Origin of the sequence: Sphingobacterium sp. UBA7249 (assembly GCF_002472835.1) — a bacterium.
Taxonomy (GTDB): domain Bacteria; phylum Bacteroidota; class Bacteroidia; order Sphingobacteriales; family Sphingobacteriaceae; genus Sphingobacterium; species Sphingobacterium prati.
In genome coordinates this window covers 79,328-133,092 of the sequence record NZ_DKST01000017.1, presented here as the reverse complement: position 1 = coordinate 133,092, position 53,765 = coordinate 79,328, and the positions used below count along the sequence as shown (strand labels likewise).

Here is a 53,765-nt window from a genome sequence, read left to right as displayed (position 1 = left end):
ATACTTCTCACAGAAAACAATCCTGCCGACGCAAAGGACCATGCAGGAATATACCAGCTTAGGAAATCCCGTTGACAGTTAGCTGCGGCCAGAAATTGGAAAGAGGGAATAAGCGCCTGTACTCATCAAGTAAAAGTGTTTGTTCCTCATACCTAATACATTTATGACTTTTATTAAGTAACTTTGCAGGGCAATGGGTACATTATTGGACAACGGAATTAAACCGTATAATCATTACGGCGCTTATTTAAAGCAAAAATATAACGGACAGAAAGTATTTAAAGTGATTGTCGATGGCAATTTCACCTGTCCAAATAGAGATGGTAGCAAAGGTTATGGTGGCTGTACTTACTGTAATGTAGATTCTTTTACGCCCGATACTGCGAGAAAAATTCCTTCCATACGTGAACAGGTAGAGTCCGGAATTGAACGGGCGCGTAAAAGCTATGGCGCAGAGAAATTTATTATTTATTTTCAACCGAATACCAATACGTATGCGCCAACGCATTTGCTGAAGATGATGTACGACGAAGCCTTAAGCATTGATCCGGAAAATACGCTCGGCCTTTCTGTAGGCACACGCCCGGACTGTCTGGACTTCGAAAAAATTGCGTTATTAGAATCTTATACGGATCGTTATGATGTAGATCTGGAAATGGGCATGGAGTCAATATACAATGATACCTTAGATAAGATCAATAGAGGCTGTTCTCACGATGAGTTCGTTAAGACGATGGATATGCTAAAGGATACTCCTTTAGAGCTCTGTGTGCATACGATTTTTGGCTTTCCTTGGGAGACTGAGGAAATGATGTTAAAATATGCTGATGAGATAAATCGGTTCCCACAAATTAAGTTTGTGAAATTGCATCATCTGCATATCGTGGAAGGTTCCATTATGGGGGTAAAATATAAACGCGAGCCTTTTGACCTATTTTCTATGGAGGGTTATACGGACTTTTTGTCCAAATTTATACCACGCTTGCGCCCTGATTTGATTATTCAACGTATTTTTGGTATCGCGGATAAGGAATTGTTGATAGCACCAAATTGGGGATTTCCTAAGTCGGGGATTCAAACTTATATCGATAAAGGTCTGGAAGCAAGAAAGGTGGTGCAGGGTAGCCTCTTTTAATTCCATTAGCAGGCTTCTGTTGCAAAGAGATACGCTGTGCAGACAATTCGATAAGAAAAATGTAATTGATGATTAACCGGGACTGTCCCACTAAGTGTGTAAATAAAAACTACGGAGTTCAGTTATGTTCCTTATAACTGGACTCTTTTTTCAAATAAAGTTAAGAACTGATTTAGGATAATAGCCCAGTTACGAATGGGCATTGTCCATTTTCTAGAGATTTCTCTCAAAGCCAAATATACAGATTTCAATACGGCATCATCGCTGGGGAATGACAGTTTATTCTTTGTGTATTTACGGATCTTCCCATTCATGTTTTCGATGATATTGGTCGTATAGATTATTCTTCGGATCTCAAGTGGAAAGTCGTAAAAGACGGTCAGTTCGTCCCAGTTCTCCTTCCATGATCTTACTGCATAAGGATACTTGGATTCCCATCTATCGGCAAAATCTGCCAGTGCGGCCTGTGCAGCCTGTTTATTGGGAGCATCATAGATAGGCTTCATATCCGCTGTAAAGGCCTTTTTATCCTTCCATACAACATATCTGCAGGCATTTCGGATCTGGTGGACAACACAGACCTGGGTGCTGCACTCAGGAAATACACTCCGTATGGTAGCGGAGAAACCATTGAGATTATCGGTCGCTGTAATCAGCATATCCTCTACTCCCCGGGATTTTAGGTCTGTCAGGATTCCCATCCAAAAACTGGCACTTTCATTCTTACCCAGCCACATGCCCAGAACTTCTTTATAGCCATCCCTGTTTAGGCCCACAGCAAGATAAATGGTCTTATTGACCACTTTGGAGTTCTCCCTGACCTTAAAAACAATGCCATCCATCCAGACAATCAGATAGACATTGTCCAGCGGGCGGTTTTGCCAGGCGATCACATCACCCGCCACACGGTCGGTAATCCGGGAAATCGTCGATTCAGAAAGGTCAAATCCATACACATCGCGCATCATATTTTCTATATCCGAAACACTCATGCCTTTGGCATATAGCGAAACGATCACGTTCTCAACTCCGTCAATCATGTTCTTGCGTTTGGGAACGATGATCGGATTGAATGTACCATCGCGATCTCGGGGAACCTGAATCTCCAGATCTCCCTGATCACCACGAACCTTTTTACTCGTATGTCCGTTCCGAGAATTGCCCTGACAACTGCGCTCATGCTTTTCATAGCCAAGGTGGCCGTCCATTTCTCCTTCGAGCATTTGCGATACTGCACGTGCCTGTAATTCGCGGAAAAATGATTGCAGCTCTAAACCGTCCTTAAAACTCTTTAAGAACTCCTTGTCGTTTAATAGTGAATCCTTGTCAATCATACTCTTATAAAGTTAGTAAATAAAAAATGCGAAGTCCTTTCAAACTCCGCATTTCTATAACTTACACACTTTATGAGACAGTGTCGATTAACCATAAAATAAATACGGCTTCCTCAGGAAGCCGTATTTATTTTATACCATTGCTGTAAGCCAAATTATCCTTCGACAATGGTCTTTAGATCTGCTGGAGAATAATTAATGGACTTGAGCGTTTTATTATCAGCTGTTCTAAAGACTAAAAATTTCCCATCAACTTCTTTATAGTATGATTCTACTCCTTTAAGTTTGTAATGCTCTTGCGTAGCAATAGCCTCAGCCTCATCATTACATGCCTTACTCATATTAGAGCGTTGTACTTCATCAAAAAGCGCCGAAAATTTATCTTTTAAACCAAACTCAAGAACAGCTCCAGCAAGGACGTACTGAATGTCACATAAAGCGTCTGCAATTTCCACAAGATCTTTATCTTGGATAGCTTCTTCTAGCTCTTTTAATTCCTCTGCTATCAAAGAAACCCGTAAGGCACATCTTTGTTCAGAAGGAATCGTTGGTGTATCCAGGATCGGATGTTGGAATGTTTTATGGAATTCCGCTACGGATGAAAGTGTTTTTGGATCAGTCATATTTTTTTTATTTTTTATACTCTTCTTATTAGGAGCAAATATAAAAAATAAAGGACGGTTAACTGAATGACCGTCCTTTATTTTATTTATCAAATGTGATTTGATTACATCAAATGTTTTAGTTGAACAATTTCTCTTTCTTCTAAATATCTCCAACGTCCACGAGGTAAGTCCTTTTTCGTCAAGTTCGCATAGACTACACGATCTAACTTCACAACTTCATAACCAAGGGACTCAAAAATACGACGTACAATGCGATTTTTACCAGAGTGGATCTGAATACCAATCTCTCTTTTGGAACCTCCTTGTACGTAGCTTAAATCATCGGGTTTGATGATACCATCTTCCAACTCAATACCAAAATTAATTTTATTAAAATCTCCTTGAGTAAGGCTCTTGTTGAGTTCTATGTTGTAAATTTTGCTGATGCTATTCCGCGGATGGGAAAGTTTCTCCGCGAGGTTGCCGTCGTTTGTCATCAAAAGTAATCCTGTTGTATTTCTGTCAAGACGTCCGACAGGATAGATTCGTTCTTTGGTTGCTTTAGAAACAAGTTCCATTACCGTATGACGCTCTTGCGGATCATCCGTAGTCGTAATATAGTCTTTTGGTTTATTGAGCAAAACATAAACCATTTTCTCACGTTTTAAACGTTCGTTATTGTAACGGATTTCGTCTGTTGCTGGATCAACTTTAGTTCCTAATTCAGAAACAGGTTCTCCATTTACCCAAATTACTCCCGCAGCGATCAATTCGTCCGCTTTACGTCTCGAACAGATACCAGCATTGGCGATATAACGGTTTAAGCGAATTAGGCCGTCATCTTCTGTTGAAGTTTCAGCTTTCTTTTTGGGACGTTTGCTGTATTGTTTATCGTCGAAACTCTTGTTTTCATCAAAGCTTCTGCTTCTATCTCCATCAAATTTCCGGTTCGATGGTTTGTCAAAACTTCTGCTGCGACCACTTGATGGGCGTTCGTCTTTATCAAAACGCTTGTATGAATCTCTTTTATCAAAAGATCCTTCTTTTTTGTCAAATGATCTTGATGAATCGCTTCTGTCGAAGCGTTTGAAGCTATCCCTTTTATCAAAAGATCCTTCTTTTCTGTCAAACGATCTTGATGAATCGCTTCTGTCGGAGCGTTTGAAGCTATCTCTTTTATCAAAAGATCCTTCTTTTCTATCAAACGATCTCGATGAATCGCTTCTGTCGGAGCGTTTGAAGCTATCTCTTTTATCAAAAGATCCTTCTTTTCTGTCAAACGATCTCGATGAATCGCTTCTGTCGGAACGTTTGAAGTTATCTCTTTTATCAAAAGATCCTTCTTTTCTGTCAAACGATCTTGATGAATCGCTTCTGTCGGAGCGTTTGAAGCTATCTCTCTTATCAAAAGATCCTTCTTTTCTGTCAAACGATCTTGATGAATCGCTTCTGTCGGAACGTTTGAAGCTATCTCTTTTATCAAAAGATCCTTCTTTTCTGTCAAACGATCTCGATGAATCGTTTTTGTCAAATGAACGACCAGTTTTGTTAAAAGGTTTATCTGAATTATCTTTTGAACGGAAGGAATTGCTTTCTCCTCTAAAGGAAGGTTTATCTGCGTATTTATTAGATCCAAATGATCTGTTTTCGCGGTTATCATCTTTTCTGAAAGAACCTCTTTCAGATTGATCCTTTGAACCAAAGGATGATTTTTTACCGAAACTATTATTTTTGTCGCCTCGAGATTTGAAGCTATCTGAGTTGCCTCGTGACTTTCTGGAGTTGTCATCACGACTGTTCCTTTTATTGCTGAATGGCATTGTGTTTTGCTAAAATGTGAACTGCAAAGTTAGGTATAATTTTGGGTTTTGCGAAAAAATCCTTATCTTTTTGTCTTTTCTTGCATTTTGGTGATTTGGACGCTAAAAAATGCCCCTTACAATAGCTGTAACGTAACTATTTGTTTTTTAAATAAATACTCATTATCTTTGTACCCTTGAATTTGAACCAAGCTATTTTTTGATCGATTTAACTCGTGGATAGGATAGCATTAAGGGAGTGAATGATAAGAAAGAAAGTATTATGTAGTAGTTTGATTTTGTTTGCATTATTGCTGTCAAAATTATACTCAACCCCACACAACAACACTTCTGGCGGCGATAAGATCGTTGCAGCGAAGTTAGTCGAAACTCCAGCTCATCTTGGAGGCGACGAAGAGAAAAAAGAAAAAAACAATTCTTTTGAATCTTACCTGAGTTCATTGACGTTTGCCGAAGATTCATTACCGATGGATCGTCCATTAGTGGAAAGCAAATTGCGCAAGTTCTTCAGTAGATTTTCTTTTAAAAAAACAGGATCCTATGATATGCATAAAAAGGCAGAAACCTATTTGCCTAAGATTGCTAAGATCCTGAAATCACATGGTATTCCAGAAGATTTTAAGTACATCCCTTTGGTGGAAAGTGGTCTAAGCAAGGCTGTCGTCTCATCGAAAGGGGCTGGTGGCTATTGGCAGTTTATGCCGGCAACGGCTCGCTTGTATGGCCTGCGGGTCAATGGTGCTGTGGATGATCGGAAAGATCTCGTGAAATCCACACATGCTGCGGCACGCTACTTAAAATATCTTTACGCTCAATTTGGTAATTGGACTTTGGTGGCAGCGGCATATAATGTCGGTGACGGTAGTTTAAAAGGTTCGATGCGAAGGCAAAAAAAGGATGATTACTTTGCTTTGAAATTGAACAATGAGACCGGATCTTATGTGTATAAATTGGTTTCCATGAAGGAAATTATCGAACATCCACAGAAACACGGTTATTCTCGTTATGCGGACAAAGAAACTGAAGCGCTGGATAGAGAACCTAATATGTTCTAGACAATGAACAAACAAGCAATAACAAAAAAAGGATTTNNAAATCCTTTTTTTGTTATTGCGTCTTATCCGAATCTTCAATTAATCCATTCATCGGTTGGCTTTATCTCAGATCGACTATATCAAACCCTGTATAGTTACTTTTATTAAAAGTAAAAAAGCTGGATGCGATAGCCTTGTTTCCCTCCTGTGAATTCAAGGAGTATGTATAACGATTGCCACTCTTATCAAAAATAGTTGTATCGTAGATTAAATTATTCGCTTTATTGATCCGTAATTTGATTTTAGAATAGTTTTTTTTACTATCAATGGGCTTCAGTTCCACAACACTCAAACTTATTCCTTTTGCTTTTTCTGTATTAGCTAAAGCATAGTTAAAGCCCGAGGTATAGAATGTAAAAATATTGGTTGGGTTGATCTCATTGGTTGAGTTGCTCGCCTCCGATATCTCCACTTCTTTCTCTGCCTTCATGATATTCCATTGTGTTTTGGAATCTGAGATTAGAATCTGATTTTTAGTATTGACATGGTATTTGTTATTTGCCTTGTCTAGATATAAAGTGCCTGCATCACTATGTGAACTCCCGTTTGCTTGTCTGATGTCTAAAGTGAAGCCAGCCTGTATGGTCTTATATCCATTATATTTTTGGCTTACTTTGTTAAGCAACGCTTTTGCGGCGTTATTTTGTGCATAGCTGTATTGACTTATTGTAAGTAGCAAAAAGCTGAGCACTAATCCGATTTGTTTTTTCATGTTAATTGTTTCTTAGCGTCTCCAAATATTGTTCTAATGAATATTCATCTGGATAAAGGACTTCGCGTGCTTTACTCCCTTCAAATGGGCCGACAATTCCGGCGGCTTCCAATTGATCGATGATTCGTCCAGCTCTATTATAACCCAACTTCAATTTACGTTGAATCAAAGATGTAGAACCTTGTTGATGCATAACAATCAAACGAGCCGCTTCTTCAAACAATTGATCGCGATCTTTTGGATCAAAATCTACACTACCTGATCCCTCTCCGTTTTCATCCACATATTCCGGTAACATAAATGCCGATGGATAGCCCCGTTGTGCTCCGATATAATCGGAAATCTGTTCAACTTCAGGCGTATCGACAAATGCACATTGAATACGTATCAAATCACTTCCAGTAGCCAGAAGCATATCCCCGCGACCAATTAACTGATCTGCTCCGCCTGTATCTAAGATTGTTCGCGAATCTACCTTTGATAACACACGGAAAGCAAGACGTGCTGGGAAGTTGGCTTTGATAGTACCTGTAATGATATTGACTGAAGGACGTTGGGTAGCAATGACCAAGTGAATTCCGACAGCACGGGCTAACTGGGCTAATCGCGCAATAGGAGTTTCTACTTCTTTTCCTGCAGTCATCATCAAATCGGCAAACTCATCAACAATAAGAACGATATATGGTAAGAATCGGTGACCCTCCTCAGGGTTTAATCTGCGATTGATAAATTTTGCATTATATTCCTTTAAATTACGAACCTGTGCATTTTTTAACAGATCATAACGCTGATCCATTTCGATACAAAGTGAGTTTAATGTATTAATAACCTTTTTTGTATCTGTAATGATCGCTTCCTCTTCATCGGGTAGTTTTGCCAAGAAATGACGTTCAACCTTTTTGAACAAAGAAAGTTCTACCTTCTTAGGATCGACGAGCACAAATTTAAGCTCAGCAGGGTGTTTTTTATATAACAAGGATGTTAAAATCGCATTGATACCAACGGATTTACCCTGACCGGTCGCACCAGCAACTAAAAGGTGGGGCATTTTCGCCAAATCGGCAATGAAAACTTCATTCGAAATGGTTTTGCCTAATGCAATCGGTAGATCCATATCTGTTCTTTGGAATTTTTCGGTCGCTAGAACAGATCGCATGGATACCATCTCTGGGCTCGAATTCGGTACTTCAATACCGATGGTTCCTTTTCCAGGCATTGGCGCAATAATCCGAATGCCAAGTGCTGCAAGACTTAAGGCAATGTCATCCTCTAGATTTTTGATCTTTGAAATCCGTACACCTGGCTTGGGTATAATCTCGTATAAGGTAACAGTAGGGCCAATGGTTGCCTTTATGCTTTCGATCTCTATACTATAATTTCTTAATGTATCAACAATCTTGTTTTTGTTTGCTTCAAGTTCATGTTGATTGATCGTTATTTTACCACTTCCGTAATCTCTTAATAAATCAAGCGTAGGATGTTGGTAGCCCGATAAATCAAGTTTAGGATCATATTGACCAAATTGGGCAACGAGATCACTTGCTGTAATTTCTTTTTCTTCTTTGATGTCTTCGACAACCAAACCTGGGACGACGGCAACTTCAATAGGTACTTCCGGCTCTGGCTGAGGCACCATTGTTAGGGTTGAATTCTGGTTTTCCCGATCACTTGGGAAAGCTTGTTCTTCCACATTCTCATCCGGTTGATCAATTGTGAAACTAACGGACGGTGTAATTTCAGTACGTTCCAATGGACTGTCATCGAAGGTAAGAATCACTTTGTCTTTCGGATCTATCTGTACCTCGGGGATCGGATGATGTGTAAAAGCAGGTCGCTCAAGCTCTTCTTGTAAATCTGTCGGCCGGCTGGATTGGAACCTTTCGTTTATTGAGGTTGGTCGTTGGAAAGATTCTCTAACCGATTGAATAGAATCATCCTCGACATGGACTTTGGTTCTCAAATTATTAGTCGTGTAAGCATCCTCATCGTTTTCCTCTTCCAGATCTTCGGATAAGGATTTGGACTTTCTAGTGCTAAACAACACAAATTTAAAATCTAAATTATACAGCAATATCAATGTCGTCAGATAAGCAAAGGCTAAAATACAACCAACCCCAACAATACCAACCTGTGCTTCTAGTAATTTATTGGTCCAAAACCCGAATTTACCCTCCAACATGTGCGGTGTGTCTGCCATAAACCCATGTAAGAATCCCAATGTCACTGAAATAAAAACAATCGCCACAAACGAATATACGATAGTGCGATAGAGTGGAAGCAATGATTTTTTGAATAATAGGCGATAGCCCAAAATGAATAATACTGGAATAAAGAGAAAAGAGGCCACACCAAACCATTCATACATAAACTGGTTAGCAAGTAAGGCCCCGAATTTACCTAATTTGTTGTCGACAACCGGGAGTTCGACAGCTTCATCATGAATTTCTTCGGAAGAACTAAAAAGTGTCCCCCAACCGCCATTTGTGCCGGCGATATAACTTTGATCATCTTCCCATGTGAAAAGATAGGAAACAAAAGCAGTGGCAAACGCCAACGAAAGTACAATCAACAAAATCCCTAGAATCTTGACAGTCTTCTGCTGAGCATCAGAATAATCTCTAGGGACGCTGGGTTTTTGACTTTTTTCCTTTTTAAATGTTGCCGATTCTTTTAATGGGGCACGCTTGCCGGAAACTGAATTTCCTGCCTGCCTAAATGTATTTCCTTTATTTGACATTGAAAAGCTCACAATTATACTACTTACAAACTTAGTTATTTTGATAGTATTTTGAAGATCATGAAGACTATTATTTTAAGTTTGTATTTTTTTCGTAAACGAATAATTTCAGATAGGCTATTAAATGACAATAGCGAGATATATCAAGCAAATACTATGCCCTGCGAAAAGATTCGCTGTAAAGTTGGGCCAACTGGAAAGGATGATATGATTTCGGCTGACTTTTACCGTTAAAGTAAATTATGTAGTTTTACTGATCAAATTAAGGCGTTATGAATAAGTTTCAAATACGGAAAGCAGAACAAGGAGACAAAGGTAGGATCTGGGAAATTATACAACAGGCGATAACCCTACGAAAAGAACAGGGCAGTAGACAATGGCAGGATGGTTATCCAAATGAAGATGTTGTACAGTCTGATCTCGATAAGGGATATGGATATGTCGTGGAGCTTGACAACAAAATAATCGGTTACGTAGCCATTATTTTTGATATTGAACCAGCTTACAATGATATTGATGGTAAATGGCTTAGTGACGCTGAATATGTGGGTGTTCATCGCTTGGCCTCTGCGCAGGATCCCCATATAAAAGGTGTCGGTACAGCCATTATGAAAGGAGTTGAGGAAATAGCCATTAATAATGGTATATATAGTATTAAAGTAGATACGAATTTTGATAATGGGGGGATGTTACATGTATTTGATAAGTTAGGGTATCAGTATTGTGGAGAAGTGCATTTTCGTGGGGCCTCGCGCCGAGCCTTTGAAAAACTTTTAAAATAGAGCTTTTGAAGCCCTATAAGGATGTGTAACGACTATTAACAAAACAAAAAAATCCTTCTGACACTGTCAGAAGGATTTTTTTGTTGATCAGCGCTACTGTTTGGTTATGCAATAATCAAGTAGTAGTTTTTCTTGCCTCTTTGTGCAATAATATATCTATCGTTAACGAGGTTACTTTCAGTAATGACTTGTTCAATATCGACTGCTTTTTCACGGTTGATAGATACACCGCCCCCCTGGAGCATTTTACGTGCTTCGCCTTTTGAAGGGAAAACCTGTGTATTGACAGCCAAAAGATCAAGGATATTGATTCCTGCTTTTAGATCTTCTCTTGTTATCTGAAATTGAGGAATACCTTCAAACACATCCAATACGGCTTCGTGATCTAAGTTGTCTAAAAATTCCAATGTGCCATTGCCAAAAAGAAACTCTGAGGTTTTAATCGCGGTTTCATAAGCTTCTTCGGAGTGTGTGCGAATCGTAATATCTTTCGCTAATGCTTTTTGGACAAGGCGTAAATGTGGTGCAGCATCATGTTCTGCGATGATCGTCTCGATTTCTGCCTGTGGTTTAAGTGTAAAGATCTTAATCCAGCTTTTCGCATCGTCATCGGAGGTGTTTAACCAGAATTGGTAATATTTATAAGGCGAAGTTTTCTTGGGATCTAGCCATACAGCTCCAGATTCTGTTTTTCCGAATTTTTGACCATCTGCTTTTTTAATCAATTGCGTCGTAATGGCGTAAGCTGTTCCCTGATCCTGACGACGGATCATTTCACTTCCTGTGACAATATTACCCCATTGATCAGATCCGCCCATTTGTATTTTACAATTGTGGTGTTTCCACAGGTAATAAAAGTCATAACCTTGAATCAATTGATAGGTGAATTCTGTAAAGGATAGACCATTGTCTCCTTCTAAACGTTTTTTTACAGAATCCTTTGCCATCATATAGTTGACGGTGATCATTTTACCGATATCACGAATGAAGTCCAAAAAAGTAAAATCTTTGAACCAGTCGTAATTATTAACCATTTTGGCATCATTTTCACCTTCTCCGAATTCAAGAAATTTGCCTAACTGTTTTTTCAGACACGCAACATTATGTTGTAAGGTTGCTTCATCAAGTAAGTTACGCTCTGCAGATTTGAAAGAAGGGTCCCCAATCATTCCGGTTGCACCACCAACCAATGCAACTGGTTTATGTCCGGCGTTTTGGAAGTGGATCAATGTCATGATCTGAGTTAAGTGTCCTACGTGTAGAGAGTCTCCTGTGGGATCAAAGCCAATATAGCCAGCGACTTTTTCTTTATTCAGTAAGTCTTCAGTTCCAGGCATAATATCTTGCAACATGCCTCTCCAACGTAATTCTTCTACAAAGCTCATTGTTAAATGGATTTAATTTTTTAATTTACAAGATGCAAAGATAGGAGATTAAGCGTATATTGAGCGAATAATTCCATATAAAAGCACACGCTAATAAGCTAATATGAATTTTTTGTCACATTTTTATTTTGAGCGGTTTGCAACCAATCCCGAGCGAATTGTCGGCGGGCTGTTGCCCGATCTATTAAAAAATGCAGATAAAACTTTTGTGCTCAAACCCAGGCAATATGAAAATGAGCTGCTGGATAATCCCTTGCTGGAACAGCTCTATATCGGCTGGAACCGTCACATCGAGGTCGACCGTCTTTTTCATAATTCGACCTACTTTTTTCATCATACTCATCAGTTAAAGTTGCAGATACAGTCAAGTTTGGAGGGATTACCTATTCGGCCTTCCTTTATGGCACATATTGCTTTGGAACTCTTATTGGATCATATTCTGACACAGCAAAGGGCTGTTTCTATTGATAAATTGTATGCTGCAATGTCTCAAGTGAATGAAGATGCTGTGCGAAAATTTTTGAAAATAAATCAATTAAGCGATATTCCTAAATTCGACAAATTTTACCATCAATTCATTGAGTGGAAATATCTCTATGATTATGCGCATATGGAGAAGATTGCAGGTGCACTTTTCAATATCTGTAAACGGTTGTGGCAATTTGAAATTCAGGAGAATCAGCGCCAATTATTGACGGAACAATTGGTTTCCTATTTACATCATCATATGGGGGATTATCAGGAAATTTACCAGTATATTCATTACGAATTAGTCGACTTTAATTAGTCCGTCGAAAAATACCAATAGTATAAGACCTTGAAAATATTTATTTTCGCATAATTTTACGCATAAAACTATTTTTACATGTCACATAGACTTTTTCGAAAGAAAAGTGTTGATCAGATCCTACTGGATACCCAAAAAGAGGGTGGAACTGGCCTCGCGAAGGTTTTGGGAGTAACCGATCTGGTTTCATTGGGCATAGCCGCTATTGTGGGCGCTGGAATTTTTAGCACCATCGGGTTAGCGAGTTATGAAGGTGGACCCGCTGTTTCTTTGCTATTTATTTTTACCGCTTTTGCCTGCGTGTTTACGGCTCTTGCTTATGCACAGTTTGCGAGTACCGTGCCTGTCTCTGGGTCGGCTTATACATATGCCTATGTGGCTTTTGGTGAACTGTTCGCCTGGATTATAGGATGGGCATTGGTCTTGGAATATGCGGTTTCAAACACGGTTATTGCCATCTCCTGGTCACAGTATTTTGTTTCTATGCTGGAAGGGTTTGGTTTACATATACCGGCCTGGCTTTCCATGGCTCCGGGTTATGCCTTTGATGCAGTAGATAAAATGAATCAGCATGGCATAGCAAGCCTTACCGCTATTGATCAGCAAGGACTTGCAGCTTTTAACAGTGCGCCGCGAATTGGTGGAATGCCTGTTATATTTGATTTGCCAGCAGGGGTAATTACTTTTTTGGTCACATGGCTTGTTTATATAGGCATCAAGGAATCTCAAAAGGCGAGCATGATCATGGTGATGATCAAAGTGGGAATAATCCTAGCGGTTATTTTTGGAGGGATATTTTATGTAAAGCCTGAAAACTGGACTCCTTTTGCACCAAATGGCTTAGAGGGTGTACTTGGGAGCGTTGCTGCCGTATTTTTTGCTTTTATCGGATTTGATTCGATTTCCACAACGGCGGAGGAATGTAAAAACCCACAGCGAGACCTGCCCAAAGCAATGATTTACTGTTTGTTGATTTGTACCGTATTGTATGTTGCTATTACCATAGTGTTGACTGGAATGGTCAACTATACTGAACTTAACGTAAAAGATCCACTAGCTTTTGTATTTAAGTATGTAGGATTTGACCATATGGCCGGGATTATATCCGTAACATCTGTCATTGCCATTACAAGTGCTCTTCTGGTCTATCAGTTGGCTCAACCAAGGATTTGGATGACAATGAGTAGGGACGGATTGTTATGGAAGAAATTTGCGACAATTCACCCGAAATATAAAACACCTTCTTTTGCTACAATTGTAACGGGGCTCGTAGTAGCTATTCCTTCGCTATTCTTCAAGATGGACTTTTTTGTTGACTTGACAAGTGTAGGAACATTCTTTGCATTTATATTAGTCTGTGCAGGTGTTCTCTATATGGATTATTCTGGATTATCGGCGAAATCTAAGTTTAAAGTTCCCTACATCAACGGTAAATTTCTAGTAGGCACAGGGCTAATCATCGCGATTGCTTGTGTCGCTATTTATGGACAGGATACCTTGGACGAGTGGAAAAGACTTTCCCTTCTGGAAATTGTGGAACATAAAATGTTGGTAATCATATTTTGGTTAACATGGTTCGGTTTGAGCATTTATAGCTTTAAAATGAATTTCTCTCTCCTGCCTGTTATCGGGATATTGATTAATCTCTATCTAATGACTGAACTCGGTGCCAGTAATTGGATTATTTTTGTAATTTGGTTGGTAATCGGTCTAGGGGTATATTTTATGTATGGTTATAAACACTCCAAGCTAAATAGATCAACATCTGCTTAAAATTGGAATTATAATGTTTTTAAATAACAAAGGAGCTANNTAGCTCCTTTGTTATTTAAAATCTCCACAAAAGGATTCGGCTTACTTTGTTGCCTTGTTCCATACGGATAACTTCAGATTCTTTTACATTGATTTTCTTTAGTTTATGCTGCAGAAAGCGAACATCTTCACGGTGAGCAACTAATGAGGAAAACCACTTTACCTGATCTCTATAGAACTGACTTTCAAATATCATACGTGTCAAGAAGGCTTTCTCTCCACCGTCGCACCAAAGCTCACTGCCTTGTCCTGAAAACGTTTGGACAATAGTAGCCTCATCTATTTTGGCATCTTTTATACCAGTAGTTTTACGTACAGATTGCTGTAATGCTTCCGTTTGCGAACTGAAGAATGGTGGGTTGCAAATGATCATGTCAAATTTTTCATCAGGAAGGATGATGTCTTTGAAAATTGCTTTTGGATTGTTTTGTAACCGTATTTGGATGTTCTTTTTTAAGCTCATATTGGTACGGGTAATCTCAATAGCGTTTTTATAAGCTCTTTTTATAACCTCGGAACCAACAAAACTCCAGCCATATTCTTGGTGACCAATAATGGGATAGATACAACTGGCTCCCACACCGATATCTAGCACCCTTACCTTACCTCCTTTTGGAATTTCACCGTTATTATCTCTGGCAAGCACATCCGCAACATAATGAATATAATCTGCTCTACCCGGAATAGGAGGACAGAGATTTTCCTTTGGAATATCCCAATGTTGGATGTGGTAGTATTTTTTTAGAAGTGCTTGATTTAATATTTTAACAGCTTCCGGATTGTTGAAATCAATTGTTTTGAGCTTATAAGCATTTACCGTAACAAAATCTTTTAAGGAAGGTTCGATTTTACTAAGTTCGTCAAAATTGTAGTTATCGAGATGTCTATTTCGAGGGTGTAATTTCTTTGTTGGATTAGCGTCTGCCATGATATAATATTTGCAACAAAAGTAATGCAATTATACTGAATAAAAAAGGTGATGCATTTGCATCACCTTTTAAGAACTAATCTTTTCGTATGAGGTGAACCTCTGACGTTTGCGGGAAGTTCAATGGAACTCGTTCAATGGTGACAAAACTGGAATCTAAACCGAATCCTTTTTCTTCGGATAAACTCATTTTTTTCAAGTATCCATAAATGTCCATAATCACTTTTTCGATCCAGGACATTTGATTGGTTTTAGATAATACCTTCTCCAGTACGACAAATTTGAAATCTCCTGGAATATTGTGTTTACGCAGGGTATCGTATTGGCTTGTAATATCAATTTCGCCTTTTTTAACCATATCTTCGACGACTTTTCGGAAAAGTAGACTGATGCGCTGTTCTTCCCTAAATCCTAATTTAAAGTCAATACGAATCAGTTTTCCTGGGATAAGTTGATCAATGGAGTATTCTCTTGTATGTGGGTGATCCATCACATCGACGTGGACCAACCAATAGACGTCCGCACGTTTAGGTTTTTTATTGATGATGGAATAAATAATTTTAGCTTCAATTTCAGATTTGAAATTAGCGCTAGTCAGGTATACCAAATGTGAAGCAAAAGGTGGTACGGATTTGTCTTCACTCAACTCTGATATGATCGGATAGTATTTATTGATATTGATAAAATTAACAAAACGATTTTTAATCTTACGTGCGGTATACCAACAGTACATTGTGCCAAACAAAGCAATTGCCAATAATAGCGTTAACCAGCCTCCATGCGCAATTTTTACACCATTACCAACCAAGAAGGTTAATTCTATCACAAAATAAGCGACCAAGAAAATGCCAATGATCACACGATTTACTTTTTTCATGGCAAGAAAATAGCCCATTAAAACTGTTGTCATCAATACCGTTAGATTAATGGCAAGGCCATAGGCAGCATCCATTTTGCTTGATTCTTCAAACACCCAGATAACGATCATACATCCAACCCAGAGGATTAGGTTGATCGATGGCACATATAATTGACCTTTATGCTCGCTTGGGTAGCGAATAGCGACCTTGGGCCATATATTTAAACGTACAGCTTCTGAAATCAGCGTGTAGGATCCGGATATCATCGCCTGACTGGCAATTACGGCGGCAATGGTCGCAATAGCAATACCGTAACCGATAAACCAATCTGGCATAATGGAGTAAAATGGGTTTTCACCCCCTAAGACCCGGCCTTCTTGTGTCAGTAACCATGCTCCCTGACCAAAATAGTTCAATATCAATGTAATTTTGACGTAGATCCAACTGATACGAATATTTGCTTTACCGCAGTGCCCCATATCGGAATACAATGCTTCGGCACCTGTTGTACAAAGGAATACTGCACCAATCAGGAGTAGCGAGTGGGGATAGGTTATTAAAATATGAAAAGCATAATAGGGATTGATTGCTTTCATTACTTCCGGTGCCAAATGGATATGGGATAGGCCAAGGACGCCAATAATGGAGAACCATATTGTCATCAATGGACCGAATACTTTTCCTACAACAGAAGTTCCAAACCGTTGAATAATAAAAAGTAACGAAATAATTGTTACGACAATCGGCACTGTTGGCAGGCCTGGGAATTTGATGTCCAAGCCCTCTATCGCAGAAGATATTGTGATGGCTGGTGTAATCATCCCATCTGCTAACAATGTCGCTGCACCTATCATCGCTGGAAAAATTAACCATGGTGCTCGCTTGCGAACTAAAGAGTAAAGTGAAAGAATTCCACCTTCACCTTTATTATCCGCGCGTAGCGTGATCCAGACATATTTGATGGTTGTTTGAAGTGTCAGTGTCCAAAAGACGCAGGAGAGGCCGCCCAAAACCAGGTCTTTTTGAATGGCGCCCTGTCCCATGATTGCTTTGAAGACATATAACGGCGAGGTTCCGATATCTCCAAACACGATTCCTAAACTGATCAATAATCCAGCAAAACTTACCTTATTGATACTGTTGTGATGACTGTTATCTGTCATTTAATTATTATTTTATTTCAAAATATATTGCAAAAATATACTTTTTGCCTGTACTTTAAGCATGTACATTTTCTGCGCCAAATTTTAGCATTTCATTTGACATGCGCAATAGCTGTTAAAATTTGTTAAAAGAATCTTTAGATCATGCTTTTCACTAAAAAACTTTTAAACAAAATAGTAACTTTGTTGTTGATAATTCAAATAGTTAGCGTTATATTTGATTAAACCGTAACCAATATTTGAAGTCTAATTTAACACTATGAGGAGAAATCTACTTAGAGCAACTTATTTAACACTTATTACCGCACTCACCTTGTGTAGCGGGGTAGTTCGAGTGTATGCGATGTCTCCTGATGACTATACTTATTCGCAAGCTTCTTGGGATAGTAAAGATGTGTTTGGTGATAATACCGCTAAGGATTCAGAGAAACTGATTAATAACGTTAAAGTATTCTATAATCCCATTGCTGAGCAGGTCAATCTTTCATTTAAATTGGCAAAGTCATCTAGTGTATCTATTAAAGTCATGGATGCGTTAGGAAATGAAATTTTACAACTGATGAATGGCAATCTTGATGCCGGTGTTCAAAACCTTTCTTTTGAACATGGCGGAAAACTAACAACTGGATTTTATTTTGCACGGGTAGTTGCAGGATCTGAGACTGTCGTTAAAAGATTTTCTGTGCGCTAATTCTATTCGAAAAGACTCGATTGATAAAATCGACATAATAATAAAATAAGGAAGGGGATCNNGATCCCCTTCCTTATTTTATTTATTCCTGTAGCTCATCAATCCAAAGCCCATCATCTTTGATGATCTTGATCAGTTCGTCCAATGCCTGCGCGGAGCTTACGTTCTTCTTGACGACTTCTTGTCCCCTATATAAGGTTACTTTATCTGGGCCTGCGCCTACATATCCATAATCTGCGTCAGCCATCTCACCAGGGCCATTCACGATACAGCCCATAATACCAATTTTTAAGCCTTTAAGGTGATTGGTACGACTTCGGATCATTTGAGTGGTTTCTTGGAGATCAAACAACGTTCTTCCACAGCTTGGACAAGAGATGTATTCTGTTTTCGATATCCTTGAACGGGTTGCCTGTAATATGCCGAAGGAAAGTGATGCTATGTTTTCTAATGGTGTGGCCGGAGAATCAATCCAGATACCCGAACCTAAACTATCAATTAATAAAGCCCCCATATCCGTGGAGGTGTACAACTGTATTTTTGAGATTGGTTCTTCCGGATTCATAAATTCGCCAATAGGTCCGGAAAAATCATCTTTTGGGTATGACCTTTTGATAATGACGGGGTTATCAATGCCGATTTCCTGCAAGTTTCGAAAAAATTGCCGTTGATCGGCCATTCCGTGTAGATGATCAGTTTCTAATATAAATACAACGGTCTTGTCTAAAGGTAATGATTCAAAGAGTGGACTCGTTAAATCCGTATTACGAATTTTTACCATATTCAAAACGCGGTCCTTATTGTCCGTTTGTACAAATTCTTTCAATGTATAGAGCGGATGGATATTTGTTTTGTCTTTTAGTTTGGACCAAGTTGCAAAATTATATACCTGTTTTAAATTCGCTGGCATATTAAACGATGGCAAATGATCTCCCAGATAAACAAAATCTACGGATTGTTCTCCCATATGATATTTGTCCAACAATACATCATAACGATAACCAACTTTTGTAAGTATTTGGGCATCTTTCAGATTTTCATTTGCTATATCTACGACAATTCTCGGTACCAGTGAGCCACCTATGAAAGTATTGACCTCTTGACTCTGATAAGGCGCAGTTGGCTGATCTGCTGCGAGCTGTACGATTTCTTGTTTTGGTTGAATGGCCAAAGCAGCTTTTCGCTTACTATAGCGATTGACCAATGCAATCGCTACCGGGGCCTCGAGTTCCGGCTCTTCGGTCAGGGAGACCCTTACGGTATCTCCAAGTCCATCTTCCAGAAGTGTGCCTATCCCCACCGCAGATTTTACACGGCCGTCTTCGCCATCACCAGCCTCTGTAACGCCAAGATGGAGGGGATAGTTCATATTTTCAGAAACCATCTTTTCAACCAGCAAACGGTAAGCTCGGACCATCACTTGCGGGTTAGAGGATTTCATTGAAATGCAAAGGTTGTGGAAATTAAGATCTTCACACATCCGGATAAATTCCATCGCGGATTCGACCATTCCTTCGGGTGTATCCCCATAATGGCTCATGATTCGATCCGAGAGAGAGCCATGGTTTGTACCAATACGCATGGCAGTGCCGTACTCTTTGCAAATTTTTACTAACGGTGCAAACTTTGTGTAGATACGTTCTAGCTCCAATTTATATTGCTCCGCAGTATAGGATAACTGATCAAACTTCTTCTTATCGGCATAATTACCCGGGTTGACCCGGACTTTCTCGACAATGCGGGCCGCCACTTCAGCAGCATTAGGCGTAAAGTGGATATCCGCCACCAGGGGCACATGATAACCTCTTTTCCGAAGTTCACTTTTTATATTTGCTAGATTTTGGGCTTCTTTAATACTTGGGGCAGTGATACGAACATATTCACAGCCTGCTTCTACCATTCGAATGGTTTGTTCGACAGAACCTAGGGTATCCATCGTATCCACCGTCGTCATACTTTGAATACGGATTGGATTGTTTCCACCCATAGGGACATCACCGATCTGAATTTCCCTCGTTTTCCATCTCGAATAATCTACCTTGGAATTACAATAGATTCCTGGTAAACTCAACATATTACTTGTGTTCATATATAACACAAAGTTAGCTTTTATTGACTAAAAATTCGTTGTCAATTAATATCTTCTAATTTTTATGGATGTAATCCCACCATTAATATCAAAATCAAACTTTTGTGCTGCAGCGTCGTAATTAGTGGATTTGACTAAGCCCTCAGTTTTTAAGAAATCACCCTCATAATCTGTGGACGATAATGCATTATCACTTGTGATACGGCACGCTGCATTTTTAGGAATTGCGATTTCGATGGAGGAGGCCCCGGCGTCCAGAGCGATCTTGGTCGTCGCTAAAGGTTGACCAAGTTTGAGCTTTAAACTTGTCGCTCCGGCGTCAACATCCAATAGCTCAATCTTATAAGCTGAAAGGTCCAAATTGGCATCAATTGCCCCGATATCAAAGTTCAGCTTCCATACAATATTTGGATTGAGTGCGATATGCGTATTGTTGTTTTTACTATTAAAATCTTTGTCTTTAAATTTACCTTTTAAGTTAATATTGATCTTATCTGTAGATTCCCCACGCGTAGTCATACCTAGAAGATAATCATCAGAGGTATTGTAAGCGGTAAATATTGCAGAAGTTGTCGCGCTATCGTTCTTTAATGATGTTGCTCCGAGATCGATGTCTAGCGATGCCCGTTGGATTTTATCGTCCAAAGGGACCTGTAGTTTTTGTGTTGTATACGCGGTCTTATCGTTTGGATCGTCCATATCTATATGTACGCCCTTATTTTTTAACAATTGCGTTAATAGTGGTTCTTTGGGAGTAGACAAACCGATATAAGTAAGAAATCCTAAGATGACTACAGTAGCACCGATAGCAATAAACTGTCCTATTTGTTGATCTTTAGGTACCAACATACGTATTCCTGCAAGGACAATGAATAATGGCCAATATCGGAAAATTCCAACCCAATTGAAAGAGATGCTGTTAAGCTGGGATAATAATAAGACAATTCCTATAAAGAGAATTGTAATTCCAGTTGTTATACGTTGTGTATTCATGACTAATTCCGTTTGTTATGTACCCCAAAAGTAAATCGCTTTGCTAGACACTGTATGAAAGATTAGGCTATTATACATAAAAATTCGGTAAATGTGACGAAATGGTCGGTAAGTAATTTTAATTTTCTCCTACTTTTTAGGTTTTCGCTTGTTTATATATTTGGCGGAATTAATTACCTTTAGTGGATACGCGGGCCAAACATAAAGTTTGGTGCTTGTAATACATAGTATTTAAATTGATAATATGATTTTTCATCACATTGGTGCTTATCTTATACTGCTCAAGTCAGTCTTTAAACGACCAGAGAAAGGGCGTATCTATTGGAAGGAGACCATACTGACCATGACCGATATTGGAATAGGATCTTTGGGACTTATTGTGATCATTTCAACTTTTATTGGAGCGGTAATGACGATGCAGATCGCTTTTCAGATGGTTTCTGATCTTATTCCCAATTCGATTATTGGTTCTATTAATAGGGATTCAAATATTTTAGAGTTAGGGCCTACGATTTCGGGATTGGTATTGATGGGGAAAATTGGCTCGTCGATTTCTTCCCAAATTGGTTCAATGCGCGTGACCGAGCAGATTGATGCCTTGGAGATTATGGGCATCAATGCTCCAGGATATCTCATCCTGCCTAAAATATTAGCCGGAGTGACTATGATTCCTATGTTGGTTATTATCGCGATCGTATGTGCATTAGTGGGAGGGCTATTGGGGGGCTCATTATCTGGCGCTGTAACACCTGCAGATTATATTTTAGGTATTCAAGATAATTTTAATGGCTTTACCGTCACCGTAGCGCTCGTAAAAGCTGTTGTGTTCGGTTTTATCATTACGTCAGTATCGGCGTATAAGGGATATAAAGTGAAAGGTGGGGCGCTCGAGGTAGGGCAAGCGAGTACCGAAGCCGTCGTGGTGGGCTGTATTACCATCCTAGCAGCGGATTATGTAATTACGGCATTAATGCTTTAAAAAAATCCTATGATTCAAATTGAAAATATAAACAAATCTTTTGGTGATAACCATGTTTTGAAGGGAATTAGCGCTAATTTTGAACCCGGGAAAGTGAGTTTAATTATTGGCGGCTCCGGTTCGGGGAAAAGTACCTTATTAAAATGTATTGTTGGATTACACCATCCAGAAAAGGGAAAAGTATTGTTTGATCAAACGGATTTCACCCGGATGAATTTTGAAGAACGCGTACCGATACGTAAAGAAATTGGTATGCTTTTTCAAAATTCAGCCTTGTTCGATTCAATGACGGTAGAACAGAATATCATGTTCTCCTTGGATATGTTTACTGATATGTCCAAATCGGAGAAATTAGATCGTGCGAACCATTGTTTGGAGCAGGTTAACCTAGAAGGACGAAATAAGTTATATCCTGCAGAGTTATCTGGGGGAATGAAAAAACGGGTTGGCATTGCGCGTGCAATCAGTATGAATCCAAAATATCTTTTCTGTGATGAACCCAATTCAGGCCTAGATCCCGAAACGTCTATTGTAATTGATGAATTGGTACTTAAAATTACCCAAGAATTAAAGTGCACAACGGTCGTTGTTACCCATGATATGAATTCTGTTATGGGAATCGGTGAGTATATTTTGTTCTTATATCAGGGACAGAAATTTTGGGAGGGATCCAATAAGGATATGATGCGATCAGATGTTGAGGAATTAAATAATTTTGTGTTCGCGAGCCCGTTGATGAAAAGTGCCAAAGCCTCTATGGGGCAATAAAAGATTAAATGATACACCTTATTTAAATCTGGATTAGACTGTTGATGTCTTGGGACGTCGTGAAGCTATTTGATTATATGTTTTTCTCCTTTTTTAATGTATGGAATTTTATTTCTACGGAGGATGAGTGTACGCTAAATTTCAATATAAAAGAAATTTAGCGTAGTTTTGTCGGAAAATTTTGATTTTGGCAACAACGAATATACAACTATTGACCCCACAACACTGGAAGGACTATGAGCTCATTGACTGTGGTGATTTTGAAAAATTAGAACGCTTTGGCGATCTAATATTAATTAGACCAGAACCACAAGCTGTATGGCCCAAAGCTTTAAGCGATGCAGAATGGAACAAACGATATCATATCAAATTTAAGGGGCGCTCAGCTACTTCCGGAGAATGGTTGAAAAAAAATCCGAAAATCCAGGACCGTTGGCATATCCAATATAAAAACGACGATGTCGCAATCAAATTTAGATTAGGGCTTACTTCGTTTAAGCATGTTGGGATATTTCCTGAGCAAGCTGTCAATTGGGATTATATCTCGGAATCTGTCCGTTCTTTTAAGACAGAGAAACCCAAAGTCTTAAACCTTTTTGCTTATACGGGGGGGGCTTCATTAATAGCCAAGGCCGCTGGAGCAGATACGACACACGTCGATTCCATAAAACAAGTGGTTACCTGGGCCAATGAAAATATGGAGATTTCCAATCTGGATAATATTCGTTGGGTGGTTGAAGACGCATTGAAGTTTGTAAAACGTGAGCTGAAACGTGGAAATACGTATAATGGTATTATTTTGGATCCACCAGCATACGGACATGGACCAAAAGGAGAAAAGTGGAAGCTTGAAGACCATATTATGGAAATGATGACTGAGGTTGTTCAATTGTTGGATCCCAAAGAACATTTCTTGATCTTGAATACGTATTCATTGGGTTTCTCTTCGGTCATTGTTGAGAATTTAATCAAAACGGCCTTTCCAAAGGTAGAAAATTTAGAAATTGGAGAGCTTTTTCTGCAGGCTACCGCGGGACCAAAACTGCCATTGGGTGTTTTCGGGAAATTCCGTAAAACTGCGCAATAATTCTTAAATTCTTACCGTTGAAATAGCGCTTAAAGTTATTAATGTAAACGCGGGACATCAAATGGATGCCCCGCGTTTATTTTTTGCGGCCAATAACAGCTTCATATAGAAATATTATTTAAACGGATGGTCGCCATTTCCAGCTGAAATGGCATCGTTTGCGCGATACTTTTAGGTAGGGATAAGGGCTGTTGTTGTAGTTTACAATAGTAATCTATTCCTGCCTCTAATTGAGCCTTGAATTTGGTCACATATTTTATTTTTTTATCATTGAACTGACCTTTATTGTCCGTGATATATTTTTGGATATGATCAATGTAGAGATTTAATTCATTGATCAGCACAAAGGGTCTATCAGCGTGCGTTAAGATAGATAACCGGCCGTAAATATGATCAACCATCTGTTTTAAGGAATATTGTTTTCTGAACCAGAACAGATTTGGGCCGGGGCAAATAGAAACAGCCGTCTGCTCTTTATGTTGTTGAATGTTGTATTTGAGGTAAGCCGGAGCAGCGAGCCCTTCACAGAGACAGGTTTTTTCGATGATGCTATCGAATGCCTTGTTATACTCTTCAGCTGGCAATATTTTTTGTTGTAACTCTTGGATTTTTTGATGCTGGTAAGCACGCGAAGCTGTACAAATCGGTTTCTCTCCAAATTCCATGTTGGCAATGAGGTATTTCTTTTTGCAGGGACTTCCTGGCCTTCCTTTTTGGATGCGCTCTAATCGTAGCTTTTCAGCACTACTTGGTCTAAAATTATTAAATGGTACGCCTAAAGGCGATGCTCCACTACAATAGAAATCTGTTTTTGTAGCGTTTTCCAACGCTATTAATGTTTCCTTGTCAACAGTAGTAGCTTCCGGAACCATTAGAAATGGTGAACCCCAGCCTACGGCATCAAATTCATAGTAATCCAATAGAAATTGATGTTCCGTAGCCGTACCTACTCCGCCTTGTACGGTATATCTGATCTGGGGCGAAATGGTTAGCTGTATTTTTTGCGTTGCCCAATAGTTCTGATAAATGGTAAAGAGTTCTTTTTGTAATTGCTCTTTTTTCTCTTTAAATTCTTCTAGGATCGGCCCCAATAGAAAACCATCGGTTGCGAAAGCATGCCCACCACAATTCAATCCAGACTCTACACGGAATTCAGATACCCAAACGCCTCTTTTTGCGAGATATTTAGCCTGGATAAGAGACGATCTAAAATCACTGACTTTTAAAACGACTTTCTTATCAAAAGTGCTGTCGCCTTTTGGGAAAAATACAGGTATTTCAGCAAGATAGGCGTATAAATGTGGGTTCATTCCCGCGGAGAGAATAACGGATGAATGTAGCGTTGAATTGGCGAATCCGCGTAGCGCAGCGAGTGCATCAGAGTATTTTTGGTCTAAGGCGACCCCATTTTTGAAATTCAGTTTATCGACCTTGGACATGATATTAACATCAATTTCACCGGGCTTTACATAGGTGGTCAATAAATCCTGAAGCTGCTTTTTGATTACGGTGTTGGTTTCAATTTGCATGGCATGATAGATCGGCCTGGCCGGATGAGACTCCGGTAATAACTCAAAATATCCAGTCAATTCAGAATCTTCGGTAAACGATTGCTGCTTTAGCTTTTCTACTTGGCCGTCCACCAAGGTTTTGACGAGATCGAGATAAGCTGTGATTCGGTTAGCCCTATAATCTTGTTCGTTACTGTGAACCGGATGATAGGTAATTTGGTTTAATTTGCAGTAATAGGCCCGGATGCGCTCGATGAGCTCATCGTCTACAATAGACATGACCGTTGAGATCCCATAACGGGCAACCTTGATTGCCGAGTCGATCGAAAAGGCAAGTCCTAATACAGGGATATGAAAAGTGTGCGTCATTCTTAAATAATTCTTTTACGAAATAATCAAGAATAACGCGATTAAAAAATAATGACTACAGGGCTAAAGTGATGATTGTGATCACTATTCAAATACAATGGTTTTATAGTCGTTGAGCATAACACGGTCCTCGCTCAATAGACGGATGGCTCTGCTTAAAACTGCTCTTTCAATTTCTTTTCCTGCAGTTACCATGTCTTTAACGGTGTAATTATGATTGACGTGGCGCACATCTTGAACAATGATAGGCCCTTCATCAAGTTGGTCGGTGACAAAGTGAGCTGTTGCACCAATGATTTTTACCCCTCGTGAATGTGCCTGCTTGTAGGGATTCGCTCCAATAAATGCAGGTAGAAATGAATGATGGATATTGACCAGCTTATTTTCGAATGTCGCAACAAATAGGGGGGAGAGGATGCGCATAAATTTGGCTAGAATGATATAATCAAAAGTGTATTGTTTGATTTGCGCAATCAACTGTTTTTCAAAATCTTCTTTCGACAGGTCTTCATGTGAAATACAATGAAATGGAATCTCAAATTTATCCGTAAACGAACGTAGGGTATCATAATTACCGATGACTGCCTGTACTTCTGCACCCCAGGTTTCAAAATGTTGCCGAACCAGGATATCTGCCAGGCAATGATGTTCTTTGGTGACAAGGACAACAATTTTCTTTCGATTGCTAGGATTAACTTGAATCTGAGCAGAGGGGGGAAGCACTTCGGCCAAGGAATTGGAAAGCTGTGTCTGGTCTGGAAATAAACCGTTGCAGACAACACGAACAAAGAATTTATTCGCTTCTTCATCAACATACTCCCGCATCGTAATGATATTAAGCTGATATTTTGCTAGTGTATTGGAAATATTGGCTACCAATCCAACGGCATCTTGACATTGGATCAGAATTAAGGTTTGGTTTTGCATGAAATTGGTCGTAGGTTGCAAAAAAGCGGGTTAATTTAACCCGCTTTTTTTGTTAGTTCTTCTTCAAGGTCTACTTCTACACGTAGATTTTCGACAATATGCTTTTGTCGATCCGGTGTATTTTTACCCATATAGTATTCTAATAATTGTTGAATCTTATTGTCTTTTGATAAAATGACGGGGTCAAGACGGATATCTTTTCCGATAAAGAGGCCAAACTCGGATGGTGATATTTCACCTAACCCTTTAAATCGAGTGATCTCAGGCTTCGCCCCTAGTTTTGCAATCGCTTTTTGTCTTTCTTCATCGGAGTAGCAATAGATCGTTTCCTTTTTGTTCCGCACCCTGAATAATGGTGTTTGGAGGATAGATACATGTCCTGCTTTGACCAGATCGGGGAAAAATTGTAAGAAAAACGTCAATAATAGCAGACGGATGTGCATTCCATCAACATCGGCATCGGTAGCGATAACGATATTATTATAACGTAGCCCATCTAGTCCATCTTCAATATTGAGCGCATGTTGTAAGAGATTAAACTCTTCATTTTCATAAACGATTTTTTTAGACATGCCATAAGAATTTAGTGGTTTTCCTTTTAAACTGAAAACCGCTTGTGTTTGCACATCGCGTGATTTGGTGATTGAACCTGATGCTGAATCACCTTCGGTTATGAAAAGCGTAGTTTCCTGGTTACGTTCGTTTTTATCGCTGAAATGGACTTTACAATCACGTAATTTTCGGTTGTGTAAAGATGCTTTTTTAGCTCTTTCATTCGCTAGTTTTTTGATTCCTGCAATATCCTTACGCTCCCGTTCAGATTGAAGAATACGTTTTTGAAGTGCATCGGCTGTACTTGGATTTTTATGCAAGTAATCATCCAGCGCTTTTTTGACAAAGTCATTAATGAACCCTCTTACAGTAGGGCCTTCGGGACCGACACTCTGGGAGCCCAGTTTTGTTTTTGTTTGGGATTCGAAAACCGGCTCCTGCACTTTGATAGCGATAGCACCAATAATTGAGGATCGAATATCCGATGCATCAAATTCTTTTTTGTAGAATTCACGGATTGTTTTTACAAGAGCCTCACGAAATGCTGCTTGATGTGTTCCCCCTTGGGTTGTGTGTTGACCATTTACAAAGGAATAATATTCTTCACCATACTGTTGTCCGTGAGTCATTGCAATCTCGATATCATCTCCACGCAGGTGAATGATTGGATAGCGCATGGATTCGGCATCAATATTCCTTTCTAATAAATCTTTTAATCCATTCTCAGAAATAAACTTCTGTCCATTAAAGTTAATGGTAAGACCTGAGTTTAGAAAAACATAGTTCCAGATCATATTCTCTACAAATTCGGAACGGTATTTGTAATTTCTGAAAATAGAATCGTCTGGATAGAATGTTACGGATGTACCATTGCGTTGTGTGGTGTCTTTCTGTTCGTCATTCACCAATTCTCCTTTGGAAAACTGCGCAATACGTGTTATATTTTGACGGTATGACTGTACCGTAAACTGGCTGGATAATGCATTGACTGCTTTTGTACCCACACCGTTTAATCCAACAGATTTTTGAAAGGCTTTGCTGTCATATTTACCACCTGTATTGATCTTGGAAACTACATCTACGACAGATCCAATTGGAATTCCCCGGCCATAATCGCGTACTGAAACTTTGTTTTCGTTTACGGTGATATCAATGGTTTTACCGGCGCCCATCACAAACTCATCAATCGAGTTGTCGACAACTTCTTTCAATAAAACATAGATGCCATCATCGTAGGCCGAACCGTCCCCCAACTTTCCTATGTACATTCCCGGACGAAGGCGGATATGCTCTTTCCAATCCAGGGACCTAATACTGTCTTCGTTATATGTACTCATAAATTTATGTAGAACTTAGCTAACAAAAGTATAAAAAATAAACCACGATTTGTAGTATGGAAGACTAAATTTTTTAGATATTGGCTGGTTTTGATAATATTCAGAAAATTGCTGGATTTCCGGGGAAATGTTTACATTTAATGTAAGTAATTGTAAAGCGAAATATTTATGGGGTTATTTGATAAAATCAGAAATGAATTTATTGATATTATCGAGTGGGTCGATAATAGTACGGATACCATCGTGTGGAAATTTCCGCGGTATCAGAATGAAATCAAAATGGGAGCGCAGCTTACCGTAAGGGAGGGGCAAGCGGCGGTATTTTTGAATGAGGGCGTCGTTGCAGATGTATTTCAGCCTGGCAGATACGAACTGACAACGCAGAACATGCCAATTATGACAACCATCCGTGGTTGGAAATATGGTTTCAACAGCCCATTTAAGGCTGATGTTTATTTTATTAACCTACGTCAATTTGTGAATCAACGCTGGGGGACCAAAAACCCCATCATGTTACGTGATCCTGAATTTGGGCCGATACGACTTCGCGCCTTTGGAAATTTTTCCTTTCAGGTAAAGGATGTCCCTGTTTTTATGAAACAGCTGGTTGCAACGACTCCGGTATTCACCGTAGACGATATTACAGAGCAATTACGTAATATCGCGGTTTCCAGAGGCATGGATGCCATTGCAGAATCTAAAATTCCAGCTTTGGACTTAGCTTCGAACTATGATGAAGTTTCTGCATTGATCCAACAAAAAATAGCTGGAGACTTTGAGGAGATCGGGTTAAGCTTGACTAAATTTTTAATTGAGAATATCTCATTTCCAGAGGAGGTTGAAAAAGCATTGGATAAACGCAGTAGTATGGGGGTGGTTGGAAACCTTGGTGCTTATGCACAGTTTCAAGCTGCCAATTCCATGGAAAAAGCGGCGGAAAACCCGAGCAGCGGTGGTATCGTCGGCGCTGGTTTTGGTGCCGGTTTGGGAGCAGGAATGGTTGGACAGATGGGGAATGTGTTTCAGCAAAATAGTTTTGATGGTAATAATCCAACTGGTGCGACTGACGCAGGCGCTAGAGCAGGCGCTGTTGGACCACCGCCGTTACCGAAAGCAGTTGCTTATTACTTGGCTTTAAAAGGAAAACAAGAAGGACCATTCGATCAGGAACAATTACGTGGATTGCTTGGGGAGGGTATACTCACGGCTTCAACTTTAGTTTGGAAAGAAGGGCTTGATAACTGGACCGAAGCTGATAAAATTATTGAATTGAAGGATTTGTTTTCGCAGACCCCACCACCAATTCCTGGAGTTTAGCGATCTAAGTGCTATCACGCGTATGAGTTTTGAAGAAAAGACCTCCGAAATAGATCGGGGGTTAAAATGCCAAGGTTGCGGTGCTGTATTGACTTATCAGCCCGGGACTTCCTATCTGGAATGTTTGTATTGTGGTACTAAGAATGAAATTACGGACAACCTGGAGGTAGATGGTGAGATTGAAGCAACGGATTATAAAGTGTTTGGAGAAGCGATGGAAGGTGTAGCAGATGAACGGTACAGTTATCTAGCAGAGGTCGTTCATTGTAGTAACTGTGGGGCGAATTCGAGGTTGAATCCACATGTTACAGCAGATGTATGTGCCTTTTGTGCATCGCCATTGGTCATTGACCATCAACAAAGGCGCATCGTTAAACCTCATGGGCTTGTGCCTTTTACGGTAGATTATAAACAGTCCTTTGGTTTATTAACACAATGGGCTGGAAAAGTCTGGTTTGCGCCCAATGATTTTAAAAGGATCTTCAATTCACGGAATGATCGCTTGAAAGGCGTGTACATCCCATTTTGGTCATACGATTCGGATGTACATTCTTCTTACGAGGGATCCCGTGGGGAATACTATTATGTGACACGGACACGACGTAATTCTGACGGTGAAACGGAGGAATATGAAGAGCGCCGCACGAACTGGTATCCTGCTTCGGGAACGATATACAGCCAATTTAGAGATATCGTTATTTCTGGATCGACCTCGCTGCCCGAAAAATTTTCGGATAAAATAGGCCCCTGGAACTTGAGTTATCTGAAGCCATTCAACGAGCAGTATCTGAGTGGTTTTATTGCGGAGACATTTAGTATCGACCATATTGTGGCAGCCCGAACTGCACGAGCGATTATGGACCGCGAAATTGAACGACAGGTCGAAAATGATATTGGCGGAGATACCCAGGATATTGATACTATTGATAGTGATTTTAAATCGATCAAATTGAAGTATATCCTGTTACCTGTATGGTTGTCAGCTTATCAGTATAAGGGCAAGAGCTATCAGATCATGGTCAATGCTTTCAATGGGAAGGTGTACGGACAGCGGCCTTATAGCTTTTGGAAAATTGCTTTTGTGGTGCTGTTGATCCTTATTGTGTGTTATCTGTTGAGCTTTATGGGTTAATAATAGCTGCAAAGAAACTAAAAGAAAGAGCTGTACTTTTTAGGGTACAGCTCTTTTTTATTGTTGTAAGATATTTTATTTATTCAATGAAAGCAAGAAGCCAATTGTAAAGTTTGCGTCCCAATCGAATACGAAAGTATCGCAGTTAGTTGCATCTTTAAGCGCTTTGTAGATGTTGACACCGCTTTTTGTTTTTATTTTGTCTGCTTTATAAGAAGTAGGATCGTTTAATACAGTGAATCGTTCTTCTCCTTGACGTGTTTGCGATGCCAGTTCGAAAGGAACGCCACCAATAATAAAACAAACTTCTCTTTTTGAGGACGGTATTTTCTCACCTATTTTTTTTACTTCCGCATAGACCGCGTCATCCTTTAAATCTTTTTCGTAATACTTGGCACCTGGTGCTTCCACAGACTTGGTGTCGCCATCAATCCAAGAAATTTTGGTGTTTCCAGAACCAATATCTACAACAAAGGAGTTGTCTTCATAAGCCTTTGGAAGAACGGATTTAAGTGCTAATTTTCCTTCTTGTTCGGCTGTAACCAAGTTAACAACAAATCCCATCTTTCTAAGTTCTGAACTGATAACAGTTGTTTTAGGTTCTTTTTGCGCGCCAGAACTGATCACGAAATGGATGTTTTTGGATTTCACGCCTTTATCCAGCATCATGCCGATATAATCTTTTAGTCCTTTACGGATATCTTCGGTGGTGGCCAGGCCTTCGTAAGCAAAGGATTTTCCAAAATCTTTGGAAATAATTTCCCAACGGTTTTCTTTGTCCATATTGACGACAAAGGAATTGAAACCAGAAGCGCCAACTTCGACAACCCCCTTGTACTCACCATCAACTGGTTTTTCCGGTTGATAGTTGAATGAACGTGCGCTTTCTGATCCCGAAGTTGTTGTGCTGGGGGCGTTGATATTGGTTGAATCTGATTTATTGATAGTTGGATTTGCGTCGAATTTGCCTGACTGCATCGCCCAATAACCAATAGCAAGGATAGGTAATGCGATAATAATTGCTTTGATAGGCCATCTTAATCTGGCCCATGTCGATTTCTCTTCCATAATTTTGAATAATATGATATTGTTTTGATTAATTAATCGAGTAGTGTAAAGCCTTTGTCTACTTTTTCATCGGGTTTGAGCTCGTAACTGGAGTCAGCCATTTGAGTGACGTTGAGTACTTTTAAGTTACGTTCATCGACCTTACGGATAAATTCTTCCAGTTCACTCTGTGAAGGGGCGCCACCGACGGTAATATTATTATTCTGATCCAAGAAATCCAAGTTGGATCGAATAGATGCTATATTTTGGCTAATAGCACCTGTAGCCGCATTCATCGCTTCTTGAAAAGCCCAGCCATCTTTAATATTAAATACATCGGCAAGCCCATCCGTCGCATTTTTCATTTTTTGCGTAGCTTCTAGCTTTTTCGAAATGATAGAGATGCTGCTATCCAGTGTACTTACATAGATGCGTGCTGCGCTTTCATTGTCTTTGAGGACTTCCAGTACTTTTGCAAACTGGTTGGCATATTGCACGTAGCTACGCGCATTTTGTTCCTCTGATTCTCCTTCTTTGCCCAATAAGAATGCTTTGGTACGTGTTTCCTTGGCATCTCTTGCATAAGCATTCGCCTTCTCTGCATTATTTCTGCTCGCTTCTTCTTTTGATTTTTCATCAAGATTGGCTGCTTCTGCTGTAAATCTTTTCGCATAGCTGTACTTTTCTTCGGCGGTCTTCTGGGCTGTTTCACCGCTTTGAATCATGTCGATACGTACACCGTCCACATTACTGATTTTCTCTTTTACACGTTTTAAGGTGTCTTTGGCATCCCGAGACAATAATTGTAATGTTTCGATCGGATTGTTTCTAATAATAGATTTCTCACCTTTGAAAAGTAGTACCGTGCCCAAACGATGCAATAAGGCGATAATTTTGGGCGCTAAAAGTAATAAGGTAATTAGGATAATACTGAAAATCACAAATAAGATACTCTTTCCTGCATATTCGAGCATAACGGGAAGGTATTTGAAAAAAGCAAATGCTCCACCCAGCAAAAGTGCCCAAAAGAAAATAGTATAAGCCGTTTTTTTAGCTTCTGGAGTCTTTAATTGTGCAGGTAAATGATCCCCCAATACTTGAAATATGGGGAGTTGCGTCTTTATTTCAGCGGGAATATTGATGTATTGATCTTTTCTTTCCATTGATTTAGTTATGTGATTGATTGATTAATCATGTGCAAAGCGTTGTGTATTTCGGTGATAACCTCATCAACAGCGGTATTGCCTATGGCTATTTTTTGATCGATTTCTTTAATTTTTGGTTCGTACTTTTCATTAATTTGCCCCAATGCGGCTTGCTTTTTCTGGAGGTCAATCTGCAATTTGGCAATGTTTTCTGTTATTGCTTTGATTTCACTGTTTAAATTAGCAATTTCCAACGTTCGGTCCTGTTCAGCCCTTCTCTTTTCATCTTTCTTCTGTTCTGATTCTTTGGCAATGGTATCTTTTAGTTTGTTAGCATAATTTGTGCCAGTTGCAATAAGTTTTTCCTTTGATAATGAACTATCGACAAATTTAAGGGAAGTATATGCGGCTTTTAAGGTGTTTTCTTCTACTTTTCCCATTGCGGCCGCAGCATTCCAGACTTCAAAAAAATCGACTCCTTGTTCGTTTAATTTTTCTAGAATGGCATAGACCTTCAATTTCATTTCTTTGAGATCTGTGCTGCCGTCATTAGCCGTAATTGGAATAGGAGGCGGTGTTTTACTTGTTGCTATTGGCTGCTGTGCAGACGTATATGTTGGCGTGGGGGAGTTTAATTTTTCTTTTGTCGGTGCAGGTGGAGCCGAAGGTTGGGCGCTGGGAGCTGTCTGCTCATCTTCGAAAATTAATTTTTTAAGACTATTTAATATCCCCGAACTTCTTTTGTTTTCGTCGTTACTCATAATTGACAGTTTATTATACGTATACTAAAATAGTAAAAATTAGGATTGTAGTGGCTAAAATTATTGGATCATATCATTATTAAATTAATTAATGGTCAAAACGAGGACATAAGTGATTACGGGGGAGACTGCAGTAAGGAAGACTTTGGTCTTTATAAAAGACAAAGATTTCCAATCCTGAATTGGAAATCTTTGTGAAAATAGAGGGAAGAAATGCTTATCTTCCAAAATCGTCTTGAACACGAACAATATCGTCCTCATCTGAGGGGTTGTTCGCATCGGTATGTTGCCAAATCTCAGCTAAAATACCGAAACCATCCAAGCCGATGAGGCGATGACGTTGTCCCTGGCGTAATCTGATTGTTTCACCTTCTTTTAATGTTGATACCACAGACTCTTCATCTGTGTCAGAAACCATTACTCCGACATTGCCCTGAATAACGCGCCAGATTTCAGCACGGCGGTGGTGATACTGCCAGGAAAGTCTTTTGTCTGGAGCGACGATCAGAATTTTTGGACTTAATTTTCCTGATATTTTTAATTCCTGAACGTCTAATCCTCCGAAATACTCATTAGCGAACTCCTGTGCTTGCGATTCGTCGATGACAAAAAAGCCACCCCAAGGGCGCGCTGCATCCGATTTCTCAATATTGAATCCTTTGGATGTCAACATTTCTTGCACTTTCTCAAATAATGCGGTTTTATCTATAGCCATGTTATAAAATTTCTAAAAATTTATTGATCATTAATTCAGCAGCTAAATATAGAAAAAAATCATTAATGTTTTTAGTTAACCGTTTTAGCTTTGATAAAATCGTTAAGCAAAATGCGGTTTTTTATAAAATATGCCTACAAGCGGTAGGGCATGTTTTCAAAATGAAATACTTAGTTTTGTGGTCAATCTAATTTCAGGATATGTCAAACTTTCAAGTCGATCGAGAAAATACAGCATTTATGCAGGCTGTTGCATTTGTTAACCAAACCAACCAGAATGTATTTATTACGGGAAAGGCAGGTACTGGAAAGACAACTTTCTTGAAGTATATTCGTGAACATAGCTATAAAAAAATGGCTATTACTGCACCCACAGGGGTAGCTGCCATGAATGCGGGTGGTACAACTTTGCACTCCTTATTTTGGCTTCCTTTTGGAACTTTTGTGGAGGACTATGAGTTACGTTGGGATGAGCAGGATAGTCATATTTATAACAAATCCCGTCTCTTTAGCACAATAAAATTGACGAAGCAGCGTCGGGCAATCCTGCAGGAACTCGAGCTATTAATTATTGATGAGGTTTCGATGGTACGGGCCGATACATTAGATGCGATTAACGTGATATTGCAGTCCGTTCGTCGCGATATGCGTCCGTTTGGTGGTTTACAGGTGCTATTTATCGGTGACTTATATCAATTGCCCCCTGTGGTTAAAGATGCGGAATGGAACATTCTTCGGGATCATTATTCTTCTGTATTTTTTTTTAATGCAAAAATCTTACGGGATAACCCCTTGGTGATGTTGGAGCTCAATAAAATATATCGTCAACAGGATGAGGGCTTTATTTCGATCTTAAATGCGATACGGAATAATGAATGCACCAGTGAAATGTTAGCAACCTTAAATGGATATTACCAGCAGGATTTTGTTCCAAAAGAGGAAGAACAATATATAACCCTGACATCTCATAATCGGAATGCCGATGAGATCAACAGTGCAAAATTAGCGTCGCTATCCGGGAAGATGCTGAACTTAAAAGCTGTTGTAAAAGATGACTTTGCACAGGGCTCTTATCCTGCCGAGGAAACATTGTCGCTGAAAATAGGCGCTCAGGTGATGTTTATCCGAAATGATTCAGGTGATGAGCGGAAATATTATAATGGCAAAATTGGCACGGTAAAAGATATAGATACTGTGCACGGGACCGTATCGGTTACTTTTCCAGACGGTTCTGAAGAGGTGACGGTAAAAAGAGAGACCTGGGAAAATATCCGTTACAACTATGATAAGGGACAAGATCAGATCAAAGAGGAAGTCTTAGGTACATTTTCTCAGTTTCCACTCCGTTTAGCCTGGGCAATTACGATCCATAAGAGCCAGGGGCTGACTTTCCAGAAGGCAATCATTGATGCAGGGACATCATTTGCCGCTGGACAGGTTTATGTGGCCTTGAGCCGTTTGACGAGCCTAGATGGACTGGTGCTCAAATCGATTATTCCATCCTATGCCATCCGGACAGATTATCAGGTGGTGGAGTTTGCACAACGTACAAGTTCACAGTCTAATATTAATGAAATTTTAGAACAATGCCAACGAAATTACCTAGGGCAAATCCTGATGAATGGATTCCGTTGGGATGGGCTGTTAGCCGTGACAGCGGAACTCCTGAAGTCACTTGAAGAGCGTAATATCGATGGAAAGGAACAAGCAGTTCAATTCTTCCAACAATTGGTTGGACAGCTTCAGATACAGGAAAAGGTAGCGCATAAATTTATTGTTGTCCTTTATGACCTTCTGCGGGATAAAGATGCAATAGATTATAATCTGATTTGCGAACGCTCAACCGCGGCAGTGAATTGGTTTTTGCCAAAGATGGATAAAGATCTTATTGAAGCCTTGACAAAACACATTGAAGAATACCAGATTCGAAAGCGGACAAAGAAATATATTGATGAGTTGAAAGCCGTACTACTGGATTACAAACGTAAGCGTGAGCAATTGCAACATTGCCTAATCATCGCCGAAACGTTATCCAAAAGAGAAGATTTTCAAACAGCGATGCTTGATGTGGCTGCGCAGGTCAAAACAAAAGAAAAAGAGGAATTGGCCGCGCAAAGTGCTGATGAAGACGGGGCTAAGAAATTGGATACGAAAGATATTTCTTTGGAAATGTTTAAAGAAGGAATGAGTATTTCGGATATAGCAGGTAAGCGCGGGATGGTTGCCGGTACAATTTACGGACATCTTATTAACTTTGTAGGGACAGAGGTCGAGGCAACCGAATTGATCGATCAAGAGAAGCTTGATCGAATCCTTGAGGTAATTCGGGCAAATCCAGACAAATCATCTTCCGAGCTTAAGATGTTGTTAGGAGCAGATGTAGATTATCCAGATATTAAAATTGGACAAAAAGTTTTGGGACTATAGGGGATAAGGATTTATGATGTATATTTGTCCACCTTTTATTATAAGCTAATTGAAAGAGGAGAAAACCAATAAAAAAATTAACAAATGGATTGTTTTTACTTCCATGCCGATTCAGATGGGTGTGACAATCTATCTATTTTACTGGGTCGGCACTTGGTTAGATAATAAATATGCGATTGCGGGTGAATGGGGGATGAAGGGATTGACACTATTGGGGGTGGTTGTATCTTTGTATCAGTTTATCAGGCAGGCAAATCAAATTAATAAGAATGAATAGTTATTTGAAAAGCATACTCGTATTGCTGATCGTCTTTGTAGTAAGTTTTGCTGCACATTATTTAGTAATATCCGGTATGGACGTTATGCAGTATTGGTCACAGACTACTTACAGCCTGGTTGGAATGTATACATTTGGATTTTGCTCCTCAATGTTGGTTGCGGTCTTGGTATTTTTTGCAAACTGGTCCATGCCCGAGAAATTGGGAGTCATATTTCTTGGACTGGTGCTTCTAAAGGGGATTGCGGGATATATTTATGTCAAGGATGGGTTAAAGACCATTGAAAACAATTTTATCGAATATAACTTTTTGGTTGTGTTTTTTATCTCGTTGTTTGTCGATGTATATCTTGCTTTTAATGCTTTAAATCAAGTAGATAAAAAGGTTTAAACTATTTTTGGAAAAAGTTTAAACAAATGGTGATTTATGCCAAATAAAATTGTATTTTTGCGCAAAATTTTTTATTATTCAATAGTAATCTGAAATGGTGAATCTTAAGAGAGCACTTTTATTATTTGCAGTAATTTTTCTTGCTGTCAATCCTTTTACCTTAAAAGCAGCTGAAGAAGCGCATGGGGATGCGCCTAAATCCCAAGCTGAGGAAATCAAAGCGTATAGTCAACATCACTTACAGGATGATCATTACTTTTCTTTGTTTTCCGATCAAAAAGCAGGAAAGCATTATGGTTTTCCATTGCCAGTAATTCTTATTGATAATGGATTGGTTGTTTTTTCTTCTGGCGAGTTTCATCATGGAGAGTCTGTTGTAGAGAAAAACGGCCAGTACTACACACTTTACCATGGCAAGATCTATAAGACGGATGCTGCAGGTACATTGAATTTTGATGAAGCCCATCATCCTACCAACGCTAAGCCGTTAGATTTCTCGATTACAAAGAATGTGGTAGGTCTATTATTAGCGGCGTTCTTACTGTTTTTGGGCTTTATATCTTTGGCTAAAACATACAAAAAAGGTGTTAATAACCTTCCTAAAGGTGTAGGTCGCGTTTTGGAGCCTTTGGTTTTATATGTACGTGACGAAATGGCTGTTCCTAATATCGGTCACCGGTATAAAGAATTTATGCCTTACCTGTTATCTGTATTTTTCTTAATTTTTGTTTTGAACTTATTGGGTATGACTCCACTAGGTTTTAACGTAACGGGAAATATTACGGTAACTTTATGTTTGGCTTTATTCACTTTCTTTATTACCAACTTTAAAGCGAATAAAGATTATTGGAAACACATTTTCTGGATGCCAGGTGTTCCAGTTCCTTTTAAATTTATTTTAGCACCAATTGAGGTGTTGGGTATGTTTACTAAACCCTTTTCCTTAATGCTGCGTTTGTTTGCGAATATTACTGCTGGTCACTCTGTTGTGATGGGTTTGATCGCAATCGTTTATTTATTTCAACAACAATTGACAGTCGGTGGTAGTATCGGGGTGTCTATGTTATTGACTTTGGTGTTGTTTTTCTTGGAGCTACTGGTTGCGTTTTTGCAAGCCTTTATCTTTACGATGTTGTCTTCTTTGTTTATCGGAATGGCAGTCGAAGAACACGCACATCATTAATCGAATTTTTTTGTTAAATTTTATAAAATAATTATTATGTACAACTTAATTGGAGCAGGTTTAATCGTAATCGGTGCAGGTTTAGGTTTAGGTAAAATCGGTGGTTCAGCTATGGAAGCTATCGCTCGTCAACCAGAAGCAGCATCTAAAATTCAAACTGCGATGATCATCATTGGTGCCTTAGTTGAAGGTTTAGCATTCGGTGCTTTAATCTTAGGTAAATAATCCAAGCTGATTAAAAGTTTACTAAATACAATCTGCAACGGTTGGTTGCAGATTGTATTTAAACAAAAAAATACAAAACAAAAGAAAATTATAATTTACAATTGTATATAAATGGAAGCATTAATTAATCAGTTCTCGTACGGTTTGTTCTTTTGGCAACTAATCATCTTGTTGGTTGTGATCTTTTTATTGGGCAAGTTTGCCTGGAAACCTATCGTCAACGCTTTAGATGAACGTGAGCAAGGAATTGCAAATGCATTGGAAGCTGCTGAGAAAGCTAAATTAGAAATGGCTCGTTTGACAAATGAAAACGAACAATTGCTTAAAGAGGCTCGTGCAGAACGTGATGTTATCCTTAAAGAAGCAAAAGAGCTAAAAGACAAAATCGTTGCTGAAGCAAGAACACAAGCACAATACGAAGGTGCTAAAATGATTGCTCAGGCGAAAGAAGAGATCGACGAACAAAAGAATAAAGCTTTGGCTGAGGTAAAATCACAAGTTTCATCTTTGTCTTTGGATATCGCCCGCAAAGTATTAACAAGAGAATTTGAGGACCAAGGTAAGCAAGAGGCTTTAGTAGCAGATTTGCTTAAAGACGTTAAATTGAACTAATCCGGTCACTTAAATTACGAAATAGAATATGTCAGTATTTAAAGTAGCATCGAGATATGCAAAGTCATTAATTGACTTGGCTAGCGAGCAGGGCTCACTGGAAACCATCAAAACAGATATGGATTCGTTCATCGCTGTTTTAAAGTCCAGTTCAGAATTGCAAGCTGTTTTGGCCAATCCTATTGTTCCTTTGGACAAGAAGAAAAACATATTGGATGCTTTATTTAAAGATAAGATCAATGCAAATATCTTAGCCTTTTTCAAGATCATGATCAACAAAGGTCGTGGTACGATCGTATATGCTACTGCGCAAGAATTTGTCCGTGAGTATAACGAGGTTAAAGGTATTGTAAAAGCTACAGTTACATCTGCAGCACCACTTTCTGAAGCTAATTTAGCCGCAATGAAAGATGTACTTGCAAAAGAAACCAACGCTCAAGTGATATTGGTCAATAAAGTCGATAACAAGTTGATCGGCGGATTTGTCGTCAATATTGGTGACCGCCAGATTGATGCAAGTATTGCTGGTAAGTTGAATAAATTAGAAAGATATTTGAATCAGGGTAACTAAGGTTATTCTGGTATTTAAAGTAAAATAAATCAAAAAACCCCTTATAATAATTAAAATGATAGAGGTAAGACCAGATGAAGTTTCGGCAATTCTAAGAGAGCAATTGGCGGGCTTTAAATCAGAAGCCGAACTAGAGGAAGTGGGTACCGTACTTGCTGTAGGTGACGGTATTGCTCGTATTTACGGCTTAACTAAAGTTCAGTCCGGTGAGTTGGTTGAATTTGATAACGGATTACAAGGTATTGTATTAAACTTAGAGGAAGACAACGTTGGTGTTGTACTTTTAGGCCCTTCTGACGAAATTAAAGAAGGAGATACGATTAAACGTACCAACCGTATTGCATCCATCAAAGTTGGAGAAGGTTTGTTGGGACGTGTTGTGAATACATTGGGTCAGCCAATTGATGGTAAAGGACCTATCCAAGGAGAATTATACGAAATGCCTATCGAGCGTAAAGCTCCAGGTGTTATCTACCGTCAGCCAGTAACTGAGCCATTACAAACAGGTATCAAGGCAATCGATGCGATGATTCCAGTAGGGCGTGGTCAACGTGAGTTGGTTATTGGTGACCGTCAAACAGGTAAAACTGCGGTATGTATCGATACGATCTTAAACCAAAAAGAATTCTACGATGCAGGTCAACCTGTATTCTGTATCTACGTTGCTGTAGGTCAAAAGAATTCTACGGTAGCGAATATCGTTCGTACATTGGAGGAAAGAGGTGCAATGGCTTATACTGTTGTTGTCGCTGCTTCTGCTGCTGACCCTGCTCCACTTCAATTCTACGCGCCAATGGCAGGTGCTGCTATCGGTGAGTTCTTCCGTGATACAGGTCGTCCAGCATTGATCGTTTATGATGATTTGTCGAAACAAGCTGTGGCTTACCGTGAGGTTTCTTTGTTATTACGTCGTCCTCCAGGTCGTGAAGCATATCCAGGTGACGTATTCTACCTACACAGCCGTTTGTTAGAGCGTGCAGCGAAAATCAACTCTTCTGATGATATTGCACGTAACATGAATGACCTTCCTGAATCTATCAAGCATTTGGTTAAAGGTGGTGGTTCATTGACAGCGCTTCCGATCATCGAAACACAAGCAGGTGACGTTTCAGCCTATATTCCTACCAACGTAATTTCTATTACAGATGGTCAGATTTTCTTGGAGTCTAACTTATTCAACGCGGGTATCCGTCCAGCGATCAATGTAGGTATTTCGGTATCTCGTGTGGGTGGTAACGCTCAGATCAAGCCGATGAAAAAAGTATCGGGTACATTAAAGTTAGATCAAGCGCAGTACCGTGAATTGGAAGCTTTCGCAAAATTCGGTTCTGATCTAGATGCTGCTACTAAAGCGGTATTGGATAAAGGTGTTCGTAACGTTGAGATCTTGAAACAAGGTCAATACTCTCCAGTTTCTGTAGAAAAACAAGTTGCGATCATTTACATTGGAACGAAAGGTTTATTGCGTAATGTGCCAGTAAATAAAGTAAGAGAATTTGAAGAAGAATTCTTAACGCAATTGGAACAACGTCATCCAGAAGTTTTGTCAGCGTTCAAAGCTGGTAAATTCTCAGATGAGTTGACTGCAGTATTAGAAACAGTAGCTAAGGATTTAGCATCAAAATATTAATTAGTAATGAGTATTTGGTATTGAGTCCATTGACTAGGCTCAATACTCAATACTAGGTACTTAATACTTAAAACAAATATGGCAAATTTAAAAGAAGTAAGAAACCGGATTACCTCGGTATCATCAACACAGCAGATTACAAAAGCCATGAAAATGGTTTCAGCTGCTAAATTGAAGCGCGCTACTAACGCTATCTTACAATTGCGCCCATATGCGAATAAATTAAGAGATATTTTGGCTGATGTTTCTGCAAGTGTGGAGGGAAGTAATTCTCCTTTTACAGTAGATCGTGAGCCAAATAAGGTGTTGATCGTTGTTGTTTCTTCTAATAGAGGTTTGGCTGGGGCATTCAATGCGAATGCTATCAAGATGACTAATAACTTGATCGCTAACAAATATGCCGAGCAGCATGCGAAAGGCAATTTGAGTATCATCGCTATTGGTAAAAAAGGTTATGATTTCTATTCGAAGCGTAATTTCGATGTGATAGCTAATCACTCAGACTTGTTTTCTGATTTAAATTTTGGATCTGTTTCCCTAGTGACAGAATTTATCATGGAACAATTTAAAGAAGGTAATTTTGATCGGGTAGAAGTGGTCTATAACCAATTCAAAAATGCTGCAGTTCAAGAGCTGACGGCAGAACAGATTTTACCTTTATTACCTACTGAAGAAGACACGCAACATACGCATAAAGCAAAAATAGAAGCTGAAGTGGATTATATCATCGAACCTTCCAAAGAGAAGATTATCGAGGAATTAATTCCGAAAGCCATCAAGATTCAATTATATAAAGCTGTTTTGGACTCCAATGCTTCTGAGCATGGAGCGCGTATGACAGCCATGGATAAAGCGACTGAAAACGCAGGTGACTTATTGAAATCACTTAAGTTATCGTATAACCAGGCTCGTCAGGCGGCAATTACTACAGAATTGACCGAAATCGTTTCTGGAGCAGCAGCTTTGTCAAACGGATAGTTCATTATTCGGAAAAACAAAAAAAGGCGATGATCGAAAGATTAACGCCTTTTTTTATGGTTGACGCTTCCCCTTACCACCTGATTAAGGCGGATCCCCAGGTAAAGCCCGCACCGAAAGCGGCTAGACAGATCAGATCACCATCTTTTATTTTCCCGGCTTCCCAGGCCTCACATAGTGCAATCGGTATAGAAGCTGCCGTAGTGTTGCCATATTTTTGGATATTGTTGAACACCTGATCCTCACTCAAGCCTAATGTTTTCTGTACAAATTGTGAAATACGAAGATTTGCTTGATGTGGAATTAATAAGTTTATATCTAAGGTTTTTAAGTTGTTCTTGCTCAAGGCTTCATGAATCACTTCGGGGAATTTGACAACAGCTTTTTTGAAAACGGCCTGTCCATCCATATTTGGGAATGCGGTTCCATCTTCAAGCATTTCTTTGGTCATCAATAGCCCACCCAATTCCTGTTCTGGCCAGTCGGGCATTTTGTCTAACCATATGCCGCTTGATGCCCCTGGGTAATACATTGCGAGCTTTTCTGCTTCAGCGCCATCAGAATGTAAATGCGTGCTCAAAATGCCTTTACCGGTTTCTGTTGTTGGCTGCACAACCACTGCTCCGGCACCATCACCGAAAATAACGGATACAGCACGGCCTCTGGTGGAGAAGTCGAGTGCAAATGAATGTTTTTCTGAACCCACAACAAGTATGTTTTTATACATCCCTGTTTTGACAAATTGATCTGCTATGGATAGAGCATAGATGAAGCCCGAACATTGGTTCCTAATATCTAATGCGCCTACTTCGTTCATCCCCATTTCCCGTTGCAGTAATACCGCACAACCGGGAAAATAGTAGTCGGGTGATAAGGTGGCGAAGATAATGAAATCGACATCTTCCTTGCTGATATTGGCGCGTTCTATTGCTATTTTTGCAGCTTCAACACCCATCGTGGTTGTCGTTTCGCCGATACGGTCGGCATAGCGGCGTTCTTTGATCCCCGTTCTTTCTTGGATCCATTCATCACTGGTATCCATAAAACGTGTTAGATCATTGTTGGTATATACATTTTTCGGAACGTAATAGCCAATTCCTGCGATTTTCGACTGAAACATAATAAATTCATCTAATTGATTGTATTCTTCCCTTTTATATTGTCGTTAATTTAGAAAAAAATATTCTATTTTTGCAGTATGGGTACCCAAACTGCTGAAGAAACCTTTACGTTAGAAGAGATATTAGCGTCTGTTAAGGACTCTAATCGATTGATTTTATGGAATGACGAAACGAATACGTTCGAACATGTCATTCATTGTCTGATGTATCACCTCCAATATACCGAAAAACAAGCTGAGAAAATTGCATGGAAAGTACATACTGAAGGTAAGTGTGCCGTTTTGGAGGGCACTTTCACCGAGATGGAAATCTACCGCAAAATTTTGAAAGCAGAAGGTCTGACAGTATCCGTAGAATAAATTTACTATCCTTTTTGTTACCGTAATAATATGGTTACGCTTCAATTTTGTCTGTAAGTTTTAGTTTTATTTGCATTATAACTATAAACTAAGCTGAAGCTCTCATGTTATTTAACGCTAAATCGTTTAAATTTTTATTATTATTTGTATTCTTTCTACCGGTTATTGTTTTTGCACAGACTGGTCAAATCAAAGCTATCCTGATCGATAGCAAAACTTCTAAACCTATTTCCTCTGCGAGTGCAGCGCTTTTAGACACAGGCAACAACTACGTTAAAGGAGCACAGTCTGTAGATCAAGGCTTTCTTTTATTCTCGGATATCACACCAGGTAAATATAATGTTCGTATCAGTTACGTGGGTTATGAAACCTCTACTATCTTAGGGGTGGATGTGACCGCTTCAAAAATCAAAGACCTTGGACGGATCGGTCTCATCACAACAGGAGAGCTATTGGACGAAGTTGTCGTTGAGGGAAGAGTGCCTGCAATGCAGATTGGCATTGACCGTAAAACCTTTAATGTAGGTGAGAGCTTGGTCAGTGCAGGTGGTACTGCAACAGATGTTTTAGCCAATGTGCCCACGCTTCAAGTGGATCAAGATGGCTCGGTGAGCCTGCGCGGATCCAGTAGTGTCAAGATCCTAATAGATGGCCGTGAGTCTGCATTAGCCGGAAATGATGTCACATCTTTACTCCAGAGTCTTCCTGCCAATTCGATAGAGAAAGTTGAAGTCATCACCAATCCTTCCTCTAAATATGATGCGGAAGGACAGACGGGGATTATCAATATTGTTTTAAAGAAGAATATTAGAACAGGGCTGAATGGATCAGTAAACACATCCGCTGGCTCCTATGATAATTACATGGCTGGTATAACTTTGAATTATCGGGATCGAAAATTCAATTACTTTGGGTCATACAACTTCAATAAACGTAACATGGTTGGGAGCGGGAAGACCGACAATACGTTTTTGAGTGATACCACAAGTAATTATAGCGAATCCGAATCCTCAAGAAAGGGAAATAGCCATACAGTAAAAGCCGGATTTGATTATAATATGTCTGACCGTACTTCATTGAGTTTTTCCGGTAATTTGAGCATCCGGGATAATAAACGGATAGAGGACTTAAATTATCGTTTTTTTAAAGGAACAGATGAAACAGGAACCAGTGATCGTAAATCTACCCAATTTGAAGACGATCTGGGCTATGAATTCAACGCCGATTTTAAACATCAATTTAAGCGACAAGGAGAGGAATTGACAGGGAATGCGAGTTATGGAAGGGACAAGGAAGATGGTACGAACGATTTTTCTCAAAAATATACCGACGGACGGAAAGAAACCGCACGGAGGAATACGACTTCCGAAGACGGTAAGAATATCAATCTTCAGCTGGATTATGTGCTGCCATTCTCCGAGGTAAGCAAATTTGAGGCTGGCTACCGTTCTCAAATTAGAAAGTCATTTGATACGCAATTTTCCGAACTCCGCGATACAACAGGCAAATATCTGCCAGACTATAAGATCAGCAATGATTTTGATTTTACTAGTACTGTCCATGCGATTTACGCTAACTATCAAAATAAGCTGACGGATAAAATTGGCTATCAAATCGGGTTACGGGGCGAACAATTTGAACTCAAATCCACTTATTTTTCCAAGGATCCCGATGCTGTGGAAAAAGAATCCAATGCAAAGCAGAACTTTTTTAGACTGTACCCGACCTTGTTTTTAACCTATGATGTAGACGATAATGGTGACAAAGTTCAGTTTAGTTACTCGCGTCGTGTGCAACGTGCCCGGGGTTGGCAGGTCAATCCATTTCTAAATGTATCCGATGATTTGAATTACCGTCAGGGAAACCCAAATCTGAAACCAGAAGATGTACATAGTTTTGAAATGAGCTTCGCCAAAACTTTTGGGAAGTTCAATTTAATATCTTCGGCCTATTTTAATCACGCGAGTGAGGTTATCCAACCTTTTGTTTACAAAATAGAAGATGGCAGAACGTATAGTCGATGGGAAAACATGACGAGCCGTAATCTTTCGGGCTTTGAATTTATCTCAAAAGTCAATGCGACGAAGGATTTTGATTTTACATTTAATCTCAATTTGATCCATATTAAATATAATGCAAACCCAGACTATGATATAAAAGAAAGAAAGGATTTCGCTTATAATGCAAATTTAACAGCTAACTATCGCTTTACACCTACTTTCTCTGCTCAAATGAGAGGTGAGTATAATTCTTCACGCGTGATGGCTCAAGGGCAGATGAATGCAATGAAAGGGGTGGATGTCGCTTTGAAAAAAGATGTATTCAAGAAAAAAGCATCAATTATGTTAAATGTTAGAGATGTATTTAATTCACGGAAAATGAATGGTGTGACAGAGACATCGCAACTTATATCAAATTTTGAACACCGTTGGATGAAGCGGATGGTGACCTTGTCACTTTCTTATCGTTTTGGTAGTCAGGATTTAAATAGGTCTAAGAAGAAAGAAGCACAAACAAATGAAATAAACGGTGGCGGTGAGGAATATTAAAAAATATTCCGTCATTTAAGCCCAAAATGCTTAATTTTAATTTTGAAACAAACCTAAAACTAAAAAGAATGAAGTTATTAAAAACAGTTCTTGCGGTATCGGTGATGGCATTTTCAGCGCATCTACATACTGCCGTAGCACAAGCAAAAAAGGAAGTACCTGCTTACAAAATTCTGGATTTGCCACGTGTGGATATCAAGAAATTCAAAAAGAATAAGGCTGGAGCCTATGTTATTTTCGACGGAACTTCCATGGAAGGCTGGAGAGGATATGATAAAACTGTCGTGCCTAAAAGATGGGTCATCAATGAAGGCGCAATTAAATTTGATAGCCAGGCGAATGTTGGTAAAGATGAAGGCGGAGATTTGATTTTTGCACATGATTTCAAAAATTTCGAATTGGAAATGGAGTGGAAGGTTGCAAAGGGAGCAAATTCGGGAATTTTCTTCCTGGCAAAAGAAGTCGAAGGCCAGCCCATCTATATTTCATCACCAGAATGTCAGGTGCTTGACAACGAAAACCACCCGGATGCTAAAATGGGGGTTGACGGAAATCGTAAGTCTACGTCTTTATATGATATGATTCCTGCAAAACCACAAAATGGCAAACCTTATGGCGAATGGAATAAAGTGAAGATCCGCGTAAACAATGGTAAAGTTGAGCATTTCCAAAATGATGTGAAAGTCGTTGAATATACTCTGTGGGATAAATCATGGATTGATCTACTGCAAAAAAGTAAATTCAGCCAAGAAAAATGGCCATTGGCTTTTGAGTTGTTGAGTCATGTTGGCGGCGAAAGTAAATCAGGATTGATCGGTCTTCAAGATCATGGAAATGACGTTTGGTTTAAGAATATAACTGTTAAAGTTTTAAAATAAAACCTTCACCCTCTCGTAAGTCATGACAGCTATGACAGCCAACAGGAGGGGGTATTTCTGCCCAATAAAAACAGAAATTTTCAAAAAAAGCAGCTTTAAAGCTGCTTTTTTTATAATATAGATTGTAATTCTTTTAGATCGACGATCATATGCGGGACATCTTCGGGCTTTTCCATACTATTCGGGTTAAAGAAGATTGCGTCCATGCCAACATTCATTGCCCCGCGTATATCCGCATCCAGATTATCACCAACCATCAGTGATTGTGGCGCCTGTGCGCCAGTAGTCTCAAGCGCAAATTGAAATATCCTTGGATCAGGTTTGTTTACACCTACGACCTCAGAAATAAAGATATTTTTGAAATATTTATTCAAATTGCTTTTTTTCATTTTGGTCTCACAAGCTTCTTTAAAACCATTGGAGATTAGATGTAGGTTGTATTTCTCGTCCAAGTAGGCTAAGGTTTCATGGGCATGGGGAAATAAATTCGTCTTTTGGGGACAAATAGCCAAGTATTCCAGTTCAAATTCTTCCGGAAATAATTCAGGATCTACGCCCAATGCGGTAAAGGTATCGGCGAACCTTGCCTTTCTTAATTCGGGTTTTGAAATTTTTCCATGATGGTATAATCCCCAAAGTCGATGATTGTTGACCGTATAAGTTTCGATGAAACGGGTGGGGGATTCCTTGTCAAACAAGCTGTCAAACTTGTATTTAAAATATAATTCTTGGAGACTTTCTTCAGCATTCTTGTCAAAATCCCAGATGGTATGATCCAGATCAAAGAAAATATCCTTTTTCTCACGATTAAACATATGCAAATATACCACCTCCAGGGAGATTTTATCTTATTGTGAATCGGCTAATTTTCTTCTTTGTGTCATAATCTTTGGGATATTTCCGAATGCCTTGGTGAATAGCTATTTTTGTTACATGAAGAAAGCGCTTTTACTCTTTTATTTCCTTTTGTTTTATGCGGTTATGCAGTTGATCTGGTGGGGGGTGATGTTCATCCGATTTGACCCAAGCAAAAAGAATATGATTATAGGAGAGGGGATTTTCTTTTTGATCATTTTTCTATGGGGCGCATGGCGGTTAAAGCGTCTGGTAGAGCGCGAGCAGAAACTGTTGCAACAACAGCAGAATTTCCTTTTGGCCATCACGCATGAGTTGAAATCTCCTTTAGCCTCAGTGAAGCTTTATATTCAGACCATCTTACGACGGGATTTGGATAAGGAGCAACAACAGACTTTTTTAAGAAATTCCCTGAAAGATATTGAGCGATTGGATGATCTGGTGGAAAATGTATTAATGACAACGAAGCTGGACAGCCGAAATTACAGCATGCCCAAAGAGGACTTTAACTTTACATCTTTGGTGGAGCAAATTGTCGATAGGCTTCAAAAAAATTCATGTAGCTCGCAGGTATTGAAACCTTATCTAGAATCGGATATTATTATCCATGGCGATAAATTTGCGATAAGTAATGTCGTGACAAATCTCATAGAGAACGCTATTAAATATTCACCGGCTTGCGCTATGGTGGATGTGAAATTATACACGGAGAACAGTAAAATAATTTTTTCTGTTGCTGACCATGGTATTGGTATCAGTGATGAAGAGAAAAAACTTATCTTTAATAAGTTTTATCGCGTGGGAAGTGAAGCAACACGGAAAACCAAAGGTACTGGTTTGGGGTTATATATCGTGAAAACCGTGTTGCAGAAGCACGACGCGACCATTAAAGTTAAAGATAACACTCCTAAAGGGAGTATTTTTGAAGTAACATTTGAAAGAAATGCAAAGTAAACAAAGAATATTACTTGTCGAAGACGAAGAACACTTGTTAGAAGCTATCAAGTTGAATCTTGAAATGGAAGGTTACCGTGTCACTACGGCTACTGACGGAAAAAAAGCATTGAAAGTTTTTAAGGAAGAACGTTTCAATCTCGTGGTTCTGGACGTTATGATTCCTGAAATTGACGGATTTCAAGTTGCTGAGACGATTCGACTACAGAATACCGAGGTGCCGATCATGTTTTTGACTGCCAAAAACAGTAGCGAAGACCGTATCACTGGACTCAAAAAAGGAGCTGATGATTATCTGGTAAAACCTTTTAACCTGGAAGAGTTGATTCTTCGCGTTGGAAATTTGGTCCGTCGGGGAATGAAGCCAGATGATTTAAAAGAATTGAACTCTTATCAAATCGGTGATAAAACCATCTATTTTAATTCTTATGAATTGCATCATGCGGATGGAACGATTACCTCTTTGACAAAAAAAGAAACGATGCTATTGAAGCTGTTGATCGAACGTCGCAATGAGGCCGTTTCCCGGGAGCAAATTTTGGAAACTGTATGGAATTATGACGTCTATCCTTCGACGCGTACCATTGACAATTTCATTTTGACATTCCGGAAATATTTTGAGCCAGATCAAAAACACCCGATCTATTTCCATTCTATCCGAGGAGTTGGTTATAAGTTTACCGACAATAACGCGTAGTAAAAAAAGATGATGACAATTAAGGCTAGAATAGCCGTTATTTTTATTGCAGCGTTACTTTTGGGCTATGGTTTATACCAAGGGCATTATCAGACATCCGTCTTACTGGCCGGTGGAATTGGTTATCTAATTTGGAGCCATTTCCGGGAGGGCTCAGTTTTCTTGGCAACACAAGCTTTTCATAGACAGGACTATGAAAAGACAAAAAGCTTGCTGTCCCAAATAAAAAATCCAGATACCCTTCGTAAAGGGCGGCGTAATTTCTATGAATTTATGATGGGAAATATTGCCTTAAAAGAAGAACGTATCGATGAGGCTGAATATCATTTTCAGCTCGCTTCCCGTCTACCCTGGAAAAAAGATAATGAAAAAGGTATGGTAATGATCAATCTGGCCAATATTGCACTGCGTAAGACAGATTATGAAAGAGCAAGGGCATATACAGATGTGGCCAACAAATTGCATTTAACTGCAAGACAGGTTAGTATTATTACAAAAATAGAAAACGAAATTTCAAAACATTTATAGTGATTAGTACTTTACAAAACGATTTATTGATTAGAGCTGCATTCTCGCAGCAAACGGAGAGACCTCCGGTGTGGATGATGCGTCAGGCTGGACGCTTTATGAAAGAATACTGGGATATCAAAAACAAGTATTCTTTTCTCGAAATGTGCAAAACACCAGAGATTGCAGCGGATGTAACGATGTTGCCCGTGGATTTGCTTGGAATCGATGCAGCGATCTTGTTTTCAGATATTTTGGTTACAGCTGAAGCAATGGGAGGAGATTTGTCATTTGAACAAGGAGTGGGCCCTCGTTTTTCTAATCCAGTTCGTTCTGTCAAGGAGGCGGAAGCATTATCAATTGACTGTTTGGATAAACTGCAATATGTAGCTGATGCCATAAAAGTAATTCAGCAACGCCTTGATAATCGCATCCCATTGATCGGTTTTGCGGGAGCGCCTTTTACCATTTTAAGCTATTTGGTCGAAGGTGGTTCGTCAAAGGATTTCAAGTTGACGAAGTTGATGTTAAACAATCAACCTGAATTAGCACATATGATCCTTCAAAAGATTGCTGATGTCACTGTAGCCTATCTTAACATGCAGATCGAGGCAGGTGTAAATGCAATCCAATTGTTTGATAGCTGGGCATTGGCTTTATCATGGAATGATTATCGTGATTTTTCACATTATTACAACAAACAGATTATCTCTAAGTTGAACCGCAAAGATATTCCGGTAATCTCTTTCTGTAAGGGATCATCTGTCTTTGCTCCGATGATGGTAGAGGCGCAACCAGATGTGGTTTCTATCGATTGGAATGCGGATCTAAAAAATATAAAACAGTCTTTGCCTCAAGGGATAGCGGTTCAAGGAAATTTAGACCCTTTTGTCTTATATGCTGAAAAGCCTGTGATCAAAAAGAAAATTATCGAATTATTCGAACGTATGCGCGGAGAGAATGGTTTTATATTCAATTTGGGACATGGTATTATGCCTGATATTCCTTTCGATAATGTAAAATATGCAATCGAGGTGGTGAAAGAATTTCGCTATTAAATTTTCAATTGCGATTATCCAAAGAAAAGATTTTAGCGATATATCCGAATAAAAACAAATGAAGACTTGCTGTAACTGGCAGGTCTTTTTTTATGTGGATGATGATTTGCTGTGAACAACTAAATTTAGTTGATTTACCTCTATGAAGTATTTGAACCCGACTTTTATGGAATATAATAAATAAGCTGAAATAAAATTCTCAAACAAGTTCCCGTCTTTTGTGTACGCTATGTAAGATTTACTTAATTGACGTATGGTCTTATTGATTGCCCTTAACTTTTCTTACTTTTGTACCTATGGTCTATTTATATGCAAAAGCAGTTCATATTATCTTTGTGGTTTGTTGGATGGCCGGGTTATTCTATATCGTTCGCTTATTCATTTACCATACCGAAGCTAAGTCCAAATCTGTAGAGGAGTATGGGGTATTGCATAAACAGTTCATTCTTATGGAGAGTAAATTGTGGTGGATCATCACAACACCGGCGATGTATCTCACTATTCTAGCGGCCCTTGTCATGCTGTATATCAATCCGGGATTGTTAACCATGGGCTGGATGCATGTTAAGCTTACCTTTGTATTGGGACTGATTCTTTATCATTTTGCCTGCCAACGGATTATGTTTCAGTTAAAGGGAGAAACATCTGCATGGTCGTCGACCAAATTACGCCTTTGGAATGAGCTTGCGACCGTTTTATTATTTGCAATCGTATTTACCGTCGTATTAAAGTCTGCTCTCAATTGGATATTCGGTGTCCTCGGACTTTTAATACTGTCGATCTCCCTGATGATGGCGGTAAAACTCTACAAAAAGTTCAGAAATAAAAATAATTCAAATAAAACGTTAAATTCTTAATTTTCTTAATCCTTTTCGCTTAGCGCTAGTCGAACGATTATAACTAGAAAAGGTATATGTATAAGAGACTTTTGACTGTGATTATTTTGCTTGCTATCGCAACTGGTGGATTCGCACAACGCTATAGACCTTATGGCGGAACATTAACTATTTATTCGACCGATGTTCCTTTCTTCCTTTATATTAATAATGTTTTGTACAATCATAGGGCATCTACTGATATCCGCGTGCCGAATTTGAAAAACCCGCGGTATAATCTCCGTATCGTATTTGCAAATAGACAGCGGAGTACTTTAAACGGAAGTGCTGTACAACTTACGAACCGAAACGGTCAGTATATGAATGTTGTGTTTTCCGTGAGCAGTCGTGGAGGAAATAGGGGGATTGTACTGGAATCGATGAATCCGGTAGGACGATATAATGATAATTATCGCAATGATGATGATTATGATAATTATAATGAGGATAGCTATTTAAATCAGAACCAACAGGAAGAAAAGGACTATGAAGAATATGAACATGACAGGATCGATCATCAGCAAAATCAGGATGACCCGATTGAGAATAATGATTACCTGGATAAAAATGATGCGAACCAATTGAATGATCTGCTCAATCAGAAGGAAAATGATCAGGACCGATTGCAGCTAGCTGCTCAGGAACTGAAAAATATGCGGTTACGCAGTTCCGAAATCATAGACCTTATGGAGCTATTTATAAGAGACGATAATAAATTGGCTTTTGCTAAATCTGCATATCCAAGTTGTGTCGATAAAGAGAATTATGATAGAGTGGGCGATGCATTGTCTTTTAGCTCAACTCGTGAAAAATTGACAGCCTTCATTAAAACCCAACGGTAGGATCTTGTTGGGATCAAATTCATATTCTTACCTCTTCNNGAAGAGGTAAGAATATGAATTACGTGCATGAACAAAGGGGCTATTTGTGTCAGATTTCCATCCAATCGATGATGTATGACACAAGTTGTCCCTTTCAGTAAAAGGATAACCTAAGCTATATCGTAATTATTCAGCAAAACAGATGTACTTCAGTTCCATGTATT

The 53,765-nt window shown here is 39.2% G+C and carries 49 protein-coding genes (1 of these 49 cut by a window edge); 29 read left to right on the top strand and 20 right to left on the bottom strand.

Features of this window, described 5'->3' with window-relative positions; translation table 11 throughout:
• Window positions 1-193: 193 nt before the first annotated feature.
• The gene (locus B4A24_RS14430) at window positions 194-1,135 is read left to right on the top strand and encodes a TIGR01212 family radical SAM protein (protein ID WP_172396481.1); all 942 of its coding nucleotides are present in this window, start codon (window positions 194-196) and stop codon (window positions 1,133-1,135) included.
• 131 nt (window positions 1,136-1,266) lie between these two features.
• Here B4A24_RS14430 and B4A24_RS14425 read toward each other — a convergent pair whose 3' ends face one another.
• The 3 genes from B4A24_RS14425 to B4A24_RS14415 form a co-directional block, all read right to left on the bottom strand.
• Window positions 1,267-2,466, bottom strand: a complete 1,200-nt coding sequence (locus tag B4A24_RS14425; protein ID WP_422663679.1) for an IS256 family transposase — start codon at window positions 2,464-2,466, stop codon at window positions 1,267-1,269.
• Window positions 2,467-2,624: 158 nt separating this feature from the next.
• A complete protein-coding gene (locus tag B4A24_RS14420) occupies window positions 2,625-3,185 on the bottom strand; it encodes a nucleoside triphosphate pyrophosphohydrolase family protein (protein WP_293945830.1) in 561 nt (186 codons plus the stop codon).
• A gap of 11 nt (window positions 3,186-3,196) precedes the next feature.
• A complete protein-coding gene (locus B4A24_RS14415; RefSeq protein WP_293945829.1) occupies window positions 3,197-4,894 on the bottom strand; it encodes a pseudouridine synthase in 1,698 nt (565 codons plus the stop codon).
• Between the two features lie 242 nt (window positions 4,895-5,136).
• On the opposite strand from B4A24_RS14415, the gene B4A24_RS14410 reads away from it, so the two are divergent.
• Window positions 5,137-5,949 (top strand): lytic transglycosylase domain-containing protein, encoded by an 813-nt coding sequence (locus tag B4A24_RS14410; RefSeq protein WP_293945828.1) that lies wholly within the window; start codon window positions 5,137-5,139, stop codon window positions 5,947-5,949.
• Window positions 5,950-6,049: 100 nt separating this feature from the next.
• Here the strand turns inward: B4A24_RS14410 and B4A24_RS14405 are convergent, their stop codons facing one another.
• Both B4A24_RS14405 and B4A24_RS14400 read right to left on the bottom strand, forming a co-directional pair.
• Window positions 6,050-6,700 (bottom strand): LolA family protein, encoded by a 651-nt coding sequence (locus tag B4A24_RS14405; protein WP_293945827.1) that lies wholly within the window; start codon window positions 6,698-6,700, stop codon window positions 6,050-6,052.
• Between the two features lies 1 nt (window position 6,701).
• Window positions 6,702-9,437, bottom strand: coding sequence for an FtsK/SpoIIIE family DNA translocase (locus B4A24_RS14400; protein WP_293945826.1), 2,736 nt, complete (start codon window positions 9,435-9,437; stop codon window positions 6,702-6,704).
• A 272-nt stretch (window positions 9,438-9,709) separates the two neighbouring features.
• Here B4A24_RS14400 and B4A24_RS14395 point away from each other — a divergent pair, with 272 nt between their 5' ends.
• A complete protein-coding gene (locus B4A24_RS14395) occupies window positions 9,710-10,219 on the top strand; it encodes a GNAT family N-acetyltransferase (protein WP_293945825.1) in 510 nt (169 codons plus the stop codon).
• Between the two features lie 104 nt (window positions 10,220-10,323).
• Here the strand turns inward: B4A24_RS14395 and tyrS are convergent, their stop codons facing one another.
• Window positions 10,324-11,604 carry a tyrosine--tRNA ligase gene (tyrS, locus tag B4A24_RS14390; protein ID WP_293945824.1) on the bottom strand — a complete coding sequence of 427 codons (1,281 nt, stop codon included), beginning with the start codon at window positions 11,602-11,604 and terminating at the stop codon, window positions 10,324-10,326.
• Window positions 11,605-11,707: 103 nt separating this feature from the next.
• Between tyrS and B4A24_RS14385 the strand changes: the two genes are divergently transcribed.
• Window positions 11,708-12,391: an ACP phosphodiesterase gene (locus tag B4A24_RS14385; protein ID WP_293945823.1), complete on the top strand. Its 684-nt coding sequence runs from the start codon at window positions 11,708-11,710 to the stop codon at window positions 12,389-12,391.
• Between the two features lie 78 nt (window positions 12,392-12,469).
• The gene (locus B4A24_RS14380; protein WP_293945822.1) at window positions 12,470-14,164 is read left to right on the top strand and encodes an amino acid permease; all 1,695 of its coding nucleotides are present in this window, start codon (window positions 12,470-12,472) and stop codon (window positions 14,162-14,164) included.
• 55 nt (window positions 14,165-14,219) lie between these two features.
• Here the strand turns inward: B4A24_RS14380 and rlmF are convergent, their stop codons facing one another.
• Window positions 14,220-15,131 (bottom strand): 23S rRNA (adenine(1618)-N(6))-methyltransferase RlmF, encoded by a 912-nt coding sequence (rlmF, locus tag B4A24_RS14375; RefSeq protein WP_293945821.1) that lies wholly within the window; start codon window positions 15,129-15,131, stop codon window positions 14,220-14,222.
• Window positions 15,132-15,207: 76 nt separating this feature from the next.
• Complete coding sequence (locus B4A24_RS14370; RefSeq protein ID WP_293945820.1) at window positions 15,208-17,154, bottom strand: KUP/HAK/KT family potassium transporter; 1,947 nt, start codon at window positions 17,152-17,154, stop codon at window positions 15,208-15,210.
• 259 nt (window positions 17,155-17,413) lie between these two features.
• On the opposite strand from B4A24_RS14370, the gene B4A24_RS14365 reads away from it, so the two are divergent.
• Entirely contained in the window at window positions 17,414-17,845 is a 432-nt protein-coding gene (locus B4A24_RS14365; RefSeq protein WP_293945819.1) for a T9SS type A sorting domain-containing protein, read from the top strand.
• Window positions 17,846-17,927: 82 nt separating this feature from the next.
• Here the strand turns inward: B4A24_RS14365 and ispG are convergent, their stop codons facing one another.
• Together ispG and B4A24_RS14355 are read right to left on the bottom strand one after the other, a co-directional pair.
• On the bottom strand, window positions 17,928-19,934 hold the full coding sequence (gene ispG / locus B4A24_RS14360; protein WP_293945818.1) for a (E)-4-hydroxy-3-methylbut-2-enyl-diphosphate synthase: 2,007 nt from the start codon (window positions 19,932-19,934) through the stop codon (window positions 17,928-17,930).
• A 45-nt stretch (window positions 19,935-19,979) separates the two neighbouring features.
• Window positions 19,980-20,927: a LiaI-LiaF-like domain-containing protein gene (locus tag B4A24_RS14355; RefSeq protein WP_172396495.1), complete on the bottom strand. Its 948-nt coding sequence runs from the start codon at window positions 20,925-20,927 to the stop codon at window positions 19,980-19,982.
• Window positions 20,928-21,171: 244 nt separating this feature from the next.
• On the opposite strand from B4A24_RS14355, the gene B4A24_RS14350 reads away from it, so the two are divergent.
• The 3 genes from B4A24_RS14350 (at window position 21,172) to B4A24_RS14340 (ending at window position 23,761) form a co-directional block, all read left to right on the top strand.
• Window positions 21,172-21,906 carry an MlaE family ABC transporter permease gene (locus B4A24_RS14350; RefSeq protein ID WP_172396496.1) on the top strand — a complete coding sequence of 245 codons (735 nt, stop codon included), beginning with the start codon at window positions 21,172-21,174 and terminating at the stop codon, window positions 21,904-21,906.
• A 9-nt stretch (window positions 21,907-21,915) separates the two neighbouring features.
• The gene (locus tag B4A24_RS14345) at window positions 21,916-22,674 is read left to right on the top strand and encodes an ABC transporter ATP-binding protein (RefSeq protein ID WP_288812974.1); all 759 of its coding nucleotides are present in this window, start codon (window positions 21,916-21,918) and stop codon (window positions 22,672-22,674) included.
• A gap of 181 nt (window positions 22,675-22,855) precedes the next feature.
• Window positions 22,856-23,761, top strand: coding sequence for a class I SAM-dependent methyltransferase (locus B4A24_RS14340; protein WP_172396498.1), 906 nt, complete (start codon window positions 22,856-22,858; stop codon window positions 23,759-23,761).
• Between the two features lie 101 nt (window positions 23,762-23,862).
• On the opposite strand, the gene B4A24_RS14335 is transcribed toward B4A24_RS14340, so the two are convergent.
• The 3 genes from B4A24_RS14335 to B4A24_RS14325 form a co-directional block, all read right to left on the bottom strand.
• Window positions 23,863-25,641 (bottom strand): hypothetical protein, encoded by a 1,779-nt coding sequence (locus B4A24_RS14335; protein WP_293945817.1) that lies wholly within the window; start codon window positions 25,639-25,641, stop codon window positions 23,863-23,865.
• A gap of 84 nt (window positions 25,642-25,725) precedes the next feature.
• On the bottom strand, window positions 25,726-26,568 hold the full coding sequence (gene purU / locus B4A24_RS14330; protein ID WP_293945816.1) for a formyltetrahydrofolate deformylase: 843 nt from the start codon (window positions 26,566-26,568) through the stop codon (window positions 25,726-25,728).
• 35 nt (window positions 26,569-26,603) lie between these two features.
• Complete coding sequence (locus B4A24_RS14325; RefSeq protein ID WP_172396501.1) at window positions 26,604-28,457, bottom strand: DNA topoisomerase IV subunit B; 1,854 nt, start codon at window positions 28,455-28,457, stop codon at window positions 26,604-26,606.
• Between the two features lie 168 nt (window positions 28,458-28,625).
• Between B4A24_RS14325 and B4A24_RS14320 the strand changes: the two genes are divergently transcribed.
• Both B4A24_RS14320 and B4A24_RS14315 read left to right on the top strand, forming a co-directional pair.
• The gene (locus tag B4A24_RS14320; protein WP_293945815.1) at window positions 28,626-29,774 is read left to right on the top strand and encodes an SPFH domain-containing protein; all 1,149 of its coding nucleotides are present in this window, start codon (window positions 28,626-28,628) and stop codon (window positions 29,772-29,774) included.
• A gap of 22 nt (window positions 29,775-29,796) precedes the next feature.
• A complete protein-coding gene (locus tag B4A24_RS14315; RefSeq protein ID WP_293945814.1) occupies window positions 29,797-30,906 on the top strand; it encodes a hypothetical protein in 1,110 nt (369 codons plus the stop codon).
• Window positions 30,907-30,981: 75 nt separating this feature from the next.
• On the opposite strand, the gene B4A24_RS14310 is transcribed toward B4A24_RS14315, so the two are convergent.
• The 4 genes from B4A24_RS14310 to B4A24_RS14295 form a co-directional block, all read right to left on the bottom strand.
• Window positions 30,982-31,974 (bottom strand): hypothetical protein, encoded by a 993-nt coding sequence (locus B4A24_RS14310; protein ID WP_293945813.1) that lies wholly within the window; start codon window positions 31,972-31,974, stop codon window positions 30,982-30,984.
• Window positions 31,975-32,006: 32 nt separating this feature from the next.
• A complete protein-coding gene (locus B4A24_RS14305; RefSeq protein ID WP_293945812.1) occupies window positions 32,007-33,116 on the bottom strand; it encodes a hypothetical protein in 1,110 nt (369 codons plus the stop codon).
• Between the two features lie 8 nt (window positions 33,117-33,124).
• Window positions 33,125-33,859, bottom strand: a complete 735-nt coding sequence (locus tag B4A24_RS14300) for a hypothetical protein (protein ID WP_293945811.1) — start codon at window positions 33,857-33,859, stop codon at window positions 33,125-33,127.
• A gap of 217 nt (window positions 33,860-34,076) precedes the next feature.
• A complete protein-coding gene (locus B4A24_RS14295; protein ID WP_172396507.1) occupies window positions 34,077-34,574 on the bottom strand; it encodes a phosphoheptose isomerase in 498 nt (165 codons plus the stop codon).
• A gap of 200 nt (window positions 34,575-34,774) precedes the next feature.
• Between B4A24_RS14295 and B4A24_RS14290 the strand changes: the two genes are divergently transcribed.
• The 9 genes from B4A24_RS14290 to atpG all read left to right on the top strand — a co-directional run bounded on the left by B4A24_RS14290 (window position 34,775) and on the right by atpG (window position 42,867).
• On the top strand, window positions 34,775-37,000 hold the full coding sequence (locus B4A24_RS14290; RefSeq protein ID WP_293945810.1) for a helix-turn-helix domain-containing protein: 2,226 nt from the start codon (window positions 34,775-34,777) through the stop codon (window positions 36,998-37,000).
• Window positions 37,001-37,049: 49 nt separating this feature from the next.
• Window positions 37,050-37,277: an AtpZ/AtpI family protein gene (locus tag B4A24_RS14285; RefSeq protein WP_246251003.1), complete on the top strand. Its 228-nt coding sequence runs from the start codon at window positions 37,050-37,052 to the stop codon at window positions 37,275-37,277.
• Complete coding sequence (locus tag B4A24_RS14280; RefSeq protein ID WP_293945809.1) at window positions 37,270-37,668, top strand: hypothetical protein; 399 nt, start codon at window positions 37,270-37,272, stop codon at window positions 37,666-37,668. The genes B4A24_RS14285 and B4A24_RS14280 overlap by 8 nt, the downstream gene beginning before the upstream one ends.
• Before the next feature lie 94 nt (window positions 37,669-37,762).
• Window positions 37,763-38,851: a F0F1 ATP synthase subunit A gene (gene atpB / locus B4A24_RS14275; protein WP_288811373.1), complete on the top strand. Its 1,089-nt coding sequence runs from the start codon at window positions 37,763-37,765 to the stop codon at window positions 38,849-38,851.
• Between the two features lie 36 nt (window positions 38,852-38,887).
• On the top strand, window positions 38,888-39,076 hold the full coding sequence (gene atpE, locus B4A24_RS14270; RefSeq protein WP_028070619.1) for an ATP synthase F0 subunit C: 189 nt from the start codon (window positions 38,888-38,890) through the stop codon (window positions 39,074-39,076).
• Window positions 39,077-39,187: 111 nt separating this feature from the next.
• Complete coding sequence (locus B4A24_RS14265) at window positions 39,188-39,688, top strand: F0F1 ATP synthase subunit B (RefSeq protein WP_172396511.1); 501 nt, start codon at window positions 39,188-39,190, stop codon at window positions 39,686-39,688.
• A gap of 28 nt (window positions 39,689-39,716) precedes the next feature.
• Entirely contained in the window at window positions 39,717-40,259 is a 543-nt protein-coding gene (gene atpH, locus B4A24_RS14260) for an ATP synthase F1 subunit delta (RefSeq protein WP_293945808.1), read from the top strand.
• A gap of 55 nt (window positions 40,260-40,314) precedes the next feature.
• Window positions 40,315-41,889, top strand: a complete 1,575-nt coding sequence (gene atpA, locus B4A24_RS14255; protein ID WP_121127262.1) for a F0F1 ATP synthase subunit alpha — start codon at window positions 40,315-40,317, stop codon at window positions 41,887-41,889.
• Between the two features lie 78 nt (window positions 41,890-41,967).
• On the top strand, window positions 41,968-42,867 hold the full coding sequence (gene atpG, locus B4A24_RS14250; RefSeq protein WP_293945807.1) for an ATP synthase F1 subunit gamma: 900 nt from the start codon (window positions 41,968-41,970) through the stop codon (window positions 42,865-42,867).
• 73 nt (window positions 42,868-42,940) lie between these two features.
• On the opposite strand, the gene B4A24_RS14245 is transcribed toward atpG, so the two are convergent.
• A complete protein-coding gene (locus B4A24_RS14245) occupies window positions 42,941-43,987 on the bottom strand; it encodes a 3-oxoacyl-ACP synthase III family protein (protein ID WP_293945806.1) in 1,047 nt (348 codons plus the stop codon).
• Window positions 43,988-44,065: 78 nt separating this feature from the next.
• On the opposite strand from B4A24_RS14245, the gene B4A24_RS14240 reads away from it, so the two are divergent.
• The 3 genes from B4A24_RS14240 to B4A24_RS14230 all read left to right on the top strand — a co-directional run bounded on the left by B4A24_RS14240 (window position 44,066) and on the right by B4A24_RS14230 (window position 47,774).
• A complete protein-coding gene (locus B4A24_RS14240; protein ID WP_172396517.1) occupies window positions 44,066-44,347 on the top strand; it encodes an ATP-dependent Clp protease adaptor ClpS in 282 nt (93 codons plus the stop codon).
• A 104-nt stretch (window positions 44,348-44,451) separates the two neighbouring features.
• On the top strand, window positions 44,452-46,896 hold the full coding sequence (locus B4A24_RS14235; RefSeq protein ID WP_293945805.1) for a TonB-dependent receptor domain-containing protein: 2,445 nt from the start codon (window positions 44,452-44,454) through the stop codon (window positions 46,894-46,896).
• Window positions 46,897-46,964: 68 nt separating this feature from the next.
• Window positions 46,965-47,774, top strand: coding sequence for a 3-keto-disaccharide hydrolase (locus B4A24_RS14230; protein ID WP_293945804.1), 810 nt, complete (start codon window positions 46,965-46,967; stop codon window positions 47,772-47,774).
• 110 nt (window positions 47,775-47,884) lie between these two features.
• On the opposite strand, the gene B4A24_RS14225 is transcribed toward B4A24_RS14230, so the two are convergent.
• The gene (locus B4A24_RS14225) at window positions 47,885-48,589 is read right to left on the bottom strand and encodes a YjjG family noncanonical pyrimidine nucleotidase (RefSeq protein WP_293945836.1); all 705 of its coding nucleotides are present in this window, start codon (window positions 48,587-48,589) and stop codon (window positions 47,885-47,887) included.
• A 118-nt stretch (window positions 48,590-48,707) separates the two neighbouring features.
• Here B4A24_RS14225 and B4A24_RS14220 point away from each other — a divergent pair, with 118 nt between their 5' ends.
• From B4A24_RS14220 to B4A24_RS14195, 6 genes are all read left to right on the top strand, one after another.
• Window positions 48,708-49,583 carry a sensor histidine kinase gene (locus B4A24_RS14220; protein ID WP_172396521.1) on the top strand — a complete coding sequence of 292 codons (876 nt, stop codon included), beginning with the start codon at window positions 48,708-48,710 and terminating at the stop codon, window positions 49,581-49,583.
• Window positions 49,573-50,280 (top strand): response regulator transcription factor, encoded by a 708-nt coding sequence (locus B4A24_RS14215; RefSeq protein ID WP_070563139.1) that lies wholly within the window; start codon window positions 49,573-49,575, stop codon window positions 50,278-50,280. Before B4A24_RS14220 ends, B4A24_RS14215 begins: the two co-directional genes overlap by 11 nt.
• A gap of 9 nt (window positions 50,281-50,289) precedes the next feature.
• The gene (locus B4A24_RS14210) at window positions 50,290-50,808 is read left to right on the top strand and encodes a hypothetical protein (protein WP_293945803.1); all 519 of its coding nucleotides are present in this window, start codon (window positions 50,290-50,292) and stop codon (window positions 50,806-50,808) included.
• Window positions 50,808-51,845 (top strand): uroporphyrinogen decarboxylase, encoded by a 1,038-nt coding sequence (gene hemE, locus B4A24_RS14205; protein ID WP_293945802.1) that lies wholly within the window; start codon window positions 50,808-50,810, stop codon window positions 51,843-51,845. Before B4A24_RS14210 ends, hemE begins: the two co-directional genes overlap by 1 nt.
• A gap of 296 nt (window positions 51,846-52,141) precedes the next feature.
• Window positions 52,142-52,702: a CopD family protein gene (locus tag B4A24_RS14200; protein ID WP_293945801.1), complete on the top strand. Its 561-nt coding sequence runs from the start codon at window positions 52,142-52,144 to the stop codon at window positions 52,700-52,702.
• A gap of 56 nt (window positions 52,703-52,758) precedes the next feature.
• A complete protein-coding gene (locus B4A24_RS14195) occupies window positions 52,759-53,562 on the top strand; it encodes a DUF4476 domain-containing protein (protein WP_293945800.1) in 804 nt (267 codons plus the stop codon).
• Window positions 53,563-53,727: 165 nt separating this feature from the next.
• On the opposite strand, the gene B4A24_RS14190 is transcribed toward B4A24_RS14195, so the two are convergent.
• Window positions 53,728-53,765, bottom strand: the 3' portion of a protein-coding gene (locus tag B4A24_RS14190; protein WP_293945799.1) for an NAD-dependent succinate-semialdehyde dehydrogenase. 1,393 nt of this gene lie beyond the right edge of the window; the window shows 38 of its 1,431 coding nt (coding positions 1,394-1,431); the start codon falls outside the window, past its right edge — the gene reads right to left on this strand; the stop codon is at window positions 53,728-53,730.

Coding starts and splice junctions, on each gene's coding strand:
- B4A24_RS14430 (WP_172396481.1), top strand. CDS start 194: ATGGGTACATTATTGGACAACGGAATTAAACCGTATAATCATTACGGC.
- B4A24_RS14415 (WP_293945829.1), bottom strand. CDS start 4,894: ATGCCATTCAGCAATAAAAGGAACAGTCGTGATGACAACTCCAGAAAG.
- B4A24_RS14410 (WP_293945828.1), top strand. CDS start 5,137: ATGATAAGAAAGAAAGTATTATGTAGTAGTTTGATTTTGTTTGCATTA.
- B4A24_RS14405 (WP_293945827.1), bottom strand. CDS start 6,700: ATGAAAAAACAAATCGGATTAGTGCTCAGCTTTTTGCTACTTACAATA.
- B4A24_RS14400 (WP_293945826.1), bottom strand. CDS start 9,437: ATGTCAAATAAAGGAAATACATTTAGGCAGGCAGGAAATTCAGTTTCC.
- B4A24_RS14395 (WP_293945825.1), top strand. CDS start 9,710: ATGAATAAGTTTCAAATACGGAAAGCAGAACAAGGAGACAAAGGTAGG.
- tyrS (WP_293945824.1), bottom strand. CDS start 11,604: ATGAGCTTTGTAGAAGAATTACGTTGGAGAGGCATGTTGCAAGATATT.
- B4A24_RS14385 (WP_293945823.1), top strand. CDS start 11,708: ATGAATTTTTTGTCACATTTTTATTTTGAGCGGTTTGCAACCAATCCC.
- B4A24_RS14380 (WP_293945822.1), top strand. CDS start 12,470: ATGTCACATAGACTTTTTCGAAAGAAAAGTGTTGATCAGATCCTACTG.
- rlmF (WP_293945821.1), bottom strand. CDS start 15,131: ATGGCAGACGCTAATCCAACAAAGAAATTACACCCTCGAAATAGACAT.
- B4A24_RS14370 (WP_293945820.1), bottom strand. CDS start 17,154: ATGACAGATAACAGTCATCACAACAGTATCAATAAGGTAAGTTTTGCT.
- B4A24_RS14365 (WP_293945819.1), top strand. CDS start 17,414: ATGAGGAGAAATCTACTTAGAGCAACTTATTTAACACTTATTACCGCA.
- ispG (WP_293945818.1), bottom strand. CDS start 19,934: ATGAACACAAGTAATATGTTGAGTTTACCAGGAATCTATTGTAATTCC.
- B4A24_RS14355 (WP_172396495.1), bottom strand. CDS start 20,927: ATGAATACACAACGTATAACAACTGGAATTACAATTCTCTTTATAGGA.
- B4A24_RS14350 (WP_172396496.1), top strand. CDS start 21,172: ATGATTTTTCATCACATTGGTGCTTATCTTATACTGCTCAAGTCAGTC.
- B4A24_RS14345 (WP_288812974.1), top strand. CDS start 21,916: ATGATTCAAATTGAAAATATAAACAAATCTTTTGGTGATAACCATGTT.
- B4A24_RS14335 (WP_293945817.1), bottom strand. CDS start 25,641: ATGACGCACACTTTTCATATCCCTGTATTAGGACTTGCCTTTTCGATC.
- purU (WP_293945816.1), bottom strand. CDS start 26,568: ATGCAAAACCAAACCTTAATTCTGATCCAATGTCAAGATGCCGTTGGA.
- B4A24_RS14325 (WP_172396501.1), bottom strand. CDS start 28,457: ATGAGTACATATAACGAAGACAGTATTAGGTCCCTGGATTGGAAAGAG.
- B4A24_RS14320 (WP_293945815.1), top strand. CDS start 28,626: ATGGGGTTATTTGATAAAATCAGAAATGAATTTATTGATATTATCGAG.
- B4A24_RS14315 (WP_293945814.1), top strand. CDS start 29,797: ATGAGTTTTGAAGAAAAGACCTCCGAAATAGATCGGGGGTTAAAATGC.
- B4A24_RS14310 (WP_293945813.1), bottom strand. CDS start 31,974: ATGGAAGAGAAATCGACATGGGCCAGATTAAGATGGCCTATCAAAGCA.
- B4A24_RS14305 (WP_293945812.1), bottom strand. CDS start 33,116: ATGGAAAGAAAAGATCAATACATCAATATTCCCGCTGAAATAAAGACG.
- B4A24_RS14300 (WP_293945811.1), bottom strand. CDS start 33,859: ATGAGTAACGACGAAAACAAAAGAAGTTCGGGGATATTAAATAGTCTT.
- B4A24_RS14295 (WP_172396507.1), bottom strand. CDS start 34,574: ATGGCTATAGATAAAACCGCATTATTTGAGAAAGTGCAAGAAATGTTG.
- B4A24_RS14290 (WP_293945810.1), top strand. CDS start 34,775: ATGTCAAACTTTCAAGTCGATCGAGAAAATACAGCATTTATGCAGGCT.
- B4A24_RS14280 (WP_293945809.1), top strand. CDS start 37,270: ATGAATAGTTATTTGAAAAGCATACTCGTATTGCTGATCGTCTTTGTA.
- atpB (WP_288811373.1), top strand. CDS start 37,763: ATGGTGAATCTTAAGAGAGCACTTTTATTATTTGCAGTAATTTTTCTT.
- atpE (WP_028070619.1), top strand. CDS start 38,888: ATGTACAACTTAATTGGAGCAGGTTTAATCGTAATCGGTGCAGGTTTA.
- B4A24_RS14265 (WP_172396511.1), top strand. CDS start 39,188: ATGGAAGCATTAATTAATCAGTTCTCGTACGGTTTGTTCTTTTGGCAA.
- atpH (WP_293945808.1), top strand. CDS start 39,717: ATGTCAGTATTTAAAGTAGCATCGAGATATGCAAAGTCATTAATTGAC.
- atpA (WP_121127262.1), top strand. CDS start 40,315: ATGATAGAGGTAAGACCAGATGAAGTTTCGGCAATTCTAAGAGAGCAA.
- atpG (WP_293945807.1), top strand. CDS start 41,968: ATGGCAAATTTAAAAGAAGTAAGAAACCGGATTACCTCGGTATCATCA.
- B4A24_RS14245 (WP_293945806.1), bottom strand. CDS start 43,987: ATGTTTCAGTCGAAAATCGCAGGAATTGGCTATTACGTTCCGAAAAAT.
- B4A24_RS14240 (WP_172396517.1), top strand. CDS start 44,066: ATGGGTACCCAAACTGCTGAAGAAACCTTTACGTTAGAAGAGATATTA.
- B4A24_RS14235 (WP_293945805.1), top strand. CDS start 44,452: ATGTTATTTAACGCTAAATCGTTTAAATTTTTATTATTATTTGTATTC.
- B4A24_RS14230 (WP_293945804.1), top strand. CDS start 46,965: ATGAAGTTATTAAAAACAGTTCTTGCGGTATCGGTGATGGCATTTTCA.
- B4A24_RS14225 (WP_293945836.1), bottom strand. CDS start 48,589: ATGTTTAATCGTGAGAAAAAGGATATTTTCTTTGATCTGGATCATACC.
- B4A24_RS14220 (WP_172396521.1), top strand. CDS start 48,708: ATGAAGAAAGCGCTTTTACTCTTTTATTTCCTTTTGTTTTATGCGGTT.
- B4A24_RS14215 (WP_070563139.1), top strand. CDS start 49,573: ATGCAAAGTAAACAAAGAATATTACTTGTCGAAGACGAAGAACACTTG.
- B4A24_RS14210 (WP_293945803.1), top strand. CDS start 50,290: ATGATGACAATTAAGGCTAGAATAGCCGTTATTTTTATTGCAGCGTTA.
- B4A24_RS14200 (WP_293945801.1), top strand. CDS start 52,142: ATGGTCTATTTATATGCAAAAGCAGTTCATATTATCTTTGTGGTTTGT.
- B4A24_RS14195 (WP_293945800.1), top strand. CDS start 52,759: ATGTATAAGAGACTTTTGACTGTGATTATTTTGCTTGCTATCGCAACT.